This is a genomic window from Clostridium sp. AF19-22AC (assembly GCF_003479085.1).
GTDB lineage: Bacteria > Bacillota > Clostridia > Lachnospirales > Lachnospiraceae > Faecalicatena_A > Faecalicatena_A orotica.
On record NZ_QUGN01000017.1, the window covers coordinates 57,672 to 115,342 of the forward strand.

Genomic DNA, 57,671 nt, shown 5'->3' on the forward strand with positions numbered 1-57,671 from the left:
GACTGTATAGGAAATCTTATACTCTTCCTGAGCCCCCGCAAAGGCATCCGCATCCCCGAGACGCAGGACCTTGCTGCCATTTTCTGATGTCACATCCAGACCGGAGTCTGAATGAATGTCCGTAATTTTCGCATGATACGGAACCGGCCTCAGCTTTGCATTCTCATCAAGGGAATAGATAACTCCCTTGTACGGGATATGGCGGTAAATCCCATGCCTTGCATCCAGAAAATCCACGCCGATATGTTCCGTCACCTCATAGGACCGGTCTTCCCTGACAACAACGTCTGTATTAAAATACCGGGTATTCATGGCCGTATCCTGTTCTACCCCTGCCGTGGTCGTTGTCCTCTTCTCCACAGCCCCGGAGCCGAATGTCAAAAGCAGCCAGATCCCGCCCCAGACCAAAAATGAAACCGCTCTACCGCTCATCCTCTTCATATGCATATCCCCCTGACAGCGCTGTTAAAATGATACCTTTACATTTTCTCTCTGGCCAGCCGTTTCCACCTCGTACAGAGGTTTTCTCCTGAACCCGAAAATGCCTGCCAGAATATTGCCCGGGAACATCTCGATCTTCGTATTAAAACGGTTTACAACACCGTTGTAGTATCTTCTGGATCCCGCAATCTCTTCTTCAATGCGTGAAAGCTGGTCCTGAAGCTGGATGAAGTTCTGGTTTGCCTTCAGGTCCGGGTAAGCTTCCGATAACGCAAATAGAGACTTCAATGTATTACTCAGAATATTATCATTTTCAATCCGCTCCTTGGCAGTCGATGCATTCATCGCTGCATTCCGCGCGGAAATGACCTTCTCCAGAGTCTCAGACTCATGCTTTGCATAACCTTTGACAGTCTCCACATAATTAGGGATCAGGTCATACCTTTTTTTCAAAGATACGTCCATTGCCGAAAATGCCTCTTCCGCTTTGTTCCTCAATTTGACAAAACCGTTATAGGAACTGATAAGCCAGATCACAAGAATCACTACAACTGCGAGAATAATCCATAATGCCATAATTACTGCCTCCTTCGGGTCTTCCCCAATACATCATCTGTCTGCATATACGCTTGTTATTTCTTTCTGTCATTGTATCGCAATCCATACACCGATGCAATCATTAATATTTCCATACTCTACATATTATTCACCATTATTCACAATCAGACGTTTCTTTAGACATGTCAATTTCTGCAATTGCTTTATCCAAAAAGATTTCCCCGTCTAAATGTTCAAGTTCATGGCAAAAACATTTTGCCATCTCCCCCTCGCCGGTCAGAATCAGCTCCCCGCCATTTTCATCCAGTGCCTGAATCGTAACTTGCTCTGGACGGATGGTCTTTACAAAACGATTTGGAAAGCTTAAACAGCCCTCCACACATTCCTGAACACCACTTCTTCCAATTATCTCAGGATTCACCAGTTTCAGGGTATGGCCGCAATAATCGATTACGACCAGTCTTTTCAAAATTCCCACCTGGTTCGCCGCCAGCGCCGCACCATTCCCGGTCTGGTGCAGTGTCTCCATCATGTCCCCGAGTATCTGCCTGATCCTGCCATCTATGCATTTCACTTCTTTACACTTTTTTCTCAATAAAGGATCACCCTGATACCGTATGTTTCTAACTGCCATTTTTTCCTCCTCTGCTGCTGTCAGCTCTTGATTTTCTGACACTTTCCTGAAATAAAAAGATTTCCTCAATGGTGCACCCGAATACTTGTGCGATATCATGTGCCAGCCAGATAGATGGTTCAAATTTCTCCGTTTCTATTGCATTGACTGCCTGTCTGGATGTCCCCACGAGTTCTCCAAGCTGTTCCTGTGTCATGCCTCTTTGTTCACGAAATTCCCGGATTCTGTTTTTCATTTACTTTACACCTCTATACTTTATCATCTTCTCCTGTAATTATATGTCTTCCCCAGAGTAATGTCAACCTTACATCCGCAGTTACAGTAAAGGCACTGAAAAGCCTGTTACCGTCTGCTTTTCAATGCCTTCTTCACTGAATATACTCTTTAAAAAAATTTTTCCTGACTGCAGAAGCCTATACATTAATTTCGGCTTTTACTCCCAGCACGTCATGATTCTCCTCAAGCAAAGGATTGATCACGCGGCCTAAATATGCCTCAACCTGCTCTTTTGCACGTCCCACATATTTGGATGGGTCCATCGTCTTCTTCAGGTCTTCCAGACTCATGTTGAATGCATCGTCTGCGGCAATCAGTTCGAGAAGGTTATTATCCAGTCCCTTCTCCTTCACATTGCGTCCCGCTTCCATAGAAAGCTCACGGATTTTCTCATGAAGTTCCTGTCTGTCCCCGCCGGCTTTTACGGCATCCATCATGATGTTCTCCGTTGCCATGAACGGAAGCTCTGACATCAGACGCTTTTCAATGACTTTCGGATACACAACGAGCCCGTCCACTACATTTAAGCAAAGATCCAGGATACCATCGATAGCCAGAAAGCCTTCCGGCACGCTTAAGCGCTTGTTGGCGGAATCATCCAGTGTTCTTTCAAACCACTGGGTAGCCGATGTAACTGCCGGATTCAGGGCGTCGATCATCACATATCTGGACAGAGATGCAATTCTCTCACTTCTCATAGGGTTTCTCTTGTATGCCATAGCAGAAGAACCAATCTGTGTCTTTTCAAACGGCTCCTCGACTTCTTTCAGATGCTGGAGCAGACGGATATCATTGGAGAACTTATGTGCACTGGCCGCGATACCTGCAAGCACATTCAGCACCCTTGTGTCCACTTTTCTGGAATATGTCTGTCCGGAAACCGGGTAGCATGCTTTGAATCCCATCTTTTCAGCGATCATCGGGTCGATCTTGTCGATTGTTTCCTGATCCCCGTCAAACAGTTCCAGAAAGCTTGCCTGTGTCCCTGTCGTCCCTTTAGACCCAAGAAGCTTCAGGCTTCCCAGAACATAGTCCAGATCTTCCAGATCCATCTCAAATTCCTGCATCCAGAGCGTTGCACGCTTTCCGACCGTTGTCGGCTGTGCCGGCTGGAAATGTGTGAAAGCGAGTGTCGGCTGTGCCTTATATTCACCGGCAAACTTCGCCAGCTCGGCAATGACATTGATAAGCTTTGTGCGGACCAGCTTCAGTGCCTCGGACATCACGATCATATCCGTGTTATCCCCTACATAACATGAAGTTGCCCCCAGATGGATGATCCCCTTTGCTTTCGGGCACTGCACACCATAAGCGTACACATGTGACATCACGTCATGGCGCACTACTTTCTCACGTTCTTTCGCCACATCATAATTGATATCGTCCGCATGGGCCTTTAATTCCTCAATCTGCTCATCGGTAATATTCAGTCCCAGTTCCTTCTCCGTCTCGGCAAGGGCGATCCAGAGCCTCCTCCATGTCCTGAACTTCTTATCCGGTGAAAATATATACTGCATCTCTTTACTGGCATAACGCTCGGAAAGAGGGCTGACATAACGGTCCGTACTCATAAAATGTTATCTCCTATTCTGTTTCAAATTTTATCCTATTTGATGCCGATACGTTTAAAGACTTCCTGATATGCATCTTCTACATTGCCCATGTCCCTGCGGAAACGGTCTTTGTCAAGTTTCTCATGAGTCTCTTTGTCCCACAGTCTGCATGTATCCGGTGAAATCTCGTCGGCAAGGATGATATCACCGTGGAATCTTCCGAATTCGATCTTGAAATCAATCAGTTCGATACCTGCTTCATCGAAGAACTTTTTCAGGACATCATTCACCTTGAATGTATATTCTGTGATCTTGTCGATCTCTTCTCTTGTAGCAGCCCCGATTGCGATTGCAAAGTAGTCGTTGATCATCGGGTCGCCAAGATCATCATCTTTGTAGCTGAATTCCAGTGTCGGTGCTAATAATTTTCTTCCTTCTTCGATGCCCAGCTTCTTGGAAAAACTTCCTGCTGCCACGTTACGCACGATGACTTCCAGCGGGACGATCTCGACTTTCTTCACTGCCGTCTCACGGTCGCTTAATTCCTCTACATAGTGAGTCGGAACGCCTTCTTTTTCCAGTACTTGGAAAATATAGTTGGTCATGCGGTTATTGATTACGCCTTTTCCTACGATTGTTCCTTTTTTCTCGCCATTGAATGCAGTGGCATCATCTTTATAATCTACAATTACAATATCCGGGTCCTCTGTTGAAAATACTTTCTTTGCTTTTCCTTCGTATAACTGCTCTAATTTTTTCATACGTTCACACCTGTCCTTTTTGTTTTATCCTCGTTAAATGGTACGACTGTCTTTCAAATCGTGAAAAACAAAGTCTCGCAGGCTAATTATAATACAAGGCAGAGGGAAAATCAATATACCCTCTGCCTTGTATAAAATAATGTTCATTATTTATTTTTGCGTGAATATATAAGTAACACTTATATATAGTATTGCATTTATCAATATTCTTCTGAAAGTTTCCCCAGAAACTCCTTCATCCTCGTGTTGTCAGAGCCGAATACTTCATCCGGAGTCCCCTGCTCGGCTATGACTCCCTTGTCCATAAATATAATATGGTCGGCCACATTTCTGGCAAAATTCATCTCATGTGTCACGATCACCATCGTCATATGTTCCGCAGCCAGATCTTTAATGACCTTCAGTATCTCACCTGTCAGTTCCGGGTCGAGGGCCGATGTCGGTTCATCGAAGAATAAAATTTTCGGGTTCATCGCAAGTGCCCTTGCAATGGAAACCCTCTGCTGCTGTCCGCCCGACAGCTGGTAAGGATAAGCGTTCTCCTTATCCTGAAGTCCCATTTTCTGAAGCAGTGCCCTTGCCTCGGCAAATACCTCGTCTTTATTTCTTTTCTGCACCTTGATTGGTGCATCGGTAATATTCCTTATCACAGAAAAATGGGGAAACAGGTTGAAGTTCTGAAATACAAGTCCGTACTCTCCCTCATAATGAATCTCCCCCTCATCCGGTGCCTCAAGATTCGTTGCACAGCGCAGAAGTGTAGATTTTCCTGAACCGGAAGGCCCGATGATCGCAAGGACCTCGCCCTCCTCTACCGTCAGGGAAATATCCTCAAGCACTCCAAAGCCGTCAAAGCTCTTTTTTATATGTTTCATTTCCAGCAAACTCATGACATTTCCTCCTATTGGTAGTAATTCAGCTTCTTTTCAATCCCCTCCATGATAACAGCCACGACAAGATTGAAGATATAGTAGAATATCCCTGCCGCAACAAGAGGGATTACAGAAGTCTGTGATGACGCAATCATCTTGGCCGTCGTAAACATTTCGGCAACTGCAATCGCAAATGCCAGAGAAGTATCCTTTACAAGTGTGATTACCTCATTGGTTACAGACGGCATAATCCGCTTGATTACCTGCGGGAAAATAATGCGGAAGAAGGTCTGCACCCTGCTGTACCCCAGGAGTCTCGCCGCTTCATACTGTCCCACCGGCATAGATTCGATCCCGCCCCGGTATATCTCGGCAAAATACGCGGCATAATTGATCGCAAACGCAATCAATGTCGCAGTGAGCCTGTAGGAAGTGGAGATCCGGATTCCGAATATGTAAAACGGCCCGAAGTAAACAACCATCAGCTGCAGCATAAGCGGTGTCCCGCGCATAATAGATATGTACGCCTTCGTGATCCACTGTATGACCTTAATTCTTGACATCCTTCCAAATGCAACAATCAATCCCAACGGCAGGGAAAACAAAAGCGTAGCCACAAATATTTCAATCGTAACCAGCATTCCGCCTGACAGCTGCCCTATCATCGCCATAATACTAATCTTCATTTCATCGTCCTCCGGGTCTTAACTGGATAAAAAGGCCAGATACAGTTCCTGACCTTTTTTCCATCTTTTCTTATTTTATTTGCCTAAAGTAACAGAGTCCTCAACACCCCATTTTTTTGCAATCGTCATGAATGTGCCGTCATCTGCCATCTCATTTAACGTCTTCTGAACCTGGTCTCTTAACTTTTCATTGCCTTTGTTGAAACCAACCGCATACTGCTCTGAAGATATTGTTTCGTCAAGTGTTATGTAGCCGCCGTTTCTGGAAGCGATCTGATATTTTGCAACACCGACATCCATCGCAACCGCCTCTGCCGCTCCGGCCTCCAGATCCATGAATGCGGTATTATAATCCGGCACCTGTGTCAGTTGTCCGAATGTATCCGCAAGTTCCTTCTGGTCGCCTTCCAGTGCTGCCAGCGCCGAAGAGTCCGCCTGCACCTCGACAATCCTGCCTGCCAGGTCTTCCAGTGATTTGATACCGGAATCCTCTGCCACGACAACCACCTGGCTGTTGTCCACATATGGATCAGACCATGTGTAATCATCCTCGCGGCCATTCATCGTAAATCCATTCCAGATACAGTCGATCGTACCTGAGCTTAATTCCATATCCTTTGCATCCCAGTCGATCGGCTGCTTTACAAGCTCCCATCCATTCCTGTCACACACTTCCTGGGCCAGGTCCAGGTCAAATCCCACATATTCACCATCGTCATCCTTATACCCATAAGGCGGGAAACTTGCATCGAATCCAAGTGTAAACTTATCACCCTCCGCCTTTTCTTCATTGACCACTTCTGTCTTACTCTTTGTCTCTTTCTTTTCTGAACTGCCGGAATCCTTCGCTGTATCTTCTTTACTTCCGCACCCTGTAAGAGCCGTTGACAGCATAAGTGTCGCAGCCAGAGCCAATGCTAATTTTCTTTTCATAAGTTCGTCCTCCCTTGCGCAGTGCTTTATTCTTTTATCAATTGATTACTTTACCACGCTAAATCGCTTAGACAGCATATCATACATCCAGACAAAAGTCAAGATTCTGTGCCGTGAAAACAGCTAAAAACAGCGGCTAAGGGGAAGAACTTCCCCCCTGGCCGCATTTCATTTTATATATGGCTTCTTCTGTACTGCTGTTTCCATTTTTCAAGCATCACCGCGCTTGGCTCCATCTGGAGATGGCTTTTGATGTCCTCCATTTCCTGGCGCATCTGGGCATTGATTTCTACATAATCGTCGTGTTTTGTCAGGAGGATGTGATATTCCTCCAAAGACATATATCTGTATGATGCATACAGATACGGCTTCAGAAGTGCCTTATCTTCGCAGATCTGATATGCCCTGTCATACATTTTTGCAGATTCCTGATATAGGAACAGCCTTCCATAGGCCGCCCCCAGGCCCGCATATATTTTCCCGTAAAATTTGGGATCTACGCTCTCATCCGGATCTTCATTGAGGATCGCCTGATATACCAGAATTGCCTCTTCTATCTCACCGCTCTCCAGCAGGTTGTCACCCTTATACTTCTGGCGTTCGATATCCTTCTGGTTCTTCAGGCGTTCCAGTACATTCTGGATACGGATCATCTCCGGCTCACGGAATATCTTGGAGCTTTTTAGAATCGTCAGTACAAACTTCTCAACTGAGCCGTTCAGGCGGATGACGTCCCGCAGGCTTCCTGCAAGTACGGTCAGACCTACTTCCTCTTCCAGCCAGTTGCAGAGCTGCTCATTCATAATCGTGTAATCAATCAGGTAGAGATTATTGCACAGATAATAGCATAATTCTTCAATTGTATATATCTTGCAGTGTATCCTCGTGATCTCATAAGGATGCGTTGCGTGTCTGTCATGACAAAGAATTAAACTTCCCATCATTGCCTCCTAAGTGAATTATCTTCTCTTCCTGAAAATCCGTAGGCAGGAAAAACTCCCCGAATCCTACGTCCCTTGCCGTGATTTTGCATGTCTTTTCATCGAGAAACAGTGTTTCCAGCTGCAATCGCATAGAGTATTCCCCGCGTTTCGGGAAATTCTCAAGCGGGATCACTTCCGTCTTCAAGGTTCCCTGTATCAGTGATTCCACATGAAGTTCGATGTCTTCCACGTCCTCCAAAAGAACCTCCCACTGATTATTCGATTCATACCAGTGGGCCCCCCACGATACGATCGGATACCACATTTCCTGCCCGTCCACCCTCATATTGACTGTGATCTGGTCCGTCAGCTTTGTATCCGACAGATAGACCGGGTCCTCAATATGCATGTACATCTTGCGGTAGGCTGTGTAGCAGGCGCCCTTGCTGTAAAGGTTATTGCCGATAAAGGCCCTTCTGCCGTTGCAGAGCACACGCAGGGATGTGGGGTACCAGTTATTCTCAAACCCTTCCCCTGTCAGGAATACAGAAGAAACAATCCGTTTGTCAAATACGCCTTCAATAAACTTCCGGAACCGCATATCGGCCTCTTTTGCCTTATCCTCATTCAATACCGGATATACCGCCGCCAGTTCCTTCATATGCGCACTGGCCACCTCGTCGACCGTGACAAACGTCGTCTTTCCCCCGCCCAGTCCGGGCTTCAGGCGGCGCAGCATATATGCCTTGATTTCATTCCTGTCACAGCAGAACAGTGCAGCCTCATACTGCCACAGTTCCTTCGGCTGGTAAAACAGGTAGTTGCAGAAACTTTCCTTATAATCCTGAATAAAAATATGCCGCTTATCTATGTTCATCCGCACCGCAATCCCGCGCAGGAGCTGCGCCAGTTCCTCGTTCAGTTCCGGCACGCTGAAAACAATCCCGTCAATCTGCGGAAAAGACTGCAGTGACATCTGCACGAACTTGGACAGAAGCCATACTGCATCATACGTTTCCTCCCCAAATTCAATCTTCTCCCCTGCCAGGCTCTTATCAAGAAGTCTTGTGACTGTAAAACCTTCTTTGACCGTCACCAGACGCTTGGCCTCCTTGCCGTAGGCCCACGTATCCCTCAGCTTTCCGATGATCAGCGGAATCTGATAGTTATCCGCATCCACCTCCATAGTCTCCGGTTCGAGCTGCTGCTCATTATAGAAACTGATCTGGCAGGTCTTGTCATTTATCTCATATCCAATTATATTCCCTTGTCCCATCACAGACCACCTCCCCGCGGCATCAATACTGTTCAAACATGTGCGCCGCTATCGCATCCTCGGCCGCATAAGCCTTCATCTTCATTTCCTTCTCCCGGCCTTCACAAAGCAGAATATCATTCAGCCGTCCATACCTGCCGGATTCGCCCCGCTTTACTTCCTTCACGCAGCTTTCCTTATCACTGCGGTATGTGTTGCCGTCAATCGTTTCTTTGAAATAGTACTTCAGGGTTTCGTTTGAGAAAAGCACAAACTTCTTTACATACAGATTCTCATACATCGGTGTCAGAACCTCCGTCGAGTAATCAACCGCTTCCGTATCCCCTTTCTGAAGCTGGTAGTAAAGCATAACCCTGCTGCCCTTCTGCCCCTTGTACTCAATCAGAGTCTTGTCCCAGAGCTGAAGCTCGATCAGCCATTCCTTCTCATAAGACAGGAAAAATGGAAAATAAATCTGCTTTCCACACAATTCCTGCAAAAACTTCTTCAGCGTCTTACGTATCATGGAATTATATTCTCTTGCCGAGTAATATTTTAAAACAGCGATTCTGCAGATATCTATCGTATCTTCGCCTTTCTCATACTCCCGGCAGATGATGTCGATCACGCTCTTACTGATCTTCCTGTCCTCCACCACATATCCTCTGGACATATAGGCCAGATAAGCCTGCTGGAGCCTGAAATAAGCGCCTTCCGCATAATATTCCTCAAACACCTGTACTTCTGCAAAGAGTTCTTCTGAAAACAGCATCTGTGTCAGAATACGTTCGCCCAGTTTGTGGCTGTGTACCTCATATTCCCGCGCCTCTCTCCAAAGCTGTTTCATCTCCGAAGTTGCCCCGCAGTAATAGTTGGACAGATAGGTCAGGATCACTTTATCATACTGTCCCTGCTTAAATAGTTCAAAACAGATATACGTCAGGAAATCGTCATTTTCATAATTATTCTCCCTGATCGTCTTGCTGCAAAGCGCAAACAATTCTTCCTCGCTGTAAGCCTCCACACCGCGTTCCCTGACCACCTCCAGCGTCAGCGGCTCATCCTCTTCCTCGAGACGGTTCAGGCGCATACTGTTAAGGAACTTCTTACACATATCCATGTAACGGAGTTCATAGAATAAACGTCTGCTCTCATAGGGAATAGAGTCTGTGTAATGCCTGCCGTCCTTTGCCTCCCACACGAGCCTGTCCGTCTTCGCATATAAGAACACCTGTGTCCCCCTGTCGCTGTAGGGAACCTTCTGGGTAATGGTCCCGTTATCCGAGATAATGTGGATAAACTTCATATTCGGCACTTTCGTCGTGATCTCATACGCATGGCAGATATCGTAAAGCGCCTTAATCCGCTCCGGATTCATAGAACGTTCTACGATGAACCGCTTATAAATAATCCTCAGCTGCTCGTCTATGTGCCGGCGTTCCAGCTGGTTCCATGCAAAGGCTTCCATCTCATCCCTGTAGTGTGCATAGATTTCGTTGGATTCGTCCTCATAGGTAATCAGGTTCGAATACAGCAGCGCACACTTGTGGTAATCAAGATTGTTCCCATGCATAAAGTACAGGTATACAGACCGCGGCAGTGCCTTGTGGAAATGCTGCACCCGGATGGAGGCCATATAGTATTCATACAGCTGGGCTATCTTCAGTTCTGACTCCACGGCCTTTTCGTACCACTTAAAGTAAAGGTTGTCCACACAGTTGCCTTTAATCAGCAGTGTACAGATTGCCGTCAGAATCATGGACTCTTCATACATCTTATAGGCAAGCACAAGTGTCTCATACAGGTGTCTGTCGAACCCTTTCAGCTGGCTCGCCAGATTGGCCGTATACAGTGCCAGTTCCTTTGTCATCAGCTTATACTTTGCTGCAAAATACAATACCCGCACTTCAAATGTCCCCAGCTTCTTCAGAGAAGAACTCTTATCCCTGAAACACTTGAACGCTTCCATATAAAACCAGATACTATGGTTCTTTTCCTCATAAAAATGCTGTTCCAGCACACGCAGCCGTTCACTGTAAATCTTATATTCCGAATCCACATTTACAAGCATGCAAAGAATCATCCAGCTCTCCGGATGCTTCATGTAAGACTTGGAAAGCTCCTCTGCAACCCTGCGCTGCCCGATGGAATCATTACTCAGCAGGGTGGTAAGATACAGGTAATAGGAACTCATCTCCACATTTTTCCCAATTGCAAATCTATTATAATTATAAGATTCGAGAATCCACTTTGCCTCCTCGAAGCGCTGGCCCAGAAGGCAGACATGTGCATGTACCAGCAGATATATCTCATTCTTGCCGTCTGCTTCACGCAGATGCTCCAGCTTCTTCACCGACTCCTCTGTCCATGTGTTAAGGTCTATCCTGCCGGCCTCATATGTCAGATAGCGTTTCACAATGCTTGCAAACTCTATGTCTGCACTGCGGTAGTCCTCCTCCCGCTTCACGTCCTTCTCGACCACGATCTCATAGATGAGTGACTCGTACGGAGTCTCCAGTATGATCTGCCCGAAGTTGCTTCCCCTGTGCAGCTGCTCTGTCGTAATGATATACTCCAGGCGGTAGGAATTCCCGATAAACTCCTCTGTCGTAACCTTGGCATGTTCGACTGTCAGAAAATCGCCTTCCGTGCGGACATCAATCGTCAGATAGCCCCATGTATTCTTCTTGACAGTCAGTGTCTCTTTACGTGCCTCCTCCACTTCCATGAAGGCACGGCTCTCCTCCTCAAGCGTCAGGAATATCTTCTCTTTCTGTTTGCAGCCGACAAGGAATTCCTCCAGCGCCTGCTGATCCAGCTCCCACTTGCGCATGTTGTCATACAGCGCCTGGATACGCTTGTCTTCATATTTTAATATCTCGTAAAAATCCCTGGAACGGAACAACTTCTCTGCCTCAGCCGGATCGCGGAAAGAAAGCTTCTTAAAATCCTCGAGGCTCTGCACCTTGCCATAGCTTGTCATAACAAATGGCTTTTCGATGATCGCTGTAAACGCAACGTCATATTCGCCCCCGTTGCACACAATCGTAAACTTACCATGTTCGACATGTCCCGGCACCAGCCCGGAGCCATCATATGTATAATAGATATTAACCGGATTCCCATCGAAGCCCTGTTCTTCACAATGGACACGATAAGAAGAGGGATATACAAGCCCCCTGATAGTCCCCTCGCCCTGGTTCTGCAAAGAGAAACTCCCCTTATACATTTCTCCCTCACCGACACGCATGATGATCCGGGTCTCCGGGAAAATAATCTCTGGCTGCGGAATGTGAAAATCTCCTTTGGAAAGACGTTTAATCTTATTCTTCAAGTTCGTCACCTACTCATTTTCTAATGTTACTTTTCCTGACGTTGCATTTTTTCATAAGCACGCTATAATGAATTATATCATCAATGTAGTATTTCTTGCAACGGGTGAATGAAAGAATTTGAAAGGAGATTGTATACATGAATGCAAAACCAGAGTTTCATGGCAGTGATCTTGAGAAAATAGAGGAATATTACGGCATTCCAAAGGAATCCATCGTTTGTTTCGGGGCCAATGTCAACCCTCTCGGCCTTTCCGAAAAAGTCAGACAGGAAATCGCGGCAAATCTGGATATCATTTCTACCTATCCGGACAGGGAGTATACTTCACTTCGAAATGCCATCGGGCAGTACTGCAAGGTCCCCCCTTCTTCCGTTGTCGTAGGGAACGGCTCAACCGAACTGATCTCCCTCCTGATCGAACAGAGATGTCCGAAAAAGACACTCATCCTCGGTCCGACCTATTCAGAGTATGCCAGAGAACTTTCCTTTTCAGACAGTATACAGGAATATTACCACCTAAATCCGGATGATGGGTTCCGTCTGAATGTCCCTGACTTTTTAGAAAAACTGGAAGAAGGATTTGACCTCCTTATTATATGTAATCCCAATAACCCGACCTCCTCCGTCATTAGGACGGAAGATATGCGCCGGATCTTAACTGCCTGCCATGAAGCAGATACCTTTGTCATGATTGACGAAACCTATGTGGAATTCGCACCAGATATCGGGGCAGTCAGTGCAGTGTCTCTCATTGGAGAATTCAGTAACTTCATGGTGCTGCGCGGGGTTTCCAAATTCTTCGCCGCCCCCGGCCTCAGACTTGGTTACGGTGTCACCGGCAATGAAGCGTTCTTAAAGAGAGTCCGGGAGCACCAGATTCCCTGGTCATTAAACAGCATCGGGGCGTTTGCCGGAGAACGCATGCTTCAGGACAGCCGCTATATACAGCATACGCGCACGCTGATTCTGGGTGAGCGTACCCGTATGCTGGAGGAGCTCCGTAAAATCAGGCTCATAAAAGTCTTCGATGCATATGCAAACTTTATCCTGATCCAGATCCTAAAGGAAGGACTGACTGCATCCGGTCTTTTTGAGGCCTGCATCAGACGGGGCCTTATGATCCGTGACTGCTCTTCCTTCCAGTGTCTGGAAGGGGAATATGTACGTTTCTGCATGATGTTGCCAGAGGATAATACACGTCTGCTGGACACATTGAAAGAATTTTTGGAATAAGGTACAAAAAGAACAGGCGAATGATACAACCATCTGTCTTCCGCCTGTTCTTCCTTTCAATCACCATTTACTGCTACTTCTTCAATATCAATGCAATAAATTCCAGATCTTCACTTCCTGTATTCTTCACCCCGTGTCCTTTGCCGTCCTCGCAGAATGTAACATCCCCCGCCTCTATCGGCACCGCTTTCCCGTCGTCATCATACATTCCTGTTCCGGAAAGGATATAGTAGGCCTCCGTCTCCCCGTGGTGCTCATGGTGTCCCAGCTCACAGTTCGGCTTAAGCGTAACTTTGGAAAACATCTTGCAGTGTTCGCCGAGCTGTTCCGTCATCAGAAGCGCCTCCTTCATTATAAATCCGGCCCCTCCGTTTACTTTCTCAACCGTTTCTACCTTTCTCTCTCCTGCTTTCGTCATCACGTCAGCCTCCTTAATCATGAAATTCTTTTACCATCTGGTTATATGCAAGAGGCTTGTATCCAAGTCTCTCATAAAGGGCGGCTGCCCTCACGTTATCATCTTCCACTTCCAGCCGGAACCGGGTAACCCCTTCTTCTTTATGTTCTTCCACATAGGCAAAGAATTCGCTTCCAAGTCCCTTTGAGCGGTACTCCTCCAGAATATAAAGTTCCTCGAGCCAGTACACATATCCCCCGGCCTCCTGGGAAAATGTCTTTGCAACCAGACCATACCCGGCCGTCTGCCCCTCAGACTCCAGAATATAGCCCAATGCATAAGTCCCCCCGTTCATACATTCCTCAAATGTTCTTTCAATATAAGAATCCGGAACCGGATAGAGCACTGCCGGTGAGTGATAAAAATCATGTGCCATCTTCAAGTACGCGTCTCTGTCTTCCAGTTTCATTTCTCGAATCATAAAAACCTCCTGCTTAATAACGTTTTATAATGTCAATTATGTTTTCATCCTACCACACTCCTACAGAAGGGTCAAGCAAAGGAAACAGGGAATGGACAGTCGTCAATCAACTCTTAATTTGTCCCCTATTTCCAAAAATTTAAGAAATGGGGAGACGGCTTTGTGGTATAATAATATATATAAATTTTATTTGTCTTACTAAGGAAGGATGGTGCTACTATGGAACTGAATGAAGGTTTGAAGAAAATATTACTGGCAGGTGTCGGCGCAGTTGCCGTTACGGCTGAGACTGCAAAGGATGTTGTGGATAATCTTGTTAAAAAGGGGGAACTTACTGTAGAACAGGGCAAGGTCCTCAACGAAGAGCTTAAACAGAACGCAAAAGAAAAAGTCAAAGAACATGTTTCTGTCACCGTTGTTAAGGAATACAAGGACGCAATGGATGCTGTCAGCCATATGGACCCGGACGAGCTTGCCGCCTTAAAGGCTAAGATAGCAGAGGCTGAGAAAGCCAATGAGGAAAAGGCTGCCGCCGAATGCGAGGATGAGACGGATGAGAAAGCCGATACCCCTTGCAGCGGGGATCAGGAAGAAAACACAGATGCCCCTTGCAGTGACGAGACAGAAGAAACTGATATCCCATGCAGCGGGGATCAGGAAGAAAAGACGGATACACAGGAAGGCTGACCACGGAGCTGATTATGGACGAGACATTTGTAACACAGGAACAGAATAATACGGAATCTCCCGCTTCTGACAAGAGGCTGCGCGAGATCCTGGCGGTGCTTAGGCGCCACCAGGTCACGCACGGCCTGTCTCCTGTCAAGCTGCGGGAGATTTTAGAAGATCTGGGACCCACCTATGTCAAGCTGGGACAGATTATGTCAATGCGCTCAGATATGCTGCCGGAATCTTACTGTGAGGAATTGACGAAACTGCGGACGGAAGTAAGGCCCCTGCCGTTTCATATAATTTACGGCGTGATTGAAACAGAGCTGAACAGGCCTGTTTCTGATATTTTTTCAGAAATAGAAGAGATACCCCTTGGCTCTGCTTCTATCGCCCAGGTACACCCTGCTGTTTTGAAAGACGGCACAAAAGTTGTCATTAAAATACAGCGGCCGGCTATCAAACAGACGATGCAGAATGACATCCGCCTTATGAAAAAGGCTGCCGGCATTTTAAAGATTGCCATTGGCACCGAGGATCTCATTGATTTTAAAACAATTCTGGATGAACTGTGGAAGACAACACAGGAGGAAATGGACTTTGTACAGGAGGCTGCTAATCTGGACCTGTTTTATGAAAACCAGAAAGAGATCGCCTATGTCACATGCCCGAAAGTTTTCCACGAGCTGACTACACCGCGGCTGCTTGTCATGGAATATATTAACGGAATCCAGATAGATGAGACAGCACAGCTGGAAGACCTCGGCTACAATATGACCGAGATTGGCCAGAAGGCGGCCGAAAACTACTGCAAGCAGATACTGGAAGATGGTTTTTTCCATGCAGACCCGCACCCGGGCAATCTCTGGGTAGCCGGCGGGCAGATTGCATGGCTGGACCTTGGCATGACCGGAAGACTGACACAGCATAATAAACAGCTCTTAAAAAAGGCTATCACCGCAATTCTGGAAAATGATATCTATGCCCTTAAAAACGTGCTTCTGGCCTTCGGCGAACCTCAGGAGCGTGTTAACCATGCCCGTCTGTACACCGACATTGACGATATTCTAAGCAAATATCTTTCTATGGATTTTGGAACTATGAAGCTGGGCACACTGATTGAACGGATGCTGGAACTTGTGAAAGACCACAGGCTCGCTATCACCCCCGACGTCACCCTGCTCGGACGCAGCATGATTACGATGGAGGGGACACTGACCGCATGTGCCCCGGATGTAAATATCATCCAGATTCTGTCAGTCCATATGTCCACCCTTCTCATAAAGGAACTAGATGCTAAGAAGCTGCTGCGCCACAAGGGCCGCCAGCTGTACACCTCTATGGATAAATCACTGGATATCCCCGCACAGCTGTCTGACCTATTGAATATCACAAAGAATGGGCAGGCACAGCTCAATCTGCAGGTCGCTGATTCCGAAGAAATCCGGGAAGATATCCAGAGGACGGCCAACCGGTTTATCTTGAGTATTCTTGCGGTCGGACTGTTTATAGGTTCCGGGCTGATCCTCAATACAATGTCTATGCCAAGGTGGTTCGGAATCCCGTGGCTGAGTTTTATCGGGTATTTCATCTCATTCATCCTGATACTTGTACTCATTTTCCGCATCTTATTCCGCAAAAAGTAGCCTTTCTATTTATCAGCCCAGACAGCGGATCTGGTGGTATTTTATTTTCTTCCATCCGGTCAGGTCATGCCGTACCTTTTTTGTTGCATCGGTAACAAGCTGATACAATTTTTCGTGTTCTTCTTCGGAAGGTGGGTTTTGTGCAAACATCGACTGCCATACTTCATCCTGAATCCACTGCCAATCCCCGACAGATATCTCAGAAATGTAGTTTTTCAGGGACTCAAAAGCCTCTGAAGCCAACGGATCCGCCGCCTCCTTCATGCCTAAAAAGACTGCCGTATCATATAGGGTCCGGTACAGGGCCAGTACTCCCCGTCCATTCCGGTATCTGCGGCACTGCATCATTCTCTGCTTTCTGCGCACTACTCCCTGAATCAGAAAAGCAGCAGTCAACAGCAGAATCATTCCAGCGATCGTAAGGCTCCCCAGAAGGATTCTGGTGCTCTTCTTCACTTCTGCCGGTGCCTTCTGCCGGCTGTCCGAAGCAGGGGGAACCGCCAGCGTATCTGTCCCTGTATAAGGAAGTGTATGCTCCCTGACCTGCCAGCCGTCCTCATAGGTTTCACACCACGCATGCCCCATCTGCCCCGTTACTTCAGCTGCATATGTCCCGTCCTCCTGTTCCTGAAATGCGGACGCAGGAATCGCATACCCTTCTGCATATCTTGCCGGATAGTGAAGGATACGGTACATGAGCACAGCCGTTGTCGCAAAGTGCACGCAGAAACCTTTCTTGTTTTCAAACAGAAAATATTCTGCAAAGTCCTGATCTGCCGGTGTTGCTCCCGGATTGTAGTCATAAACGGTATTCTCTTTGAATTCCTTCTGGATAAACCGGGCTGCATCCTCAATACTTCCGATATCCTGTTCACTGCACAGCGCCCTCAGCCGTTCCAGATCCGGGGGATACTGGTAGTATTCGTCGAGTACTGCATCTGACAAAGCTTCCATCCTCCAGAAGCTGCCGGAATAAACACTGCCATACGCTTCCGGATAGTAAAATGTTCCCCGGGGACGTTCATCTGTACGTACAACAATTCCCTTACCGTCTCCCGGAAAAAACGAAGCGATCGCTTTTAAATCCTGCGGGATTCCATCTTTAAATACACCGGTTCCCGACTCTTCGGGCAAACCGGGGGGCTCATCCTGCATCTGTGTTTCAGCTTGTTCGGCTTCTTTCGCTTCCGGGTCTGTCTTTTCTTCCTCCTTCTGTCCTTCCTGTCTCTCCTTTTCCTGCTGTGGCTTCTCTTCGTCCTCTTTTTTCTTTTCAGAAATTCCTGTCAAATCTGTAAACTTTTGTACAACGCCTTCCTTCACAGCCGTCCTCGCCTGCCGATACACACCGTTTTCAACAGTTTTCATGGCTTCCACCGGCTTTGCAGCCACATTCGAGGCCAGAAAAAGCACCATAATACAGACAAACGCCGATGAAGCGCCGAGTATCACCGATTTTCCTGAGTTTCCCCCGCAGACGGCAAAATAAACACCTGCCGCGAATATCAGCACCCAGCATGCGCCTGCCGACGGGAAGTATCCTTCCACGGCCGCCAGCGCCGCCGGACATAAGATTAATAGTACCGTCAGAAGTTTTCCCCGGTTCTTCACGAGTACCCAGGACCACAAAAGAAGCACCGGCATGGTTGCCATAGCCGTTAAAAGGCCAAGCGTCCACGCCGCGGCTTCCGGCTCACTGTAGAGCAGCAGAGGTTCTGTCCCTTCATAATGGACTCGCAGATACGCATTTGCCAGATAATTAACGGCCGCGGCCGCAAGTGTCTGTCTCCGCCAAAATATAAATGCAGCCGGCAGGACACAGAGTATCACTGAGAGGCCCTTCTGCCATACTTTCAGCGAGGCCCACATTACCCCCAGCACTGCCAGAGGAAACAGAAAGACTGCAAGCCATACGATATTGATATCAGCCGGAAAGACGTTGAAGAATATCCTCCACCAGGAAACCGCAAGGAAACAGACGGCCGCACCCCGTGCGAAAATCAGCACAGCCCCCGTCCCATACGGCCTGTCAAATCCGTTTTTCTTTTCCGCCTCATACAGGCGGATACCGGATTCTCCTTTTTTCCTTCTGCTCATTGCCTGGTCCCTCCTTACAGCTGCAGCAATTCCTGTGTTTCCCCGTTTATCTTCATGTTACCCTGTCCGTCAATCACAACAATGCTGCTGAAATGTTCACCCAGAAAAGCATCTTCATAGGCAATCCCGGCCATCTCCCGGTCTTCATACGGCTCAATATCGAGTAGCCTCCAGACAAGCTCATACGCCGATTCCGCACTGTTTACTTTATATTTGACGACTCTTGCATTCTTTTCTTCAAACCATGCAGCCATATGAATGCATTTTTCTCCTGCCAGAGTCATACTCAAAGATGCCGTGCGTTCCAGCATACGGTCTATCCCTGCGGCACTCGCCCCTTTTTCTGCAAAATCCACCCATAACAGAACGACACACCCCAGAGGACAGCCATGTTCTTTGACCATGAGTTCCCCTTCCTTTGCCGTCAGCTTCCAGTGGATATCATGCACAGAATCTCTGGGGCGGTACTCCCTGATCCTGTAGATTTCCGCCGGGTCATCCCCGCCTTTTTCCACGGAGTACTCATCCGCATCGGCCAGAAACTCTCTGGTCCTTCTTGTGATTTCCAGAGGGATCAGCTCAAATTCCGGCATAATGCCTACTGTAGACCGCTCCCCAAGCTTTATTTTATGATAAAAAATGCCCAGAAAATCATAGATTCGAAGCGACTCCATGCTGACCGCCACTCTTCCGCAATAAGAGGAGGTGAAATAATATGACTGTATTTTACGGCTTTTACCCTCCAGATTTCCTGAAAGGACCTTCTTTTCCTGCCTTTGCAGAAAACTGCTTCCCACCCTGACCTCTGCCTTATATTTTACACTCCAGAATATGGATGTATTTTTAATCCAGATACTGATCCTGATTCTGCTGTTCTTGTTTCCCATTGCCGGCACCTTGTGCAGCCCGGCCGAAACCCGCCCCCGTATCCATTTCAGGTATAAAAACGAGAGGAACGGATACAGACACTCCAGCACTAAAATAGCCGTCAGTGCAGGTTCGTTATACATCAGAAACAGATAAGCGGTAATCAGGAACACGGCCAGATAAGTGACCACTCTTTTCCCCATATTTCTCCCCAGCCTTTCCTCTTCCGGCAGCCCGCATATGACTGTCCTGTCTTACCGTTTTGAGACGGATGGTTTTTTCACTTCATCGAGAACCTTTTCCAGCACATCCTCTTTCTGTATATGCCCTACTTTCGCCTTTGTGCTGAGCTGGATCCTGTGTATGGCCGTACACGAAAACACCTCCGCAACATCTTCCGGTACCACATACCCGCGGCCTTTGAGATAGGCTCCTGCCCTGGCCATCGCGGTCATGGCCACGGTTCCGCGCGGGCTTAAGCCCATTGCAATCCATTCCATCTCCCTTGTCTTCTTTGCCAGCTGCGCGATATATGTGTAGACCACATCGTGTACAAACACGTCCTCAGCCTCAGTCTGTGCATTCAGAATCCACTGGGCGCTCATAACCTTCTTCACCGAATCCGTAGTCCTCCCCGTCTGGTTTCTCTTTAGGATCTCCACTTCCTCTTTGACAGACGGATACCCCATATTGACACAGATCATGAACCGGTCCAGCTGCGCCTCTGGCAGAAGCTGTGTTCCAGCAGAGCCCGTCGGATTTTCCGTAGCGATGACAATGAACGGGTTCCCTGTCCTGCGGGTCACCCCGTCCACGGTCACCTGCCGTTCCTCCATAACCTCCAGAAGGGCCGACTGCGTCTTCGGAGAAGTCCGGTTGATCTCATCGGCCAGCAAGAGATTGCAGATTACTGCACCCGGCTGATAGACGAACTGCTCCGTATCCTTCTGGTACACCGTAAATCCGGTCAGGTCGGCAGGAAGCACATCCGGGGTAAACTGCACCCTCTTCTCTTCCAGCCCCATTGCTCTGGAAAATGCCAGCGCCATCGTCGTTTTCCCGGTTCCCGGAATATCCTCCACCAGAATATGCCCCTTGGCCAGAATCGCCATCATAATCTTGTTAATCACATCATTCTTTCCAACAACCGCCTTACGCACCTCGCGTATTACCGCATCAACGGCATCCCTGTATTCAGACATCTCGTTCTACCTCCGTTTCAATTACTCTTTTGAAAACTTGTATTTTCCTTTTCCGTGGCCTGACACGGGTTCAATAATTCCCGCCTGCACCAATTTAGAGATCAGCTTAGAAACACTTGAATTATGCAATTCAAGCAGCCCCGCAACTGCACTCCTGCCAAAAATTCCATCAAAGCCAAACGCTTCAAACATTCTATTGATATGAACGATTGTCTTGCCTGAGAAATTCACTTTATTTCGTAAAAGTATACTTTCAATGTCTACTTTCTCGCCACGAATGTCTACTTTTTCTTCTCCAATGTCTACTTTCTCTGTCTTAAAAAGTCCACTTATGTGCAGATTACGATTATGCAGCTCATTCTTTTCATCCAAGAGCAGATTTCTAAGGAATATCTCAAGATATTCTGTTGTTCCGTGAATATCCTTTTGCAGATTAGTATAGTTCGCACGGACAAGTGCATTCCTGAAATACCAGGCATTTTCCGCAAAAATATCATTCGTTGCAGAAAAACCAAGCATTCTCAAATACTTTATAAAGAATACTGCTGTTGTTCTTGTGTTACCTTCTCCAAAAATATGAATTTGCCACAACCCAGAAACAAATACTGCAAGATGATGGATTATCTCATTCATAGAGAGTCCCTTATAACTAAATCTCTTTTCCTGTGAAAAATCATATTCAAGTGTAGCTCTAAGTTCTGAAGCGCTTCCATATAGAACAGTAGCCCCGTCCAAGACCCACTCTTTTTTTGTAATATTATAGTCTCTTATCTCTCCGGCGTGATTATATATACCCTGAAACAGTTTTCGGTGAATCGAAATATATTCATTTGGCGAGAATGAAAAGGCAGTTTCCGACAATATTTCCGCAATTCGAGCCGATACCTTATCTGCTTCTTCGGTACGCTCATCATCGGAAGATACCGGTCTATCCTCATAGTAGCTGTTGATGAGATTTTGAGCTTCTATTATCGTAATTTTACCTTCAATATTTTGAATGGCAGTATCAATCAAATATTTTGATGTTTTTAACCCATCTACCGCCTGCAGCCCAATTGCTGTACTCCAAGCATAACCTTTGCTGATTTTATCGGGTTCAGACTCTTTCAAATATTCCTTAAAGGGGTCTTTATCCATATCACTACCTCATTTCTTGATCTAATTTATACGTCTTCCTAATACTACGGATTAAAGGACTGCTCTGTTATATCTAATACAGCACAATTCTTTCTTGTGAAAAGTACTTTTTATCATTGTACCAAGTTGCCGGCGCATTGGCTAGTCCAAATAGGTTCCACTTGATTTAAAATCAAGGAATCTGTTTACCTTTTCTCCTGCCATCTCCTTTATTCCTATCATTGCCAAAGTATTCATCCCTTCACTCGTCGGATGTGAACCATCCAATGAGTCATGATGTAAATCCTTCCATATAAACTTTACTGGATTGGACAGCCTCTTCTGTTGCACTTTTAATTTCGCTGAATTGGAAAAAGCAATTGTATCCTGAAAACAATATTTAAGTTCTCCTGTGCCCATAAAATCTCCCCTTTCGTCGTCTGAAAAATAGATACTTCTCAATTCAAGTATATCAGATTTTGTTTTAGGTTTATTGCAAAAATACACATCGGGCGTAAAAGAAATCATAACTCTTTTACGCCCGATGTACCTCAATGATTTATTCAACAATCCGATAATACTCTCTCGATGTAATCAGGAATACTACCCCGTAGAATACCGCGAATATAAGCACCGTTGCTATAGTACACATCAAAAACAGGTGTATATTGACGAGATTCATAATTGCCAGCAGTTTTGTGATTGTTTTAAAGGCAAATGCCACATGTACGATCGCAACCAGCAATGGCAGGAAAAATACCAATAGTACCTGGCTCTTGATCGAACGCTGTACTTCTTTCTTGCTCATCCCCACCTTCTGCATGATCTGGTACCGGTTCCTGTCATCATACCCTTCTGAAATCTGTTTATAATAGATAATCAGCACGGTTGCCATAATAAACAGCGCCCCGACAAATACACCAAGGAACAGAAAGCCGCCGTAGAGTGCATAAAAATCCTGCCTGAATGCCCCCTTATATTCTGTAAACGATTCCGGTATCTCAGCTGTCAGACGCTTCTGTATGGAGGCCATGACAGATTCTTTTGCGTCCCCGCTGCCACTTAAGTCAAAATAATCAGTGTATATGATTTGATCCGAGCCTTCATAACCGTAGGTCTTCTTCAGCTCTGCAATCTTATCTGCATCCGGCATTACCAGAATGATGCTTTTTACAACATATGAGAGTTCATCTTTTGTTTTTCTCGTATCCTTCATTACTTTTTTCACTGCAAAGCCTTCATCCTGCAGATAGATTGTATCCGAATCAAACTCATCCCCCTGCACGATAACCAGTACCTGGTCTTTACCAAGTGATTCCTTTTTTCCTTCCAGCCGGTTATAGTCTGACAGCGGAATGATGACCAGTGTCCTGAAATTTGCAGTTTCATTTGAGATATCTGAATCCTCCTCCAGAAGCAGCCTTGCTTCCTTTTCCTTGTATATAGCCGTAAATGTTCCCGAACGGTAAGAACTGCGGTTTTCTATCTCAACACCGGCCTTTTCGGCCTCTTCTTCTATAACCTGATTTTCGGTATCTATTTTTTCCTGTGAACTTCCCTGGATCGTTACATGAACATCTGACGGGAAACGTAATGAAAGAATGTCTTCCATTCCTGCATACAGGGAAAAGGTTACGGATATCAAAACCAGTACAACCGTACTCATGATGCAGATATTAGCCAATCCGACCGCATTTTGTTTCATCCGGTAAATCAGGCCCGATACTGAAGTGAAGTGGCTGGTCTTGTAGTAAAACTTTTTGTTTTTCTTTAAAATCTTCAAAAGCGCGATACTTCCTGCCGTGAACAGGCAGTATGTGCCGATAATGACCAGTATGACTGCCATGAAAAATTTTCCAATCGCTTCTAACGGGGATACTGTTGTCTGGGCGATATAGTAGCCTGCCCCCAGAGTAAGCACACCGATGAGGGTGAGAAGCCGCTTTGTCTTAGGTTCTTTTTCCCCCTGACTGCCGCCGTGCAGAAGTTCCACCGGCTTTGCCGTCTGCACCTGCAAAAGATTGAATAACAGTGTAACCGTAAAAACGGCAAGGAATACGATCATCGTCGCCAGCATTGCCTGAGGTTCCACCGCAAATTTCAGCGGGACTTCAAAACGCAGCATTTTTAATAAGATTAAAAACATCAGCTTCCCGAGCAGCATGCCGAGTCCCAGGCCCATTAAGAGGCTGATCACCGTGGTAAGGACCGTCTCCCACACCATCATCTTCGCCAGATTGCCTTTGTCCATTCCCAGCACCTGGTAGAGTCCAAATTCCTTTTTCCGCTGCTTTACAAGGAAACTGTTTGTATAAAAAAGAAAGATTGCCGAAAAAATACCGGTGATCGTCGCGGCCCAGCGCAGGATCAGCTTCAGGACATTTGAGCCCTCCATCTGGTCCAGCCCTGTATTCAGGCTGATTGCAATCATTACATACAGCATCATGATGGTCAGTATACCGGTCAAGATATACGGAATATAAGTCTTCCCATTCTTCTTGATATTGGTCCATGCAAGTTTCGGATAAAACATTACCGGTCACCCCCTGTGGTCAGAACTGTCAGCGAAGCCGCAATTTTCTGGTACATCTCCTCATTCGTAAGATTCCCCCTGTAAATCTGGTGGAACACCTCTCCGTCCTTAATAAAGAGTACCCTGTTTGCATTACTGGCAGCCTTCACACTGTGCGTCACCATGAGGATCGTCTGCCCGTCCTGATTGATCTGTGTGAACAGCTCCATCAGGTCATCCGAAGCCCTTGAATCCAGAGCCCCTGTCGGCTCATCCGCAAGAATCAGCTGAGGCTTTGTAATCAGGGCACGTGCTACTGCCGCCCTCTGTTTCTGTCCGCCTGACACTTCATAGGGAAATTTTTTAAGCAGTTCTGTAATACCTAGCTTCTGTGCAATAGGCTCCAGCTTCCGGTTCATCTCTTCATATTTTTTCCCTGCCAGCACAAGCGGAAGATAGATATTATCCTCCAGAGAAAACGTATCTAACAGATTAAAATCCTGAAAAACAAAGCCCAGATTCTGACGCCTGAATGCCGCCATCTCTCGGTCTCTGATCGACCCCAGGTCCCGCCCCTTCAGGTACACCTTACCACCCGTCGGTTTATCGAGAGAAGCGAGTATATTTAATAAGGTCGTCTTTCCGGAACCGGATTCCCCCATAATCGCAACAAACTCACCTGATTCTATGGAAAACGTCACATCCGAAAGCGCCTGCACCTGACTGCCTCCAAACCTTGTCGTATAAATCTTCTTAACATTTTTAACATCCAGCAATGACATATCTATTTCCTGCCTTTCATCTTCCTCATTCTCTTGTTTACGAACTTATTATAAACCGACTTGACATTCACAATCCATAACTTTAGCTTGCAAAATACAAAGAAAACCTTACAAAATTGTAAGCTGGGAGGGGACTGTCAGAAAAATACAAAATTCCCTGTTTCTTTCCCCTAAAATATGATATTATTATAACGTACTGGTGTTGGGGACAAAAAGTATTTTGCCTCTGGCATCATATGTTGTAAAGAATAGCGAGAATCAATGAATGGAGAAGAAAGCTATGAGTCTAATTGAAACAGTAAAAGATGCCGGTATTGTAGGAGCCGGTGGGGCAGGATTTCCTACACATGTGAAGTTAAACACAAAGGCCGAGTATTTTATCGTTAATGCTGCCGAATGTGAACCATTGATTGAGACAGACAAGTATCTGTGCAGGACCTTTGCCGATGAACTGATCAAGGGCATCACTTATATTGCCGATCATCTGGAAGCAAAGAAGCGCTACATAGCACTGAAAGCAAAATACAAAGCCGAGATTGCCGCTTTAAAGGAAGCGATTGATAAGAATCACGCTGATATCGAGATTTTCGAGATGCGCACTTACTATCCGGCCGGAGACGAGCAGATTATCGTACAGCAGGTGACAGGAAAGACCGTTCCGGAACGCGGGATCCCGATCGAGGTGGGCGCCGTAGTTGATAATGTAGGAACCGTACTGGGAATCTATCGTGCTGTTACTGAGGGAGCAAAGGTAACAGATAAGTATCTTTCCGTTGTCGGGGAAGTAAAAGAGCCGATTATGCTGAAAGTGCCGATCGGGACACCGATCCGGACATGTATAGATGCCGCAGAACTTAAGATTTCTGATTATGCAGTCATTCTCGGCGGCCCTATGATGGGAAAAGTTTTCGCAGATGACAGTATGATCGACAAGCAGGTTGTAACGAAGACAACAGGTAACATTATCGTGCTTCCGAAAGACCATTACCTGATCAAGAAAACCCAAGTCCCGATTGAAAGACTGAAACACCAGGCAAGAAGCGCGTGTATCCAGTGCCGCATGTGTACGGATTTATGTCCGCGTTTCCAGACAGGGCACAGTATCAAGCCTCATCTTGTCATGCGTAATATCTGGAGGGAGGATATCATTGATTCCAATGAGGAGTTTGCAAAGAGCTTCGGCGATGCCGTGAACTGCTCCAGCTGCGGAGTGTGTGAGATGTTCTCATGTCCGATGGGTCTTTCTCCGAGAAAAGTGAATGATTACATGAAGGGAAAACTTCGTGAAAGAGGAATCATGATTGATAAGACTCCGAATCCGACAGCAAGACCGACGATTGAACTGAACCGTATCCCGACTGACCGTCTGATCTCAAGACTGGGGCTTGCCCAGTATAACGGACTGCATGCACACAGCTGTACAGAGCTGCTTTCCAAGGAAGTCTTTATCCCTCTGTCCCAGCACATCGGCAAACCGGCCGCTCCCGTTGTAAAGGCGGGCGACACCGTACATACAGGCGACTTGATCGGACAGGCTGACGATGCTGGATTATCTGCCAACATCCATGCAAGCGTAGACGGAACCGTAACCGAAGTAACATCCGGCGGCATCAGAATTAATGTAAACTAATGGAGGAATCAAAAATGGGAAATTCAGTTGGAATGTTAGAATTATCCAGTATAGCAAAAGGAATTGAAACATGTGACCACGTACTTAAGGCGGCTGAGGTTGAATTACTGAGGGCCTCCACCTTATGTCCGGGAAAATATATGATCATCATCGGCGGTGACACAAGCAGTGTCAATGCGGCAATGAGTGTAGGCGAAGAGATCGCAGGACCTTTCCTTGTGGACAAGCTTCTGATCGCAAATATCAGTGATCAGCTGATGCCTGCAATCAGCAGTACAACACAGGTACCTACAAGCGGGGCTGTCGGAGTCCTTGAATTTTACTCTGTCGCTTCTGCCATTGTTGCGGCCGATACGGCTGCAAAGGCTGCGGATGTACACCTGATGGAGATCCGCACAGGATTTGCCGTGGGCGGTAAAGGATTTGTCACCATGTGCGGCGATGTCAGTGCAGTAACCGCTGCTGTGAAGGCTGCGGAAGAAGTCAGCGACCTGCTGGTTAACAGCGTTGTAATCCCGCGTCCTACAGATAAGCTTTACGAAGCTCTGATGTAGGCAGATTTACCACGAATATATAAAACGCCAAACAGTCACGATAAAACAGCTGTCCCGGCTGCGTCCATGAATTGGATGACACGCAGCCGGAACAGCTGTTTTCATTATTACAGGACTTGCTCATTGTCATCAGACTTACTCAACAATCTGGGGCTTACGGTATAAGTCCAGCTTTACTTTTGTCCCCTTACCCACTTCAGATTCTACCGTCAGGCCGTGGTTTAATTTTGTGCAGATGGATTTGCACAGATACAGCCCTATTCCTGTAGACTTCTTGTCCTTCCTGCCATTATATCCGGTGAAGCCCTTCTCAAAAATCCTCGGGAGGTCTTCTGCCTGAATCCCAATTCCTGTATCTTCGATTATTAATACACCTTCCTTCAAGGGATCCATATAGATGGAGATAGATCCCTTATTCGTATACTTCAGGGCATTGGAAAGCAGCTGCTCCAGTACAAAAAGCATCCACTTTTCATCGGTAAGCACCCTGCCTTCGCATTCCCTGTAGTCCAGACGGATTCTTTGCAGGATGAAAAGCTGGGAATACTTTCTTACGGCCTGACGGACAATCTGGTCTGTCTCATACCAGTTCAGTGACAAATCTGATGACATATCCTCCATACGCAGATAAGACATGACCATCTCAACATACTGCTCAGTCTTAAACAGCTCCATTTTCATGGAAGGGATAAATTCGGTCTGCTGCTCTTCCATCTCCTCTTCTTCAAAGGATTGTAAGAGCAGGCGCATCGCTGAGATTGGTGTCTTTATCTGGTGGGCCCATAAACTGTAATAATCAAGCATATCCTGCCTGCTGATCCGACCGTTCGTCTCAATATCCGTTTTACACTGGAACAACTGCCGTATTTTTTCCTGATATAACTCCTCTGCCATATCACAACAGCCCGGAAGTTCTCTCAATTCATCAGGCAGGGCCTCGAGTGCTTCCCTGACCCGGGATGTGTGCCGGCAGTATCTGACAAATCCTGCGATACATGCAGCGGCATATATGACGGCTGACAGCAGTATTGCATATCCAAGTGCATCACTACTTATATTATGCAGATAAAGAATAAATGTAAAGATAAACAATATCAACAAATATACAACGAACAGGCCGCTTCTTGTTCTTAAATAAGAGATCAATTTTTTCATTCGATCAGGTACCCGATTCCTTTCTTTGTCACGATAAAGTTCTCCACGCCGATTCCCTCCAATTTTCTCCTCAGTCTGGTGATATTTACCGTCAGCGTATTGTCATCAATGAACTCGTCACTCTCCCAGAGCCTTTCCATGATTCTTTCGCGCTTCACAATCTTTCCCGCATTTTCCATCAAAATCTGGAGAATCTTAAAATCATTCTTTGTCAGGTCCAGTTTCTGATCCTGATATATTACGGTGGCATCGTTCAGGTTCAAAATAACGCCCTGATATTCCAGTACGCTCAGTTGTCCCTGAAATGAGTACGTGCGTCGAAGCAGTGCCTGAATCTTCGCAGTCAGGACATTTAAATCGAAAGGTTTCTCGATAAAATCGTCCCCGCCCATATTCATCGCCATGACGATGTTCATATTGTCATTCGCCGAAGACACAAAAATGATCGGCACCTTAGAAATCGTTCTGATCTGGCTGCACCAGTGGAACCCATTATAAAAGGGAAGAAGAATATCCATTAGGACAAGGTGGGGCCCGAATGAAATAAATTCCTCCTGTACATTCTTGAAATCTGTGACACAGTGTACTTCATAATCCCATCTTGTCAGATGCGACTGGATCGTCTTTGCAATTGTCAGGTCGTCTTCTACGATCAGTATTTTATACATCGATGCTCTCTCCTTATCTTCTAATACGGCCGGTACTCCTGAGGCCCGGTGCCGTTCACCCAAGGTTCCCGGCACGTTCTGAACTGTAACCATTATACTCTGCCTTGCACCCTGCTAACAAGTTCTAAAGAAGATCTTTCGAAATTCTTTAGATTATATATGTTGACAATATATATTATATTTCATATAATATGTGTATAAAATATATATACAAAAATAAAACATATATAGAAAGGACTGATAACATGACCTTTACGCTGAATACACCGATGTTCGATTTTGTCGTCCTGTCGGTCATTGCAAACGGTGATGCTTATGGCTACCAGATCAGCCAGATCATCAAAAAAGCAGCAAACACGAAGGATTCCACACTCTACCCTATCTTGAAACGGTTACAGGATAACCGGTATGTGGAGACTTATGACCAGCAGTTCCAGGGACGCAACCGGAAGTACTATTCCATCACGGATACGGGCCGGGAGCACCATCAGGAATTATTAAAGGAATGGGACACTTATAAAACAACGATCGATGAGATTGTTAAGGGAGGGATTTCATAATGAACAAAACAGAATACATGAAGACGCTTGCCCACAGTCTGCGGCGCCTGCCAAAAGAAGACTATGATAAAGCAATTGATTATTTTGAAGAATACTTTGCGGATGCAGGGCCGGAAAATGAACAGCAGGCCATCGAGGATTTAGGCTCCCCTGCAGACGCAGCGAATGAACTGATTATTAACCTGGCCGTTAAAAATGCACAGGAACCCCCGAAAACAGTAAAACACGGACTGTCCGCCATCTGGATCGGCATACTTGGTGTATGTGCCGCCCCGATCGCACTGCCGTTAGCCTTTTGCCTTCTGGCAGTCATCATCTGTATGATTATGGTGGCGCTACTTTTTATCTTATGTTTATTCCTTGCGGCTGTTGCCGTGGCTGCCAGTGGAATCGTCGGTGTATTCGGCGGGGCAGTCCTTCTGTTCTCAACATTTGCCGATGGACTTGCAACAGTCGGTATGGGCCTGTTTGCATTAGGCGCCGGACTTCTGCTTGTTTACGGGGCCGTAATCTTCTGCCGCTGGTTTTTAAAGAGGGCATCCAGATCACTTGCCAATATTTCAAAGGGAGGAAAAAAGAATGAAAACAATCACTAAAAGAATTCTCACTGTTTCTGCCGGACTTATGGCAGGGGGTGCCATCCTTGGCGGAATCGGTTTTTTCATGGGAGGCAGACCCGGTGTGGCTATTAACAAATACGGGATCAATTCCTCTCATACCAAATCAGAGGCGGTAGTGTTAGAAAAAACTAAATTAGATCCCTTCTCTGATGCTACATTTACAGTTGACTCTTATACCGATATCAATGTGATGGCATCAGAAGACGGAAATTATTATCTGGAATACAAATTAGACAAAGGCGACGGTAATCCTGAATACGATGTCAGCAACGGACAATTTACTATGCAGCAGACAGACTTTTACGTAGGTTTTATCAATATTGGATTTGGCACAGATGCCCTTGTACCCAACACATATATTAATCTGTATGTACCGGAGGACAAGGAACTTGGCACACTGAACATAAACAATGACTCCGGTGATTTATCTCTGGACCATGTCCAGTTCAAAGACGCCAATATTGAAGTCGACTACGGAGACATCACGGTAAAGGACAGCAAGTTTGACTCCATGACACTCACATTGGAAAATTGTTCTTTTGACCTTGCCGACAGCGAAATCGGACAGTTTTATCTCCATAATGAATACGATGATAATACATTCACGAACTTCACATGCAAAACTGCAACTATAGAACTTGATTCTGGCGACCTTTACATGGATGCGGCTAAACTGGAATCCTTGAACTGTGATTCCGAATATGGGAATATCACACTGCTTCTCCCCGAAAAACTGGAGAAATACACGTTTGATGTCAATACAGAATATGGTTCCATCAGACTGCCGGGTGATGCCCCGAGGGGACATTATTCAGACAGGGATGAAAGCGAAGAATATTATCAGACCGACGGAAACGGGAAGAATCTGATAACCATTCAGGCTGATTCCGGAGACATTGAGATAAAAGAACGATAAAAATCACATATATTAAGAAAAACTAAGAAGTGCAGAACCCTGCACTTCTCTGTTTTTAATGACTAATTCCTTATAACTTCTCCGCCCATTCGCTTTCTTTAAAACCGGTCAGGACTGTGTCTTTTGTAACGATAATCGGACGCTTTACCAGCATCCCGTCTGTGGAGAGGAGCTCGAGCTGCTCTTCCTCACTCATCTGCGGGAGTTTATCCTTCAGTTTTAATTCTTTGTAGAGGTTCCCGCTCGTATTGAAGAACCTCTTCAACGGCAGGCCACTTTTGTGGTACCATTCGGTCAGTTCTTCTTTTCTTGGGTTTTCTGTCTTAATATCCCTCTCCTCATAAGAGATTCCCTGTGCATCCAGCCATTTTCTGGCCTTCTGGCAGGTGGTACATTTTGGATAACATACAAATAACATATTTGTGCCTCACTTTCGTCATGATTTGTCTGTCTTTATTTGCCCGTCTTTACTGGAATGTAGAGACAGACACAGGCGCCCCTGTCTTCGTCGGAATTGGATAAAACAAGACTGCCGCCCTGCTGTTTTGCGAAGGACTGCACCGTAAACAGGCCTATGCCGTAGTGATACTCAGAGTTCCGGCTCTTATCCCCCTGATAGAACTGCTCTGCTGCGTGCCGGAGGTCTTCTTCCGTAAAGCCGGGACCACTGTCCTCTATCCGTAAGCACAGCCAGTCCCCTTCTTCTTTTATACGAATCCATATCATTCCGCCCTCAGGCGTATATTCCACTGCATTATTTAAAAGGTTTTCCCATGCACGGCCCAGAAACTGCCTGTCACTAATAATATAGTCCGACTGAAGTGAAATTACAACCTCCAGACTCTGTTTTTTTGCATCCGTAAGCATTTTCGCAGACTCCCGGAAGGATTCCGCCATATTCCGGATCTCGATCTTTTCCTCCTTCGGCTGGAAGTCACCCTCTGATTTCAGCATTTCCTGAAGGGTCAGGACATACTGCTCAATCCGGTCTGTCTCCTGAAGAATGTAAGCCTGGTACTCCCGGCTTTCTTCCCGTGATTCTGCCTCATCCAGCAGCTGTGTGCTGCCGCGTATCACGGTCAGCGGAGTCTTGATGTCATGCACCAGTGCCCTGACCTGCTGCCGCCTGTTCTCCTCCAGTTTCCACTGTTGTTTCAGTGATATTTCCAGCGCGTCCTTCATCTGAATAAGAGAGTCCATCACCTCGTCAATCTCACGAATCCTTGTATCAGGCTTTCTAAAATCCAAGTCCTTAAGCTGTACTTTTTCCGTCACCTGTTTGACCGACTCCAGCTCCTCCCGGAATATCCTGCCGAATCTCCTGACAAGTATGACACATTCGATCAGAAACGCAGACAAAAATAGCAGCAGGAGGCTTTCCGGGGCTCCCGGCAGATATTTCCTCAGCACGGGGTCCGTAAACTCTGCCTTGATATAGTATACGGCGATACAGATTTCATTTTCGCGCTGGAATACCTTGAAGTATTCACTTCCATAGCTGCTGCCGCCCTGCTCATATCTCTGCCAGACACCTGTCCTCGCTTTTTCCGCCAGATTTCCGTAAAGAAATGTTCCATCCTCACTATAGACCCCGAAACGGCAGGTGTCGGGTATCATATCCTCCGTTACCTTCCCGGCTTCCTGAATGACCGTGCGGTTCTCCTCAAGCACAGTCTCCCCGTAATTGGCTGGCAGCAGCATCCCCGCGCCGCTTGCAATAAGAAATAACAGAACCGCCAGAAGGAGCAGTCCGCCCGTCACAGCACAGAACCAGAGCAGGAACCTCCAAAACACAGACTGTACTGACACTTTTCGTTTTACTTCCATTTATACCCTATCCCCCATACCGTTTCGATCGGTTCTATCCCTGCCCTTGAAAACTTCGCCCGGATATTCTTCACATGCTCTGTGATCGCAGACACGTCACTCTCCCGGTCATAGCCAAACACCCGTTCAAAAATCTGCTCCTTTGAGAAAACATGTCCGTGGTTCACAGCCAAAAACTCACTGATCTCATACTCACTTTTTGTCAATGGGATGCGCATGCTGTCCGTTTCCGCCTGCTTTCCTGCCAGGTCAAAGCGCACCCCCGCTATCATGACCGCATGTTTTTTCTCCCGGTTTTCCCTCCTCAAATGTGCCTGGACACGGGCCCTTAATTCGCCGATACCAAAGGGTTTTGTAATATAATCATCGCCGCCGGACCCGAGACCGTACATAATGCTCGTTTCATCCGTCCTGGCCGTCAGAAATAAGATTGGGCAGTCCACTTTGCTTCTGATATTCCGGCAGAATGTGATTCCATCCGTCCCCGGCATCATCACATCCAGTATGATCAGGTCATACTGGTTGAGATATTCTTCCTTTACCTCACCAGCATTCTGACAAACCGTCACCCTGTGCCCTTCCTTCTCCAGTGCACGCCTTATTAATGTAAGAATTGCCGGTTCGTCATCCACCGCTAGAATTCTGGCCATGATTTTTCTCCCTCCTTATTTCAATCCCTAATCTTCCATTCTCCTGCCTTCGTAATTGTGAAACCACATAAACAGCAGTCCTGCCCCGGCCAGAGTCATCAAAAGCATTACAATACCGCCCATTTCAATCTGAGTCCGGAGGAATGCCTTATTTATATCTGCATTTGCCGTCATCTGCACATAATAGCCTGTAAAACGGCCTGCCCAGGCACAGGGCAGGAACTGCCAGATGCCGTCCCCCAGACCGGTCATCATAAGGGCCGCCACCAGACTCTCCACGACTCCCGCACCAATCGATATCCCTCGTGAAAAACGGATTCCGAGAAAAAGGTGAAAGCAATAGCAGAAAGTCTGGCAGACCCATGTGACTAGAATCAATACAAGATAAAATTTCCCCGGTACCTTTACATCTGTCATCAGTGAAAATCCTGCTCCAAAACCTCCGACCGCAAGGGTCAGGGCAGCCAGATTCCATAGTATGAGCAGACAGATTTTTATCGCAAGATTTGACTCCCTGTGCCTGCCGGTCCCGAAAAGATTCTGGAAATGCCCGGCCTGCTTTTCCTGCTCCGCCGCAAGTGCACTTACAAAACTTACGAGTACCGGACATACAATTGAGACAATCTCTATATAGCCGGATATTTTTCCCCACACACTCCACATGGAGAAGCTGTAATACCAGAGAAATACGGCGATTCCAAGAACCGGCATCACAATATGCAGCCAGAGAATCCATGTCCTGCGCATTTTCAGCATCTCAGCACTGAGCAGATGAAGGAATGTGACATGTTTTCTTCCATTTTCTAATCTTCCCATCCCCGCAGCCCCTTTCTTTGATACAGATTCGCAGTCACCAAAAAACAGATGAAAAATAACACACCTGAAATCAAAACTCCAACTGGTATGGTCCATAAGTCCAAAACCTCCGGAGAAAACGTCTGGCTCCCCGGCTGCGCAGGAAGTCCGTTTGGCAGTATCCTAAGGACGGGGCACATCAGGCGGCTGATATAAGAAAATGGATTCAGAAACCACCATTTTGACAGTGCTCCCAAGATCCCCAGGCCAATATTCCCTGCCAGTCCGAGCAGAAGCCCTGCCGCATATCCACACGTGCGGCTCATAAACAGCCAGAGTGGAACCTGCCATGCACTTAAGGCCAGCCACAGGCATACCGCTGCAAGACCTGCCATACCAGAAATACTCCTGAGAGCCCCCTTTGCCAGAATCCTGCTGACGATTTCCTGCGTGCAGTACAAAAGCAGTGCCGCATACAGAAGTGTTTTTAAACTGTAGATTACTTTTGCGGCCCAGAGCTTTTTCATATCAAGAGGAAGTGTTCCCATGATCCTGTTTTTTACTCTTTTTTCCCGCTGTTCCGTGAATGCCGTGCTAAGCAGGAGCAGCATGGGAAAGAATGTGGTATACCACCAGTTATACTGATTTGTCTGATAATAAACGGCATCCTGACCTGAAAATAGGAACGAAATCAACAGACTGACGAGAGGCACGGCCCAGAATAATTTTGCCGACACCGTGTGTCTGTTCTTCAGCCCTTCTGCTTTGATATATGCCTGCATCATGCCGCCCTCCCCCTGTTCTTTCTCACAACTTCGGTAAACAAGACTTCCAAATCTTTTCCCTGCTTCATCCCGCCCTGGTATCCGAGCACACCGTCCGAAATGATTCCCACATAATCCGCCACCTGCTCAACCTCGCTTAAAATATGGCTTGAGACGATGACCGTAATTCCTTCATGGGCAAATCCACGGATCAGTTCTCTCAACTCCTGTATACCGAAAGGATCCAGCCCGTTCGTCGGCTCGTCAAGGATCAGCAGGGACGGGTGATTCAGAAGTGCAGCCGCAATTCCCAGCCTCTGCTTCATCCCCATCGAAAACTGACCGGCCCGTTTCTTCCCAGTATTTTTTAGGTCCACAATTTCTAGTACCTCCTGAATACGCCTCTTCGGAAGTCCCAGCAGAAGCGTCCGTACCTCCAGATTTTCCTCCGCCGTCAGATTTTCATAGAGAGGGGGCTGTTCGATCAGAACACCCGTTTCCTTAAGACTGTCCCTGGTCCATCGCTTTCCCCGAAAATAAATCTCCCCTTCATCCGGCCGCATCATTCCCGAAAACATCTTCATAAGCGTCGATTTCCCGGCCCCGTTTGGACCAAGCAGGCCGTATACACAGCCCTGTGGCACCTTCAGGGATATCCCCTTTAATACCTTCTGCCGGGCAAAACTCTTGCTGATTCCCTTCGTCTCTAATATAAATTCACTCATATCAGTGTCCTCCTAATTACATTCTGTATTTGATAAAATAATCATACAAAAAGAATATAAGGAATTTATAAGGGTGGGGGATTTTCTTTCAATCGGAGGGGCGGTAAAATTTTCTACGCATCTGGGGTATATGACCGGTATGTTTTTTCTTTATGAACTGCTCTCGGCGGTATGTTGTGTGATACGGAAAATTACAAATTCTGCGGGTCTGGACGGGGAGATTCCAATATTCATTATTAATCTGCCGTTTTTGATATCATCCGGTGACATGGTTGTCGGACCGATCTCTATAAAGTAGCTCTCACTTGGTGATGCTCCTGCAAACATGCCGTTACGGAACAAAGTATTCAGAAAACTATCTATCGAAAGGCGAACTCGGTTCCAAAGGTTAGCATCATTCGGTTCAAATGCCACCCATCCAGTATTTGCCTTAATGCTTTCCTCCACGTAAATAAATAAACGTCTGGTATTGACATATTTAAAGGCTGTATTTACACTTGCCGTCCTTGCTCCCCAGATGCGGATCCCCTGTCCCGGCAGTGCACGGATCAGGTTGATTCCTTTTGGATTCAGGATATCCTGCTCCCCCTTGTTAAAATTAATATTCAGGCCGGTGCATGCTATCGTCTCATTTGCCGGGGCCTTATGTACGCCCCTGCACATATCGGTACGGGAATAGACTCCCATAACGGCCCCTGACGGTGGGAAATATCCCGGTTTCTTATTGGCGCGGTCAAAATTCTGTATCCAGGGATGATATATTGCTGCGTAAGTGCTGTCTATCATCTCTCTGAACTCAATCAGTTTTCTAACATCAGAGATATCCCTCGGCATATCGAGGACTGCAAACCTGCTCTGTATGCTCTCACAGTGGGCAACCAGAGAATTGATTACCTCTGGGATAGTGACACCCGGAACCGCTATAATACTCACTGTATTATTCTCAAGAAATGCCTGGATTCCGGTTCTTTTTCCCGGCCCTTCATCTGTACCAGTAAAAGTGGATGCTGTAATATTCTCTTTTGTACCGTCAGCGCCGCCCTCCAGCCGGATTGAACAATTTCCCTCTCCTAAAAGAGCCGCCACCGGATTCCCCGGCAATGGAATATCTTCCCCCTCATTTGGGCCTTTGTACTGTAACTTTACCAAACGGCTGTCCTGCAGTCTGCGGCCTATATAATTAGCCGATTCTGGGTGAAGATTTAATTCCGCGAACTCTTCTACTTCATCATCATACATTACCTGGATGGTAAGTCCTTTCTTACTATCTTCTACAAAATATAATTCGACCCGATTCCCCCAGCTTCCCTCATTGGCCGCCGTTACGGAAAGCTGACCATTATCATATGAGGCTGACCTCGCATCAGACGGCAGTACACGTGCAACATAGCAGCGGCTTCCACCGTTTTGAAAAAACTGTTCTACTGCGCCTGCCAGATAACGGTATTCTCCAAATGCAGCTTCATTTAAGTAACCTCCGAATTTACGTGTGAATTCCGGATAAGTCAGAATCAGAACCGGAGCTCCCGCAGCGGTCCCCCTCTCTGCCAGACCTACAAATCCGGCCACACTTGTTGCTACGCCCTCCATTGAATGCGGCAAATTTTCATATTCCTCCACATATACTCCCGGCGATAAATATTCTGCCATTTCTTTTCTCCTTTCCTGCTGCAGGCACTTTGAAGCAGGCCCGACCCACGCTTTTTTTACCTTCCAATTGTATCTGTATCTATCTTATCATAAATCAGGAGGATTTCACTGATATTATTTTGTTTGTCCTAAATCTGCCACAAAAAGGCTTCCACAAAAAAACTTGCAAAATAATGTATGAAAATAGATACTTAACTTGCGTATTCCTGTTTTTATGGTAAAATATTCACGTAATAAGATTTCACACCCTGTGCACCGGCAGTGCAAATACCGCCCTGACTGTCCCGACCATCCGGCAGCCACTGCACAGTAAGCATAAGAATAACAAGGAGGAACGCATATGTACTATTTTAGAAAAGTAACAGATGATTTATATTGGGTTGGTGGCAATGACCGGCGTCTGGAGTTATTTGAGAATCTTTTTCCAATTCCAAACGGTGTATCATACAATTCTTACCTGCTGATGGATGAAAAGACCGTGCTTTTTGATACCGTGGATACATCTATCGGAAGACAGTTTCTGGAGAATATCGAGGCTGTACTGGACGGCAGGTCACTTGATTACCTGGTAATCAACCACATGGAACCGGATCACTGCTCTCTCATTGATGAGCTTGTGATACGCCACCCGGATATGAAGATCATCGGCAATGCCAAGACATTCCCTATGATCGGCCAGTTTTATGATCTGGATCTGGAAGGGAAGACGGTCACGGTCAAGGAGGGGGAGACCTTCTCCAGTGGAAAGCATACCCTGCACTTCGTGATGGCCCCTATGGTACACTGGCCGGAAGTCATGATGACTTACGACGAGACTGACAAAGTACTCTTCTCCGCCGATGCATTCGGAACCTTTGGTGCAATGAACGGGACAATCTTCAATGATGAGATTGATTTTGACCGCGACTGGCTGGATGATGCCCGCCGTTATTACACCAATATCGTTGGAAAGTACGGCGTACAGGTACAAAATGTCCTGAAAAAAGCATCTGCCCTCGATATACAGTACATTTGCCCTCTGCACGGTCCTGTCTGGAGAAGCAATCTTGCCTACCTGCTTGAAAAATACAATACATGGAGCACCTACAAACCGGAAATGCAGGGCGTTATGATCGCCTATGCATCCATGTACGGCAATACAGAGAATGCGGTAAATGTTCTGGCTGTCAAGCTTGCTGACGCAGGTGTCAAAGAGATTAAAATGCACGATATTTCCAGAACACATGTATCTCAGCTGATCTCCGATAGTTTCAAATACAGCCATCTGGTACTTGCGGCTCCGACATATAACGGCGGCATTTATCCGGTCATGGCGAATTATCTCGACGATATGAAGGCACTGAGTGTACAGGGACGTACAGTTGCAGTGCTCGGCAATGGAAGCTGGGCCCCAATGTCTGCGAAGCAGATGGAGGCTAAGATCAGCGAGATGAAGAACATGACTCTTTTGACCGATAATTTTGCAGTAAAGTCCGCACTGAAGGGTACACAGATGTCAGAGCTTGATGCTCTGGTTGAAAAACTTGTGGAGAGTATACTGTAATTCTAGAAAAGAAAAGTAAAGAAGATAATAAAAAGTCTGGCCTCCAAAACTGCCAGACTTTTTATATACTTCGTCAACTATTGATATTGTTTTTGCTTCGAATTGTATAGCAAAACGCTCACTCCTGCTTTTTTCTCCTGTCAAACCACACCAGTCCCAGAAACAGCAGAACCCCAGCTATGGTAAGCAGAATTCCCGTTTTTACCCCCGGCACATGGTATTTCAGTTCGATTTCATTCGCCCCTTCTGTTACCGGTACCGCCATCAGGGCATTGGCCGCTTGTTTTATTTCGACCTCTTCCCCGTTTACACGGGCAGTCCACCCGTCATCGTACGGGATTGTCAGAAGCATGATGCCGGCCTCATCTGCGGTATAGTTTCCTTTTACATGGCCGTCATCGAAAATCTCTGTCGTCATTTCTTTACTCTTTAATTCACGTATCACATCCTCAAACAAGGACTGATCCAGATAATAGAAATAAGAGGTCGCATCCTGCTCTGTCCCGCTGTAACGGTCCAGTGTAATTGTATGTTCTTCATTCCCATTTCCTGCATTAAATATCTTGTAACTAAGCCATGTAGAATAATCGCAGCGGTACTCCCCGTCAATAGAGAGTGCCAGATCCTGCATCTCTGTGTCAATATATCCATACAGAAGATCCCCTGTCCCGACCGATGGGATATGGAAATTCAGAGACTGGTCTGTCAGGCTGGTCTTCGGCTCTATTTTCTTATAGAGATCCACTTTTCTTCCGAGAATATTGGAAAACAATTCGTTCTGGTATATAAACGGATCTTTCGATTCCACCTTGTCATACACGGACCCGGCCGCCAGCATTCCTGCCCCCAGCACATACGGGTTCCGGTATACTGCTTTCTGATTTGCATCCGGAATAGAGGATACTTTTTCATAACCCGCCACGTTCTCCGCAGACAGCAGGTATTTTACACCGAACAACGAATCGGCAGGCAGCACGGATTCTGACACAATACTCAGGTCCCGTTCTGTCGAGTATCCGATATCCAGAAGCATATCGCCGACCGCTGAATCATAGGTAGAAGAATAATGATTCAGTCCCCGGTATCCATAAACCATTGCCTCATTCAAATATGCAGAGCAGCGGTTTGGTTCAAGATAACGCTTCTGAAGTGTATCCATCCTGTAAAAGACTGAATCTTCGCTCTCCTGTACTGAGCGTATCTGTACCTCTGACTGGTTTACATAGTCCTGATAAGCCTGATTCTCCGGATTCCACTGATAGTTGATCTGGAAGGTAATTGCACCGTTGAGCACAAATTCCACGGCTAAAACAACCGGTAACAGGTACCTGACCCACTTCTGGTATGCAGCCAGAAGGAAAAGCAGGCAGTATATTGCCAGAAAAACAAATGTAACTTTCAGATATCCCTGTCCATACACATTGTGGAAATAAAATCCGATAAAAAGCAGAAGCAATCCCCCATAAATCGCGGACATCTTCTTCATCTCCCCCCCTTCCGCGAATTCAGCTGCACCTCTGGCAGCCAGATAGATCAGAAGGAATACGGCAACGAAGCTGAACCTGTAGCGATAGCTCCCTGCATACCGGAAACCGCTCCACACACATTCCAAGGGGATAAACCAACAGCTCACCAGCATGAAAATCACTGCAATACCTGATAACAGTTTTTCCTTACCGGGTATCCTGCCCGATATAAAATAGTACAGAACCAGTCCCAATGCAGGCAGGCCGCAATACAAGGAAACGGTGGGCACGACACTGCCCAGTGCAAAGCCTCTGAATATGTCTAAAAAGGATCCATTGACAGCCTGTGCAAAGATTGACAGACTGAACACTTCTTTCCCATTCTGCAGCCCTTTTACGATCGGATAGAAAATAAAACAGCTCCCCAGAACACCACTCAGCATTACAAGGCCGGCCCGTACGGTATCTGCAATAACCTTTTTCCATTCGCCTTTCTCTCCCGTTTCCGGCATGGACAAGATTCTCTCATAGAGGAAATAGCATCCTGCAAAAATCCCCGTCATATAGCCTGTATACCAGTTGATCGCAATGCTGAGCAGGACTGTGATAAAAAGGCCGGTCTTTTTCTTATCCGTAACAAACCGGTATACATTCCATAAAAGAAGTGGCAGTAAGATCACTCCGTCGAGCCACATAATATTGGAAGACTGTATCATGACATACTGCATCAGCCCATAGGACACAGACAAGAGTATCCGAATCCTTAAGGACAGAACCGGGAAACGTCTTGACAGGAAGAAGTCCATCGTAATTCCGGCAAGTCCGAGTTTCACCGTGTTCAGGATAAACAGGAAAAGGGGAATCAAAGCTTTCGGGAAGAAAACAACAAACAAATTGAGTGGGCAGCCCAGATAATACCCGAAAAGCGCCATAAGAGAGCCACCCATTGATTTTGAAAAGGAATAACCGAGATGTGCCTTCCCAAGAAGGACGTCCTGATAAAATGCAAAATAATCGACATATTGAATGTCCTGATCCCACAACATATTAGATTTCGTCCCAAAAGGATAGATGCCGCTCACTGCATGTATGATCATAAACAAGCCCGTGATGCATATAAAGATAATTCCCATCACTGCAAGATTCTTTTTTCTGTTTTCATGTAGTTCCCTATTCTTCAACATGGATGATTAAACTCCTATTCCTTTTTATATCTTTCTCTCCACACAGGAAAAACTCTGTATAATGAAATACGGCTGAGGAAAACCCAGCCGCATTTCTTTCAATTCCTACTGGAACTGACTCTGTCCGGGATAGTTTACTGCTATATAGCTTTTCCCGCGGTTTACTTTTATTTCATTCCCATTCATATCCACAAGGTGCAAATCGGACCTTTCATTATTAGCATCCTTGTACCAGTGTATTTTCTGGACAGCCCCGTTTGATACATAGTATCCGGTATAATTATTTCCGCCATTCCAGTTCAGCTGCTTATGTCCGATATCGTCTCTCACAGAAATATCTGTCTCCAGTACGAACACATTTGTGAATGCCAGCTGTGTCTGGGTGCTTTCGTCCATCTGGGGATTGCCGTTGATCTGTTTCAGATACGTCTTAGATGCCTCATCATATGTCAGTGTTGCTGATGCCGCTCCGAAATCAATGCTGACTGTCTTACAGTCAGAACCTTCCGGCTTAAGCTGTTCATTTACCCCGTTGAAATTGAATGCAGTACCCTTCTTATCGTCTGCCAGATCTGTTCTTCTTCCCTCGGACTGTACCACTTCTGCAAACCTTGTACCGTCAAAATATCCGGTGTGCTCCAGAGAATAGCCCTTATTCAGCCTGTCCTGATCACGCCCAAACAATCCTCCGGCATTATTAATCCCGTCATACTGGTCCAGATTCAATGCCTCCAGATAGTCAGCAATGCTGTCATCAATTCCCCAGTTTACATAGAATGCGTCATAAGTTTCTGAAAACGCCGGGAAATAATAGCGGCAGCTTCTGATCGCACAAATCTTCGGAACGGTTGTATAGTCCCCGTAGACTGCCATTAAACGTGTCACATCACCTTCCACCGGAATCTCATAGATAATATCAGCCTTTCCGATTCCATACTGCGGGAGCGCGTCCTGCACATTGTTAACCATGACTGCTACAGGTCTTTTGCCGATTGCCCCATCAGTCAGGTCGCCAAGCCCTGTCAGAAGATTCTGATTCGCTGGTGTTTCTTCCGGCTCTTTAGTCTCAACCGGTTCTGTTTTCTTCGGTTCTTCTGTTTTTTCTTTCTTCGTTTCTTCTTTTGGCGCTTCTGTTTTTTTCTTACATCCTGCCATACTGAAAATCATCAGCATAACCAGAAGGACAACGCCTGCTCTTTTTAACCTCTTCATATTCATACCCCCTTGGTAAAATATTGAAATATTTCTAAGTATGCTGCCTCTTACATTTTAGCAGATACACCATGAAATGCAACCCGTTAATCTTCCTTTGCTTCTTCCAGATTGCTCTCCCTGCATAAGTATATCGGCCTGTTCTTCGTTTCCAGATAGGTCTTGGACAAATACATACCCAGAATACCCATACAGAGCAGCTGTATCCCTCCCAGCAACAGTATGATACAGGTCATGGACGGCCATCCTGCCACTGGATCCCCAAAGCAGAGTGTCTTTACCAGTATAATAACCATGAACAGAAACGCCACTGCACAAAACACGATGCCAAGTACTGATGCCATCGCAAGAGGTGCCGTGGAAAATCCGATGATCCCCTCCATACTGTAACGGAAAAGCTTGAAAAAGGACCATTTCGTCTCTCCCGCCCTGCGCTCTACATTCTCGAACTCAATCCATTTCGTTTTATATCCGACCCAGCCGAAAATGCCTTTTGAAAAGCGGTTATATTCACTCATTTCAAGAATCGCATTCTTAAACTTCCGGTTCATTAGACGGTAATCCCTCGCCCCATCCATGATCTCCGCAGAAGAAATCTTATTCATCAGTCCATAGAACCTGCGTGCAAAGAACGACCTTATCGGCGGTTCTCCCTTTCTCGTTACCCTGCGGGTGGCAGCCGAATCATACCCTTCCTCTGTCACAGCTTTCAGCATCTCCGGCAAAAGCGACGGGGGATCCTGAAGATCTGCATCCATCAGCGCAACATAGTCGCCGTCAGAATTTTTCAGGCCGGCATAGATAGCAGCCTCCTTCCCAAAATTTCTGGAAAAAGAAAGATATTTCACCCTCTCATCTTTCTTCGCCAGATCTTTCACGATTTTCAATGTATTGTCCTTCGAACCGTCATCTATAAAAAGAACTTCCATTTCATATGTTTCAAGCTGGGTACATATCTTCTGAAACTCCTCGTAGAAATACGGGAGCACTTCCTCTTCATTATAGCAGGGAACAATCAACGTTACTTTTTCTCTCTTCATCTCACTCTTCCTTAGTCTGTAAATAAAGTTTCTCTATCTCTTCTTTAAACAGGGCTATTTTCTTTTCAAGACAGCCCTGACTCCCATATCTGCAATCTCCGTGACAAGCGGGTCCTTCATAGCCAGCAGTAGACCGCCGTAACTCCCGAAAAATAAGAATGCAGCAATCAGCATGGTTACGAACGGTCCCAGATCCGTGGAAGTCTTAAGCAGTACAGACAGGATACTCGCAGCAGCCAGCGCGAAAGCTACCTTTCCAACCCTGACATCTGTCAGCAGTCCCTTAAGCATATCTTTCAGGTACACACACTGAATTATAAGTACCACAAGCTCTGCCATAACCGTTGCAAACGCCGCCCCCGCAGATGCAAAGTGGGGAATTAGGAAAAGATTCAGCACAAAATCCACAACTGCCCCTGCCACGACAGATATCAGCACCTTGTCCTCCCTGCCCATCGGCGTCAGAATCTGGATTCCGGTAATATTAGACAACCCGATCAGCAGTACAGTAAGCATCAGTAGCTGCATGGGAAACGTGGCTGGCAAAAATGGTTCTTTCGACAGGATCAGTATTGATTCCCTCGCAAAAATTATAAAGAACACCATGAGTGCACTTCCGGCAGTCACGACAAATCTAATCGCTTTCACGACCGTTTTCCGGAATGCTTCCATCTCCCCCTTTTCGATATAGAAAGATAATCTTGGCAGAAGCACCGTTCCCAAAGAGGTTACCACATTTACCAGTACGGTTTTTACCTTAATAGCTGCATTGTAGTATCCTACATCTGTATCTGTCTTCATAAAGCCAAGCATTACCATGTCCAGATTCAAATAGATACTCGCTGCGGCGGACATAAAGAAAAAAGTCAGTATAGGCCTGATATGGCGTTTGAAATCATAACTAACCGTCTTCTTTAGGGAAACAAACTTCCTCATGTTTATAAAATTCAAAATACCGGACCCATAACTTGCGAAGGCGCTGACTGCACCGTATATAATATAATCTTCCGGCGAATGTACGAATGCAAACATCAGGACGAGGCCCACTACCTTGAACCCAAGCGCACAGAACGTAATGTAAGAATACTGCTCAAGGGCGCTGTAAAGCCATTGAATCCCCATCGTATTTAACACAATGGAAAAACTGACAACAGTCAGCAGGATTCTCTGCTCATTGAATTTCGGGATCACGGCAAGACTCAGGAAAAAAGCCACGTAGATCACCGCTGTCGTAATCCCGTTGATAATCAGCAGTTCCTGTACCGTAGCCGAAAGCTTCTCCCTGTCGTCCCTGACCTTTGCACACGCACGAATCCCATACGTAGGCACCCCCAGAGATGCAAACATTGTAAAGTATGAGACAACAGAAATCGCAAAAGCTACTTTACCGCTCCCGTCAACCAACAGTACCCTGGAAATATACGGGAATGTAATGAGAGGAAAAATGATTGCCGAAACTGTCAGCAGGGCATTCATAATAAAGTTAAACTTTATGGAATGTATCTTCATGTCTAGTCTTCTCCTATGCGGTTGCGTTTCTTACAGAATCTCGCAACCCAGGTATATCCTTTGAAATGCAGTCTTCTAAACATTCGCAGACTGCCGCTTTCCATTCCCGCCCTCTCATAAATATCTGCACTCTTATTCTTGAGTTCTCTATCAAAAGTGATAAACTTTTTCCGGATCTCCATATCATCCACCGGAAAACTCATAAATATTGTGATCTGATCGCCGATCATCTGTGCAGTCCTTTTTCCGATATACTCAACTTTCTCAGGTGAACAACTCTGTTTCATGCTCTCATAAAATTCTGTCAGATGCATGATCACATCGATATGGTTCTGCATATGCCGCTGATACCCCTGAATACTGACGCTCTGCGTCATGACGGCAAGCCGGTACATGTATACGGTCAGGTCCAGATACTGCACGGTCTTTACATAAGGCACCGGGAACAGGATATACTCCACATCCACATAGAAGCAATGTTCATCCAAACGGATATGATTCTCTTTTAATACCGAAGTCCTGATAACGAGTGCGTGCATGCTCATCTGTCTGATTTTACATGCTTCTTCAAAATCCCAGACCTCTCTTCCTGCAAATTCTCTGAACTCTACTGGTGTCAGTTCACCTGTCGTATCGTTCACCTCGTTATAGTTCGTCACCACGTATTCCGCTGTGCATGACTTTAAAGCCTGTACCATCCTGACAAAATCTTCCGTATTTACCCAGTCATCTCCGTCAACAACCTTGAAATAGGCGCCGCGCGCTTCCTCAATTCCGCGGTTAATGGTGGAACCGTGTCCGCCGTTCTCCTTGGAGATTACGCGGAAAGTCTGTGGATATTTTTCCTCGTATTCCTTCCCGATCTGCGCGGTATTATCCTTTGATCCGTCATCCACAACCAGTACTTCAATATCCTCTAAAATCCTCTCATCCAGAAATGAATCCAGTGTCTGGTTCAGATACTTCTCCACGTTATAAGACGGGATCGTAACTGTTAATACTTTCTCCATAGTTTATCTCCTATTTTTTCCTTATCATACTAATCGTACAGAATCGGAAACTACTGTCCTTTCATACGGTCTTTCGCTTTTCGCATACCGGAAAGCAGATTCATCACCCGATACATCCTCCGTTTCATAAAAAACAGCAGAATCTTATCCTTTCCGGACAGCTCGCTGATATAAGGATTCTTCATGATATCCGGATATTTTGAGACTGCATATTTCCGAAATCTGTCCAGCCATATGCTCTTTGTATCTGCCAGAATAATCTCCTTTGACGGAATAAAATAACAGTGCTGGAAAACCAGATATTCCAGTTCTTTTTTAAATTCCTCTTCCAGATGCTGCCCATTAAAGTAATCCATCAGGAAATTCATCACATAGGTGCGGTCCTTATAGCTCCTTTCGAAGTTATTGCTCCGCATAATGGAACCCTGCCGCAGCATATAATAGTACTTGGGCGAATCTCCCACATACCCGATCTTTTGGGCTTTTATAATAAATCTCGGAGTTGTCGCCAGATCTTCATAGTGAAGCCCTTCCGGATACCGGATTCCCGATTCATCCCAGAATGCCTTGCTGTATAAGCAGCAGCATGCCGAAGGCGACTTGATCAAAAGTTCCGGATTCGATCTTGCATTCATACACTGATTCTGAGGAAAACCATAGTGGTACCAGTCTCTGCGCCCAGTATCCTCTTCGATGGATTCAAAATCAAAGAACACCATGTCCGCATGCAGTTCTTCTGCACAGCAGACAGCCTTTTCCACCATATCGGGTGATACCGTGTCGTCACCGTCTACAAAAAACAAATATTTCCCGTGAGCCTGCTCTGCCCCCTTGTTTCTTGCATCACTCAGGCCTCCATTTTCCTTATGCAGAACTTTCACTCTGGAATATTTTTCGGCATACTCATCACATATTCCGGCGCTTTTATCCGTCCCGCCGTCATCCACCAGAATAATCTCTGTCTTCGCATAGGTCTGTGCAAGAAGGCTTTCTACGCATCCTTCTATATACTTTTCAATATTATAAACAGGAACAATTATACTGGCTAACTCCATCGCATACTCCTTATTGATATAATAAATATTTCTGCTGCTTTTTCAGCTGTTCCAGACTATAGTCAGATCCCTCACCGATACGGACTGCTTCTCTGTCCTGTTCCTGCCTGTGAGACAGAATGAAGGAAGCCCACTCCTCCGGACTCTTTTTCAGGGATAAAAACCAGCAGTGACCAGTTATTTTTGCCTCATCTGTAATCGTATCACTCATCAGGCAGGGCAGTCCTGCACACTGGGCCTCCACACCGACAGTCGGAAGTCCCTCAAAATTAGAAGGGAGAACAAAAAAATCCATTCCCTGAAACAGCCTGTCAGCATCCTTTCGAAATCCCAGAAGCTTTACACTGTCTTCCAGCCCCTTTTTCCTTACAGTCTCTTTTACCTGCTCAAACCGGACCCCCGTGCCTACAAGAAGAAGTACAGCTTCGGGGCACCTTTTTTTCAGTGCTTCAAAAACGTCAATTAAAAAGAAGTGATTCTTCTGATAAACGAAGTTTCCCACATGGCCCACAACAAACTGGTCAGTTATCCTCAATTCACCGCGTATCTCTTCTCTTATTTCCACATTGTGTTGAAATCTCCCCGTATCCACTGCGTTAAAGATCACAGAAAAATCAGGGGACTCAACAATCTTTGCCGGGAACATCCACAACCCGGCCTTTTTAGAACATCCATAATAATCAGTGGCCGTCCTGTACAGGGTCAGCCGACAAATATAATGGATAATATCAAATATTTTACGTTTCAACGCGCTTTCAATGTCGTTCCCACTTGAATGGCTGTGCAGAAGGATGCGATTCACACGCATCTTCTTCGCGGCCCATGCCGCCGCACAGTCAATCGCAGTGGATATGTTCAGATATACAATATCATATCTTCCCTGTTCTATAATCTTACAGACCTGTCTGTACTGTTTCACCGGATGCTTTAAACTGGCTATTGCAAAAATTCTTGATTTCCGCTCTCTTAGATAACTTTCCAATTCCGGGTCGATTTCATTCGTGAGAAAGTCAATTCCCACATCATCCCCCCGCACATTTTCAAGAAAGTTCAGAAGGTATTTATCAATTCCACCGCTCCTGCCATCCATGATAAAGCCTGCCAATACTCTTTTCATCACTGCTTCTCCATGTTTTCCTGTATCTGTACAAAACTGCCGCCTTCCTTAACTGTATAATGCATCAGATATCCCAGGAAGGTCCAAAGTGCAAAGCTTCCCGGTGAATTCGTATACAGTCCGTCTAATAAAAATAACATTGATATTGCCGCTATTATAACGCATGCACTCAGTACGGCAATATAGTTCCTGTCTTCCGCCTTAACAAAGCGCTGCCCGCGCCACCAGCGTATCAGTACCAGAATCATGAATGCAGCGTAAATTACAAATCCTACGATCCCCTGATAAGCAAGGATGTTCAGATAAGTATTGTGAAGGCTCACGTACTCACCCTGCGGATTATTAATCAGATAGCTGTCCGGCAGTCTGTCTTTCACAAATGGAAGAAACGAATTGTATCCGGTTCCCAGAACCGGCTTCGTCTTCCACACTTCCAGTCCCCCCGTCCAGAGTGCTATCCTGCCGCTGCTGAAATCATCCTTTACCCCCTGTTTCCTGCTCTTATCATGTCTAGTCTGCTGGTCATTCAACGTTTGCTTTGGTTTCCCTGCCGCGTCTTTTTTCAATTTGATATCCATCTGCTTCTGCACCTGCGTGCTGACCTCTGACTTCAGGTAAGACGATCCCCCCAGAAATGCAGCCGCGAACGCTGCCATTACAACAAGACTAATGCAGACCCCTTTAATTTTACTCTTTTTCATAACAGCTGAATAAATAAACCAGAACCCCACTGCCGCGATCAAACAAACTTCCGCTGTCCGGGAATCACTAAAGACCAAATAACCGCAGTTTAATACTATCATGATGATGTATAAGAATTTCTTTAAAAGCCCCTTCTTTTCCAGTAAAAAATACAGACACATCAAAATAGCAGCTGTGCTCAATACACCGCCGTAATTCGGATCTGTATAAATTCCCCAGAGACGTTCCCATCTGAATCCCGCAAACATGGTCTCACCATCTCCTGTAAACCATGCCTTGTAGTAAAGGGTCTTCATCATAATAAGTCCCGCTGCCGCGGAAAGCGCACCATATATCATGATAATATGGGCCACAACAGTAAATTCTTTTTTATATGCCTGCACAGACCTTGAACTATCACAGGCGTAAAGCAGGAAGAACAACATTCCCGTCCATATCAGCCACTTCAGATCCGACGCCGCCTGCCCGTAAGACCGGTTCACGATTATGGACAGAAGAAAACTAGCGCAGAATAAGCCCAACACAATCCAGCCCGGTGTCTTTATATAGTCCCTGAAAAAAATCAGCCTTCCCAACAAAGTCAGCATTCCAAGAACCAGACAAAGCTTCACAAGCAATGGCTGTATCGGAGATGAATACAAAAATACATTAAAAGTAGCCAGTCCCAGTAGTAAATATGTGATTTTAAAACTCCACTCCAGTATACGAACGTAATCCTTTTTAATAAATCTCAATAATCCTTAAACCCCTTTTCTTTGCATCTGGATCATCCCATGAATCATCCTGCTAATTTTTATCCCCCTTGTTTTCTCTCTATGCTATCTTATACTTTTTTCATCCTAAAATCAAGTTTTTACTATTGTTTCACTCAATAAATTAAATATGATTCTTGCTGTTCTATCCCCTAACAGTAAGACAATTACAAAAATTATTGTATTCAAAAACCCGGAATCCTTAACAGATCCGGGCCGTAATTTTTTTCAAATTATCTTGCTTTTCCATATACGTATTTAGGAGTACCTCCAACTATCATCTTACCATTTTTATCTTTATGATACGGATATACCCAATAATAATTATATTCCTTCTTTGATGCCCTACTATCCACATAGGATGTTCCTTTAGTTGTCATTCCAATATATCCATATTTTCCAGATGCTGTCTTGCCATATACAAGGTATCCTTCCGCCCCTGCCGATGCTGACCAAGTTAGCCTAACGGCACCAGTTTGGCTTGTTGCTTTTAGATTGGATACCGCCAGGCATGTACCTTTTGCAAAGACATATTTAGTACAACCACCCGGGTGCATCTTTCCTGTACTGTCTTGTACATATGGAAATACCCAATAAAAATTATAATCTGAATCTAACGCTTTTGTATCTGTATACGTAATTCCCTTTGTTGTCATTCCACAATAACCATATTTTCCATTTTTCTGTGCATAGATTAGATATCCATCTACATATGAATCATTCAACCACGTAAGCTTCACTTTATTTTTTCCCGCACTTTGGGCTTTTAAACTATTAACCGGCTTTGGAACATACTGAACAACATTAAACTTAATTAAATTACTAGCTGAATAGCTAAAACTATTACAAGAATCAACATAAACTTCATAGTATCCTGCCGGAAGAACTATAGCGTAAGATGTTGCTTTAATTTTCCAAACATCCTTATATGTTGATACATTTCCCGGCACACCTTTTTTTATTCTTAAATTATAGTAATTTACATTCTTCCCCGCAGTCCAGCTAAATTTAGTCATAGCTGCAGAGTTACCCACAGATACGGAAATAGAAGACGGTCCCGCTTTTTCAAAAGTATAAATCGCAAATTTCTGCGCTGCTGAATTGTTGTTGCCATATAGCTGAGCATTAGCTCCCACAGTATTAGAATTATTTACAATATCTAATACATAATCCGAAGACTTTGGTCTAAAAATCCATTCACCACTCCATCTTCCATAAATATACCATTTCTGATTATCTCCGCCTACATATTGAGCAACCCTTGCATTTATTCCTCCCGTGGCCTCTAAAACTCTATTATCTTCACAATTATAGACTACATAAGAACCATCGCTTTGTCTTACAAAATGCCAGACTTCTGAAGTCGCACCTATCACTTTAACAACTTCTACGTTACTATCCTTAACACCAAGTGTCGCCCAACCACTATTTTTAATTAGAGCTCCATAACATTCATTTCCAATATTAACAGGCTCTAAAGCCGCATACCATTTATTATTGAAATCAGGTCTAATCACCCCCCAATATGGGTTATCAAATCCATTATAAGCAACTGTTGTGATTCTCTGTACGAATCGTTTACCAATATAATTCTGATGATATGTTATTTTTGTTGATTCAAATATAGCAACGTGCCCCCAATTATTCGCTCCCCCTGTATAAACCAGAATATCTCCCGGCTGGGGGATTGCCTTATATATCCTTTGCCATCCATTTGGGAGAGTGTTTCCAACATAATCCGAACCATTTCCATATACCGGTGAAACACCTAAATACTCATAGTATGCCTTAATTAAATCTACGCATTCCCCTGTTCCAATTTTATTTCCCTCCTTTGATTTCACCCACTGCATCGCATCTGACTGACTTCTTAATGTATACTGCGCCGGCTCTCTGGCTCCATCTATTTCCGAGCTTTCTACTATATCTCCTGTAGTATCTTCTTCGTTCTGTCCAGCAATTTCATCTGTTATAATGTTTTCTTCACCAATGCTTTCCCTGTTTTCATCCTTACTTTCTTCATCGTCTTCATTCCCTATTAAAGGCATCTCTACATCTTCATCTAAGTCATTATCCTCGCCGTCAATATCAACAATATTCCCCTCACTGACAGCACTTTCAACGCCTTCATCCGCACAAACGGGAATTACACTTCCAATTAGCAGGCAACAAAACAAAGGTATTAATAATTTTTTACATATTTTCATAACTTCACTCCTGTATGCTACTATATAACATTATATAGTCTTATTTACAATACGCATATCCCCCTGTTTCTCCGATTATCATTTTTCCACTTTTATTCTTATGATATGGAAAAATCCAGTAAAAATTATAATAATCTTTTAACATTTTTATATCAACAAATGTCGTTCCGCTTGTTGTCATACCACAATATCCATACTTTCCCTTTTTATGTGCATAAATCAGATAGCCTTCTGCTGTGGGTGAACTATTCCAAGTCAATTTAATTCCTTGTTTCACTCGCGAAATTCTCAAATTCTTTACTGCCGTAGTTATCCCTTTCGCATAGACATACCGATTCGTAATACCGGGTATTTTCTCACCCTTCTTGGTAAAATATGGATAAACTCTGTAAAAATTATAATCCTCATCAGATGCTGTTGTATCAGAGTAATTATTAGTACTCGATATTCCTCTGTATACAAACTTATTTTTCCCTATTTGACGATATATTAAATACCCCTCTGCTTTAGGAGTAATATTCCATGATAAGGAAACCTTATTTTTTCCTGAACACTTAGCCTTTAAGTTGCCAACAGCCGGCAAAACTGTTTTTGCATACTTATATACTTTGGAATTTGATAAAATTTGTTTCTCCTCTGAGTCTGTAAAATATGAATAAATACGATAAAAATAAAATTCTCCATTTTCTAAGTTTGTATCTGTAAAACTCGTTTGGCTGCCGGAATCAATATTTTTATAAAATAGCATTCTATTTTCATCGGGACCTTGTCGATAGATTTTATACCCCTCTGCCCCCTCCACCTTTTTCCACTCAATATAAATGGTCGACTGATTTAAGCATTTAACCTCAATAGACTCTGAAGCTTCGGGTCTAACTATCACTTTACAAACAGCTATTTTATTCCCAGCCTTTGCTGTTATCAAACACTGACCAGTTCCGGCCGCAGTTATAATACCGCTCTCTACCTTTCCTACTTTAGAATTATCAGTACTCCAGATTATAGGAACATTATTACTTTCTTCTGGCAGAATATTTGCTGTCAAGGTAATACTTTCCCCCTTCTCCAAGATAACTTTGCTCTCGGACAGTATAAGGTCTTCTAATTGTAGGTCGACATCACTGGTAAATGCCTTGATTCTCGCACATAAACCACTATTAAATAAATCTACCCATTTGTTGTTGAGATATATGTAACTATTTTCTTTTTCAATTGCCGCTTGAAACGAGACCCAGCCATAATCAGCGTTACCTTCTACTCCAGCCCTAACACTATTATCGTGAGCATTTTTCAATTCAATAACCACTGAATATATCTCATCTTTACTAATATAAAGCTCGTGTTCTAAATCAATTGTCTTTACCCCTGCTGTCAGTGTTTTTCCAGTTACAGGTGTTTCTAACATCTTTTCTCCACTTTCCGGATTTAACAAATCTGACAAATTTCGATATATTTGTATTGAATATTCAATATTAGAATCAAAAAGAGTCACACCCACAGCTTTTAGAGATTCCAACCCACTTTCACTATTTCCTTTTGCTTGATAAATATTTGCAATTTTTCCCTGATTGGTCACTTTTATGTAACTTGCGCTTGCAGTTCCATCATATTGATAATTGTGGTCATATTTATCTGGTGGCTGTACTTCAAAAACAACTCCATTAGAATTACTCAAATTTTCATACGATAAATAAAAATACCCATCATCCCCCCAGTCTGAACTCCAACTATTTTTTACAATCCATGCACCATCATTCCTAACATTCCCATTGTGTAAAAAATTTTCTTTTGCATAGCTGTCGTCCCATCCTACTAAAACAACTGCATGATTGGAGCCTGTGTCTATTGGATTGCAATAAGCTGCTGTATCATAGTTATAATAAGTATTATTATGATAATAATTCAAACTTATTGCGCCATATTTGTAAATTGCATCTTTCAGTTCATCTATAGAATCACTTAGAAACAATGCGTTTTTTAATAGTGCTGTATCCTTATAGGCTGTATCCGAGGGAGGAATAAGCAGATCTGAATATGGTTGATAAGGCATAACTGATTCATCCGAAAAGCCACTCCATGTTGCCAGTGCCTGTGCCGCTAACATAGTATTTCCCCCATTATTCAAGTAATGTGATCCTTGCGGTAATACATTTCTATCTCCAATCGTATTATTTAGGGGATCATTTTCTCGGTTATAGAAGAAATATGCCAAATGTCCCTCGGAATAATCCGCCTTATTTTGTATCTGTTCGTTTACTGCTGTTGTTTCAGCCGCATCTACAGCTGATATTGCCCAACAGCACCCCCAATCCCCCTGGTTCTTCACCGTAGATATAATCCCTTTATTCCGCGAATCATATTTCTGGGGAAGTAAACTAAAAGTTTGAATATCCGAAGGTTTAAAATTAAAGTCTTCCACAAAATTGTCTTTTAGCTCCGGCTCCATCCCCTTTTGGGCTTCTATCTCTTCTTCCGTCAATGGCCTGCTTTTAATATAATCTATATTATCTTCTGCCTTTAATTTCAATGGCATCGTAAATAATATAATTATAACAGCTATACAGACACTAATTATTATTCTCTTCATCTGATTCTCTATACTATTTAGCTTTCGCATAACCATCTCCCCTTGCTGACTTTTCAAAGACAAGATACCCTTCTGCACCTGCAGACTTACTCCATGTTAGTTTCACTCCGCCTTCTATAGATGTGGCCTTAAGATTTATTACCGGTAAAAGTTAAAATCAGCATCTAAAGCTCTACCATCCGTGTATGTCGTACCTGTTGTAGTCATACCACATTATTATTTACCACCCATTTGTGACCATATGTATCATTATAAACACACCTATATCCATCATTTATTGAATAATTGTTAGGTTATTATATGAATGAATTGTATGATTGAATTCTTCTATACTTTGATCTAAAGATAAAGAATCTTGTTCATCCAACTGTGGAATTCCAATTTCCAATACATCTTTATTTTCTGTATCATTTTTTGTTGTTCTAAGCAGACTATTGGCAACACAAATAGTTCTGGTATTATTTCTATCAGATGGTTTAGCTGCTTTTACGATCATGTCACTTCCAAATAATTGAACCCAATATGCAACGCCATTATATTGAAAACAGCCTATTCCTATGCTTGAAAATTCATCTCTCAAAATATTTTCCCTATGTCCTGTGGAATTCATCCACCCATCCATAATTGTCGCTGCATCGTAATACGGATAAGTCCCCATTGCGATATTCTCTCCCCAGGCCTTAGGTTCTACAGTAAAGCATGACAGTCCTGATGGTCGTGTATGAGAAAAGTATACTACAAGTTCCGCGGCCCTCTGCATTGCAGCATCCATAAGGTCTTTGTCCATAGTCAATGCTGTTTTGCCTGCTTTTTTTCTTTCCGCATTTACTCTGTCTAATACCTTATAAGCATTCGTATATGACTCATATCCACTTACTGTCAGAGAAGTGGAAGCGACTTCCGTGCTGATAGCAATTTCTGATGTAGTTGTTACCGCATCTGTTATAATAGTTTGTCCCTTTCCATCTACTAGATATGGTATCACAGCATAATAATTTTCTTCGAATTCTGATGCATTCTGGTCCACATATTTAGTTATATTGCCATTTTTTACTTCCCCTATGACCTCTGCATCCGCTTGTCCTATCTTTCTTAATACAAAATAACCTTCAGCGCCTCTCGGTTTCGTCCAACGAAGCGTAATTTCTCTATAAGCTGAACTTACGCAGATTAACTCAGTTACAGGTTCCAGTACTAAGCAACTATACACATATTTATCACTTATTCCAACTATCATTTTAGATGAATTTTTGTGGTATGGGTAAACCCTATAGTAATTATATTCAGAACCCGAGCACTTGCTGTCTACATACGATGTAGCTGAAGAATCCTTCATGTAAAGATATTTAAAACTACTCTTTCCCTCTTGTCGATAAATAATATATCCTTCGGCCCCACTTACCTTATTCCACTCCAGCTTTATGCTCTTTCCTATAGTCTGGGCTTTTAGACCTGTTACTGCTGGCAGGATTCCTTTTGCAAACACATATTTCTGTGATGCTCCAGTTACATTTTGGCCATTCTGCTTATAATATGGATAAACACGATAATAATTGTATTCCAAATCCGATGCCGTCGTGTCCATATAAGACAAATTAGGTGTCATATATCTATAAGAAAATGTACCCTTTCCTATTTGTCTGTATATAATGTACCCCTCTGCACCATTTACCCTGTTCCATGTTAACTTCACTTTATTTTTCCCTGCCGATGCTGCTTTTAAATTATCAGCTGCCGTTAATGTAGCTTTAGCATAAACATAAGTGTCACTGGGTCCCACTATTCTTTTACCATCAGAAGTATTATAGCATGGGTATATTCTATAAAAGTTATATTCTGTACCTGATGCAGTTGTATCTAAATATGTAAGGTTTTTTGTGATATAACGATAAGAAAAACTGCTCTTTCCAATTTGTCGGTAAATAATATATTCTTCTGCATTCGGTGATTTATTCCAACTGAGCTGCACTCTATTTTTCCCTGCAGCTACTGCTTTCAAATTAGACACAGCAGATAAAGCCATATTAGTATTTTTGTTCTGCTCTTTTGCTTTTTCATCCTCTTCTTTAACAATACCGTCTTCTGGTTTCTGCTTATTTTCCTGTGTCTCTATATCTTCCTGTTCCTGCTTATTCTCCTGTTCTCCTATTTTTTCTGGTTCCTTTTCTAATTCAGTATTTTCCTGTGTCTCATCCAATATCTTTGAATCTTCTGAATTCTCTATAATATCTGCTTCTTCCCTCTGTTCTTCTATTTGCTCTTCTGCAGAAATATTAAACTTTTCCTTTGGTTCTACTGCCATAACAGTCATAGATAATGATAATAGTAACACTACTGTCATCATAATACATAATATTCTTTTTCTCATCTTTTCTCCTCCTTGAAACACTTCGTTATCATGTTACCGAGCCTTCCCATACACATACTTAGGTGTACCTTTCTTTCCTCATAGACTTACTCCTCTTAATTTAAAAGAACTGATTTTCGGGTACCTTTTCACGATCTTTTTCTATCTTACACCACTATTTTATTATAAAAGATACGTACCG

The 57,671-nt window shown here is 44.8% G+C and carries 50 protein-coding genes (1 of these 50 only partly in view); 9 read left to right on the forward strand and 41 right to left on the reverse strand.

What is annotated here, in order from left to right:
* The 12 genes from DWX43_RS18090 to DWX43_RS18145 form a co-directional block, all read right to left on the reverse strand.
* Window positions 1–441, reverse strand: partial view of a DUF2207 domain-containing protein gene (locus DWX43_RS18090; protein WP_243099388.1) — the start only. Its footprint begins 1,542 nt before the window's first position; only the first 441 of its 1,983 coding nucleotides appear in the window; the start codon lies at window positions 439–441; the stop codon falls past the left edge of the window.
* A 24-nt stretch (window positions 442–465) separates the two neighbouring features.
* Window positions 466–1,017, reverse strand: coding sequence for a LemA family protein (locus tag DWX43_RS18095; RefSeq protein ID WP_182440754.1), 552 nt, complete (start codon window positions 1,015–1,017; stop codon window positions 466–468).
* A gap of 136 nt (window positions 1,018–1,153) precedes the next feature.
* Entirely contained in the window at window positions 1,154–1,633 is a 480-nt protein-coding gene (gene def, locus DWX43_RS18100; protein WP_118621333.1) for a peptide deformylase, read from the reverse strand.
* Window positions 1,623–1,868, reverse strand: a complete 246-nt coding sequence (locus DWX43_RS18105; protein ID WP_109729303.1) for a helix-turn-helix transcriptional regulator — start codon at window positions 1,866–1,868, stop codon at window positions 1,623–1,625. The genes def and DWX43_RS18105 overlap by 11 nt, the downstream gene beginning before the upstream one ends.
* 178 nt (window positions 1,869–2,046) lie before the next feature.
* Window positions 2,047–3,480 carry an adenylosuccinate lyase gene (gene purB, locus DWX43_RS18110; RefSeq protein ID WP_118621334.1) on the reverse strand — a complete coding sequence of 478 codons (1,434 nt, stop codon included), beginning with the start codon at window positions 3,478–3,480 and terminating at the stop codon, window positions 2,047–2,049.
* Window positions 3,481–3,515: 35 nt separating this feature from the next.
* Window positions 3,516–4,223 carry a phosphoribosylaminoimidazolesuccinocarboxamide synthase gene (purC, locus tag DWX43_RS18115; RefSeq protein WP_109729305.1) on the reverse strand — a complete coding sequence of 236 codons (708 nt, stop codon included), beginning with the start codon at window positions 4,221–4,223 and terminating at the stop codon, window positions 3,516–3,518.
* Between the two features lie 200 nt (window positions 4,224–4,423).
* The gene (locus DWX43_RS18120) at window positions 4,424–5,113 is read right to left on the reverse strand and encodes an amino acid ABC transporter ATP-binding protein (RefSeq protein WP_109729306.1); all 690 of its coding nucleotides are present in this window, start codon (window positions 5,111–5,113) and stop codon (window positions 4,424–4,426) included.
* Window positions 5,114–5,124: 11 nt separating this feature from the next.
* Window positions 5,125–5,781, reverse strand: coding sequence for an amino acid ABC transporter permease (locus DWX43_RS18125; protein ID WP_109729307.1), 657 nt, complete (start codon window positions 5,779–5,781; stop codon window positions 5,125–5,127).
* A gap of 75 nt (window positions 5,782–5,856) precedes the next feature.
* The gene (locus tag DWX43_RS18130; protein WP_109729308.1) at window positions 5,857–6,714 is read right to left on the reverse strand and encodes an amino acid ABC transporter substrate-binding protein; all 858 of its coding nucleotides are present in this window, start codon (window positions 6,712–6,714) and stop codon (window positions 5,857–5,859) included.
* Between the two features lie 173 nt (window positions 6,715–6,887).
* Window positions 6,888–7,655 (reverse strand): hypothetical protein, encoded by a 768-nt coding sequence (locus DWX43_RS18135; protein ID WP_109729309.1) that lies wholly within the window; start codon window positions 7,653–7,655, stop codon window positions 6,888–6,890.
* On the reverse strand, window positions 7,630–8,913 hold the full coding sequence (locus tag DWX43_RS18140; RefSeq protein WP_109729310.1) for a DUF5716 family protein: 1,284 nt from the start codon (window positions 8,911–8,913) through the stop codon (window positions 7,630–7,632). The genes DWX43_RS18135 and DWX43_RS18140 overlap by 26 nt, the downstream gene beginning before the upstream one ends.
* A 22-nt stretch (window positions 8,914–8,935) precedes the next feature.
* On the reverse strand, window positions 8,936–12,226 hold the full coding sequence (locus tag DWX43_RS18145; RefSeq protein ID WP_118621335.1) for a DUF5717 family protein: 3,291 nt from the start codon (window positions 12,224–12,226) through the stop codon (window positions 8,936–8,938).
* A gap of 137 nt (window positions 12,227–12,363) precedes the next feature.
* Between DWX43_RS18145 and DWX43_RS18150 the strand changes: the two genes are divergently transcribed.
* Window positions 12,364–13,458: a threonine-phosphate decarboxylase gene (locus tag DWX43_RS18150; protein WP_118621336.1), complete on the forward strand. Its 1,095-nt coding sequence runs from the start codon at window positions 12,364–12,366 to the stop codon at window positions 13,456–13,458.
* 73 nt (window positions 13,459–13,531) lie between these two features.
* On the opposite strand, the gene DWX43_RS18155 is transcribed toward DWX43_RS18150, so the two are convergent.
* Window positions 13,532–13,876, reverse strand: a complete 345-nt coding sequence (locus DWX43_RS18155; protein ID WP_109729313.1) for a cupin domain-containing protein — start codon at window positions 13,874–13,876, stop codon at window positions 13,532–13,534.
* Between the two features lie 13 nt (window positions 13,877–13,889).
* Window positions 13,890–14,336, reverse strand: a complete 447-nt coding sequence (locus DWX43_RS18160; RefSeq protein ID WP_118621337.1) for a GNAT family N-acetyltransferase — start codon at window positions 14,334–14,336, stop codon at window positions 13,890–13,892.
* 219 nt (window positions 14,337–14,555) lie between these two features.
* Between DWX43_RS18160 and DWX43_RS18165 the strand changes: the two genes are divergently transcribed.
* Together DWX43_RS18165 and DWX43_RS18170 are read left to right on the forward strand one after the other, a co-directional pair.
* Entirely contained in the window at window positions 14,556–15,023 is a 468-nt protein-coding gene (locus DWX43_RS18165) for a hypothetical protein (protein WP_330582289.1), read from the forward strand.
* Window positions 14,978–16,651 (forward strand): AarF/UbiB family protein, encoded by a 1,674-nt coding sequence (locus DWX43_RS18170; RefSeq protein WP_243099390.1) that lies wholly within the window; start codon window positions 14,978–14,980, stop codon window positions 16,649–16,651. The genes DWX43_RS18165 and DWX43_RS18170 overlap by 46 nt, the downstream gene beginning before the upstream one ends.
* 12 nt (window positions 16,652–16,663) lie before the next feature.
* On the opposite strand, the gene DWX43_RS18175 is transcribed toward DWX43_RS18170, so the two are convergent.
* The 7 genes from DWX43_RS18175 to DWX43_RS18205 form a co-directional block, all read right to left on the reverse strand.
* On the reverse strand, window positions 16,664–18,745 hold the full coding sequence (locus DWX43_RS18175) for a transglutaminase domain-containing protein (protein ID WP_118621338.1): 2,082 nt from the start codon (window positions 18,743–18,745) through the stop codon (window positions 16,664–16,666).
* 14 nt (window positions 18,746–18,759) lie between these two features.
* The gene (locus DWX43_RS18180; protein WP_118621339.1) at window positions 18,760–19,815 is read right to left on the reverse strand and encodes a DUF58 domain-containing protein; all 1,056 of its coding nucleotides are present in this window, start codon (window positions 19,813–19,815) and stop codon (window positions 18,760–18,762) included.
* Window positions 19,816–19,866: 51 nt separating this feature from the next.
* A complete protein-coding gene (locus DWX43_RS18185) occupies window positions 19,867–20,814 on the reverse strand; it encodes a MoxR family ATPase (protein ID WP_118621340.1) in 948 nt (315 codons plus the stop codon).
* Between the two features lie 21 nt (window positions 20,815–20,835).
* Window positions 20,836–21,951, reverse strand: a complete 1,116-nt coding sequence (locus tag DWX43_RS18190) for a Fic family protein (RefSeq protein ID WP_118621341.1) — start codon at window positions 21,949–21,951, stop codon at window positions 20,836–20,838.
* 141 nt (window positions 21,952–22,092) lie between these two features.
* Window positions 22,093–22,350, reverse strand: a complete 258-nt coding sequence (locus DWX43_RS18195) for a hypothetical protein (RefSeq protein ID WP_118621342.1) — start codon at window positions 22,348–22,350, stop codon at window positions 22,093–22,095.
* 139 nt (window positions 22,351–22,489) lie between these two features.
* Window positions 22,490–24,463 carry an FtsX-like permease family protein gene (locus tag DWX43_RS18200; protein ID WP_118621343.1) on the reverse strand — a complete coding sequence of 658 codons (1,974 nt, stop codon included), beginning with the start codon at window positions 24,461–24,463 and terminating at the stop codon, window positions 22,490–22,492.
* Window positions 24,463–25,224, reverse strand: coding sequence for an ABC transporter ATP-binding protein (locus tag DWX43_RS18205; protein WP_109729325.1), 762 nt, complete (start codon window positions 25,222–25,224; stop codon window positions 24,463–24,465). The genes DWX43_RS18200 and DWX43_RS18205 overlap by 1 nt, the downstream gene beginning before the upstream one ends.
* A 280-nt stretch (window positions 25,225–25,504) precedes the next feature.
* Between DWX43_RS18205 and DWX43_RS18210 the strand changes: the two genes are divergently transcribed.
* Window positions 25,505–26,854 carry a 4Fe-4S dicluster domain-containing protein gene (locus DWX43_RS18210; protein WP_118621344.1) on the forward strand — a complete coding sequence of 450 codons (1,350 nt, stop codon included), beginning with the start codon at window positions 25,505–25,507 and terminating at the stop codon, window positions 26,852–26,854.
* 14 nt (window positions 26,855–26,868) lie between these two features.
* Entirely contained in the window at window positions 26,869–27,408 is a 540-nt protein-coding gene (locus DWX43_RS18215; RefSeq protein ID WP_118621345.1) for a BMC domain-containing protein, read from the forward strand.
* Between the two features lie 135 nt (window positions 27,409–27,543).
* Here the strand turns inward: DWX43_RS18215 and DWX43_RS18220 are convergent, their stop codons facing one another.
* Window positions 27,544–28,563, reverse strand: coding sequence for a sensor histidine kinase (locus DWX43_RS18220; protein ID WP_118621346.1), 1,020 nt, complete (start codon window positions 28,561–28,563; stop codon window positions 27,544–27,546).
* Complete coding sequence (locus DWX43_RS18225) at window positions 28,560–29,231, reverse strand: response regulator transcription factor (protein WP_109729830.1); 672 nt, start codon at window positions 29,229–29,231, stop codon at window positions 28,560–28,562. Before DWX43_RS18225 ends, DWX43_RS18220 begins: the two co-directional genes overlap by 4 nt.
* Before the next feature lie 245 nt (window positions 29,232–29,476).
* Between DWX43_RS18225 and DWX43_RS18230 the strand changes: the two genes are divergently transcribed.
* Genes DWX43_RS18230 through DWX43_RS18240 form a run of 3 tightly spaced genes read left to right on the forward strand, consistent with a single transcriptional unit; the run spans window position 29,477 to window position 31,327 of the window.
* On the forward strand, window positions 29,477–29,791 hold the full coding sequence (locus tag DWX43_RS18230; RefSeq protein ID WP_109729342.1) for a PadR family transcriptional regulator: 315 nt from the start codon (window positions 29,477–29,479) through the stop codon (window positions 29,789–29,791).
* Window positions 29,791–30,387, forward strand: coding sequence for a DUF1700 domain-containing protein (locus DWX43_RS18235; RefSeq protein WP_109729343.1), 597 nt, complete (start codon window positions 29,791–29,793; stop codon window positions 30,385–30,387). The genes DWX43_RS18230 and DWX43_RS18235 overlap by 1 nt, the downstream gene beginning before the upstream one ends.
* Window positions 30,371–31,327 carry a DUF4097 family beta strand repeat-containing protein gene (locus DWX43_RS18240; protein WP_118621347.1) on the forward strand — a complete coding sequence of 319 codons (957 nt, stop codon included), beginning with the start codon at window positions 30,371–30,373 and terminating at the stop codon, window positions 31,325–31,327. Before DWX43_RS18235 ends, DWX43_RS18240 begins: the two co-directional genes overlap by 17 nt.
* Window positions 31,328–31,397: 70 nt before the next feature.
* On the opposite strand, the gene DWX43_RS18245 is transcribed toward DWX43_RS18240, so the two are convergent.
* The 7 genes from DWX43_RS18245 to DWX43_RS18275 form a co-directional block, all read right to left on the reverse strand.
* Complete coding sequence (locus tag DWX43_RS18245; RefSeq protein ID WP_118621348.1) at window positions 31,398–31,745, reverse strand: arsenate reductase family protein; 348 nt, start codon at window positions 31,743–31,745, stop codon at window positions 31,398–31,400.
* Window positions 31,746–31,780: 35 nt separating this feature from the next.
* Window positions 31,781–33,154 carry a HAMP domain-containing sensor histidine kinase gene (locus tag DWX43_RS18250; RefSeq protein WP_118621349.1) on the reverse strand — a complete coding sequence of 458 codons (1,374 nt, stop codon included), beginning with the start codon at window positions 33,152–33,154 and terminating at the stop codon, window positions 31,781–31,783.
* The gene (locus tag DWX43_RS18255) at window positions 33,145–33,804 is read right to left on the reverse strand and encodes a response regulator transcription factor (protein WP_118621350.1); all 660 of its coding nucleotides are present in this window, start codon (window positions 33,802–33,804) and stop codon (window positions 33,145–33,147) included. The genes DWX43_RS18250 and DWX43_RS18255 overlap by 10 nt, the downstream gene beginning before the upstream one ends.
* Window positions 33,805–33,831: 27 nt before the next feature.
* The gene (locus DWX43_RS18260; protein WP_182440755.1) at window positions 33,832–34,620 is read right to left on the reverse strand and encodes a lantibiotic immunity ABC transporter MutG family permease subunit; all 789 of its coding nucleotides are present in this window, start codon (window positions 34,618–34,620) and stop codon (window positions 33,832–33,834) included.
* The gene (locus tag DWX43_RS18265) at window positions 34,608–35,384 is read right to left on the reverse strand and encodes a lantibiotic immunity ABC transporter MutE/EpiE family permease subunit (RefSeq protein WP_118621352.1); all 777 of its coding nucleotides are present in this window, start codon (window positions 35,382–35,384) and stop codon (window positions 34,608–34,610) included. Before DWX43_RS18265 ends, DWX43_RS18260 begins: the two co-directional genes overlap by 13 nt.
* Window positions 35,381–36,088, reverse strand: coding sequence for a lantibiotic protection ABC transporter ATP-binding protein (locus tag DWX43_RS18270; RefSeq protein ID WP_118621353.1), 708 nt, complete (start codon window positions 36,086–36,088; stop codon window positions 35,381–35,383). The genes DWX43_RS18265 and DWX43_RS18270 overlap by 4 nt, the downstream gene beginning before the upstream one ends.
* A gap of 150 nt (window positions 36,089–36,238) precedes the next feature.
* Window positions 36,239–37,738: a phage tail sheath subtilisin-like domain-containing protein gene (locus DWX43_RS18275; RefSeq protein ID WP_118621354.1), complete on the reverse strand. Its 1,500-nt coding sequence runs from the start codon at window positions 37,736–37,738 to the stop codon at window positions 36,239–36,241.
* A gap of 340 nt (window positions 37,739–38,078) precedes the next feature.
* Between DWX43_RS18275 and DWX43_RS18280 the strand changes: the two genes are divergently transcribed.
* Entirely contained in the window at window positions 38,079–39,281 is a 1,203-nt protein-coding gene (locus DWX43_RS18280) for an FprA family A-type flavoprotein (protein ID WP_109729353.1), read from the forward strand.
* Between the two features lie 118 nt (window positions 39,282–39,399).
* On the opposite strand, the gene DWX43_RS18285 is transcribed toward DWX43_RS18280, so the two are convergent.
* The 11 genes from DWX43_RS18285 to DWX43_RS18335 form a co-directional block, all read right to left on the reverse strand.
* A complete protein-coding gene (locus DWX43_RS18285; RefSeq protein ID WP_118621355.1) occupies window positions 39,400–41,931 on the reverse strand; it encodes a YfhO family protein in 2,532 nt (843 codons plus the stop codon).
* 105 nt (window positions 41,932–42,036) lie between these two features.
* Window positions 42,037–43,143: a DUF3048 domain-containing protein gene (locus tag DWX43_RS18290; protein WP_118621356.1), complete on the reverse strand. Its 1,107-nt coding sequence runs from the start codon at window positions 43,141–43,143 to the stop codon at window positions 42,037–42,039.
* Between the two features lie 86 nt (window positions 43,144–43,229).
* Window positions 43,230–44,183, reverse strand: coding sequence for a glycosyltransferase family 2 protein (locus DWX43_RS18295; RefSeq protein ID WP_118621357.1), 954 nt, complete (start codon window positions 44,181–44,183; stop codon window positions 43,230–43,232).
* A gap of 54 nt (window positions 44,184–44,237) precedes the next feature.
* The gene (locus DWX43_RS18300; RefSeq protein WP_118621358.1) at window positions 44,238–45,692 is read right to left on the reverse strand and encodes a flippase; all 1,455 of its coding nucleotides are present in this window, start codon (window positions 45,690–45,692) and stop codon (window positions 44,238–44,240) included.
* Window positions 45,693–45,694: 2 nt separating this feature from the next.
* Entirely contained in the window at window positions 45,695–46,702 is a 1,008-nt protein-coding gene (locus tag DWX43_RS18305; RefSeq protein WP_118621359.1) for a glycosyltransferase family 2 protein, read from the reverse strand.
* Window positions 46,703–46,752: 50 nt separating this feature from the next.
* The gene (locus DWX43_RS18310; protein WP_118621360.1) at window positions 46,753–47,757 is read right to left on the reverse strand and encodes a glycosyltransferase; all 1,005 of its coding nucleotides are present in this window, start codon (window positions 47,755–47,757) and stop codon (window positions 46,753–46,755) included.
* A 10-nt stretch (window positions 47,758–47,767) separates the two neighbouring features.
* Window positions 47,768–48,874, reverse strand: coding sequence for a glycosyltransferase (locus tag DWX43_RS18315; protein WP_118621361.1), 1,107 nt, complete (start codon window positions 48,872–48,874; stop codon window positions 47,768–47,770).
* Window positions 48,874–50,310, reverse strand: a complete 1,437-nt coding sequence (locus DWX43_RS18320; protein ID WP_118621362.1) for an O-antigen ligase family protein — start codon at window positions 50,308–50,310, stop codon at window positions 48,874–48,876. Before DWX43_RS18320 ends, DWX43_RS18315 begins: the two co-directional genes overlap by 1 nt.
* Before the next feature lie 251 nt (window positions 50,311–50,561).
* Complete coding sequence (locus DWX43_RS18325) at window positions 50,562–52,535, reverse strand: RICIN domain-containing protein (RefSeq protein ID WP_118621363.1); 1,974 nt, start codon at window positions 52,533–52,535, stop codon at window positions 50,562–50,564.
* Window positions 52,536–52,575: 40 nt separating this feature from the next.
* Window positions 52,576–55,152 (reverse strand): C1 family peptidase, encoded by a 2,577-nt coding sequence (locus DWX43_RS18330; protein WP_182440756.1) that lies wholly within the window; start codon window positions 55,150–55,152, stop codon window positions 52,576–52,578.
* 244 nt (window positions 55,153–55,396) lie between these two features.
* The gene (locus DWX43_RS18335) at window positions 55,397–57,490 is read right to left on the reverse strand and encodes a CAP domain-containing protein (RefSeq protein WP_118621365.1); all 2,094 of its coding nucleotides are present in this window, start codon (window positions 57,488–57,490) and stop codon (window positions 55,397–55,399) included.
* Between the last annotated feature and the right edge of the window lie 181 nt (window positions 57,491–57,671).

What these genes read in the sequence shown, in the direction of transcription:
- DWX43_RS18095 (WP_182440754.1), bottom strand. Translation starts at nt 1,017, where the DNA reads ATGGCATTATGGATTATTCTCGCAGTTGTAGTGATTCTTGTGATCTGG.
- def (WP_118621333.1), bottom strand. Translation starts at nt 1,633, where the DNA reads ATGGCAGTTAGAAACATACGGTATCAGGGTGATCCTTTATTGAGAAAA.
- DWX43_RS18105 (WP_109729303.1), bottom strand. Translation starts at nt 1,868, where the DNA reads ATGAAAAACAGAATCCGGGAATTTCGTGAACAAAGAGGCATGACACAG.
- purB (WP_118621334.1), bottom strand. Translation starts at nt 3,480, where the DNA reads ATGAGTACGGACCGTTATGTCAGCCCTCTTTCCGAGCGTTATGCCAGT.
- purC (WP_109729305.1), bottom strand. Translation starts at nt 4,223, where the DNA reads ATGAAAAAATTAGAGCAGTTATACGAAGGAAAAGCAAAGAAAGTATTT.
- DWX43_RS18120 (WP_109729306.1), bottom strand. Translation starts at nt 5,113, where the DNA reads ATGAGTTTGCTGGAAATGAAACATATAAAAAAGAGCTTTGACGGCTTT.
- DWX43_RS18125 (WP_109729307.1), bottom strand. Translation starts at nt 5,781, where the DNA reads ATGAAGATTAGTATTATGGCGATGATAGGGCAGCTGTCAGGCGGAATG.
- DWX43_RS18130 (WP_109729308.1), bottom strand. Translation starts at nt 6,714, where the DNA reads ATGAAAAGAAAATTAGCATTGGCTCTGGCTGCGACACTTATGCTGTCA.
- DWX43_RS18135 (WP_109729309.1), bottom strand. Translation starts at nt 7,655, where the DNA reads ATGGGAAGTTTAATTCTTTGTCATGACAGACACGCAACGCATCCTTAT.
- DWX43_RS18140 (WP_109729310.1), bottom strand. Translation starts at nt 8,913, where the DNA reads ATGGGACAAGGGAATATAATTGGATATGAGATAAATGACAAGACCTGC.
- DWX43_RS18150 (WP_118621336.1), top strand. Translation starts at nt 12,364, where the DNA reads ATGAATGCAAAACCAGAGTTTCATGGCAGTGATCTTGAGAAAATAGAG.
- DWX43_RS18155 (WP_109729313.1), bottom strand. Translation starts at nt 13,876, where the DNA reads ATGACGAAAGCAGGAGAGAGAAAGGTAGAAACGGTTGAGAAAGTAAAC.
- DWX43_RS18160 (WP_118621337.1), bottom strand. Translation starts at nt 14,336, where the DNA reads ATGATTCGAGAAATGAAACTGGAAGACAGAGACGCGTACTTGAAGATG.
- DWX43_RS18165 (WP_330582289.1), top strand. Translation starts at nt 14,556, where the DNA reads ATGGAACTGAATGAAGGTTTGAAGAAAATATTACTGGCAGGTGTCGGC.
- DWX43_RS18170 (WP_243099390.1), top strand. Translation starts at nt 14,978, where the DNA reads ATGCAGCGGGGATCAGGAAGAAAAGACGGATACACAGGAAGGCTGACC.
- DWX43_RS18175 (WP_118621338.1), bottom strand. Translation starts at nt 18,745, where the DNA reads ATGAGCAGAAGGAAAAAAGGAGAATCCGGTATCCGCCTGTATGAGGCG.
- DWX43_RS18180 (WP_118621339.1), bottom strand. Translation starts at nt 19,815, where the DNA reads ATGGGGAAAAGAGTGGTCACTTATCTGGCCGTGTTCCTGATTACCGCT.
- DWX43_RS18185 (WP_118621340.1), bottom strand. Translation starts at nt 20,814, where the DNA reads ATGTCTGAATACAGGGATGCCGTTGATGCGGTAATACGCGAGGTGCGT.
- DWX43_RS18190 (WP_118621341.1), bottom strand. Translation starts at nt 21,951, where the DNA reads ATGGATAAAGACCCCTTTAAGGAATATTTGAAAGAGTCTGAACCCGAT.
- DWX43_RS18195 (WP_118621342.1), bottom strand. Translation starts at nt 22,350, where the DNA reads ATGGGCACAGGAGAACTTAAATATTGTTTTCAGGATACAATTGCTTTT.
- DWX43_RS18200 (WP_118621343.1), bottom strand. Translation starts at nt 24,463, where the DNA reads ATGTTTTATCCGAAACTTGCATGGACCAATATCAAGAAGAATGGGAAG.
- DWX43_RS18205 (WP_109729325.1), bottom strand. Translation starts at nt 25,224, where the DNA reads ATGTCATTGCTGGATGTTAAAAATGTTAAGAAGATTTATACGACAAGG.
- DWX43_RS18210 (WP_118621344.1), top strand. Translation starts at nt 25,505, where the DNA reads ATGAGTCTAATTGAAACAGTAAAAGATGCCGGTATTGTAGGAGCCGGT.
- DWX43_RS18215 (WP_118621345.1), top strand. Translation starts at nt 26,869, where the DNA reads ATGGGAAATTCAGTTGGAATGTTAGAATTATCCAGTATAGCAAAAGGA.
- DWX43_RS18220 (WP_118621346.1), bottom strand. Translation starts at nt 28,563, where the DNA reads ATGAAAAAATTGATCTCTTATTTAAGAACAAGAAGCGGCCTGTTCGTT.
- DWX43_RS18225 (WP_109729830.1), bottom strand. Translation starts at nt 29,231, where the DNA reads ATGTATAAAATACTGATCGTAGAAGACGACCTGACAATTGCAAAGACG.
- DWX43_RS18230 (WP_109729342.1), top strand. Translation starts at nt 29,477, where the DNA reads ATGACCTTTACGCTGAATACACCGATGTTCGATTTTGTCGTCCTGTCG.
- DWX43_RS18235 (WP_109729343.1), top strand. Translation starts at nt 29,791, where the DNA reads ATGAACAAAACAGAATACATGAAGACGCTTGCCCACAGTCTGCGGCGC.
- DWX43_RS18240 (WP_118621347.1), top strand. Translation starts at nt 30,371, where the DNA reads ATGAAAACAATCACTAAAAGAATTCTCACTGTTTCTGCCGGACTTATG.
- DWX43_RS18245 (WP_118621348.1), bottom strand. Translation starts at nt 31,745, where the DNA reads ATGTTATTTGTATGTTATCCAAAATGTACCACCTGCCAGAAGGCCAGA.
- DWX43_RS18250 (WP_118621349.1), bottom strand. Translation starts at nt 33,154, where the DNA reads ATGGAAGTAAAACGAAAAGTGTCAGTACAGTCTGTGTTTTGGAGGTTC.
- DWX43_RS18255 (WP_118621350.1), bottom strand. Translation starts at nt 33,804, where the DNA reads ATGGCCAGAATTCTAGCGGTGGATGACGAACCGGCAATTCTTACATTA.
- DWX43_RS18260 (WP_182440755.1), bottom strand. Translation starts at nt 34,620, where the DNA reads ATGGGAAGATTAGAAAATGGAAGAAAACATGTCACATTCCTTCATCTG.
- DWX43_RS18265 (WP_118621352.1), bottom strand. Translation starts at nt 35,384, where the DNA reads ATGATGCAGGCATATATCAAAGCAGAAGGGCTGAAGAACAGACACACG.
- DWX43_RS18270 (WP_118621353.1), bottom strand. Translation starts at nt 36,088, where the DNA reads ATGAGTGAATTTATATTAGAGACGAAGGGAATCAGCAAGAGTTTTGCC.
- DWX43_RS18275 (WP_118621354.1), bottom strand. Translation starts at nt 37,738, where the DNA reads ATGGCAGAATATTTATCGCCGGGAGTATATGTGGAGGAATATGAAAAT.
- DWX43_RS18280 (WP_109729353.1), top strand. Translation starts at nt 38,079, where the DNA reads ATGTACTATTTTAGAAAAGTAACAGATGATTTATATTGGGTTGGTGGC.
- DWX43_RS18285 (WP_118621355.1), bottom strand. Translation starts at nt 41,931, where the DNA reads ATGTTGAAGAATAGGGAACTACATGAAAACAGAAAAAAGAATCTTGCA.
- DWX43_RS18290 (WP_118621356.1), bottom strand. Translation starts at nt 43,143, where the DNA reads ATGAAGAGGTTAAAAAGAGCAGGCGTTGTCCTTCTGGTTATGCTGATG.
- DWX43_RS18295 (WP_118621357.1), bottom strand. Translation starts at nt 44,183, where the DNA reads ATGAAGAGAGAAAAAGTAACGTTGATTGTTCCCTGCTATAATGAAGAG.
- DWX43_RS18300 (WP_118621358.1), bottom strand. Translation starts at nt 45,692, where the DNA reads ATGAAGATACATTCCATAAAGTTTAACTTTATTATGAATGCCCTGCTG.
- DWX43_RS18305 (WP_118621359.1), bottom strand. Translation starts at nt 46,702, where the DNA reads ATGGAGAAAGTATTAACAGTTACGATCCCGTCTTATAACGTGGAGAAG.
- DWX43_RS18310 (WP_118621360.1), bottom strand. Translation starts at nt 47,757, where the DNA reads ATGGAGTTAGCCAGTATAATTGTTCCTGTTTATAATATTGAAAAGTAT.
- DWX43_RS18315 (WP_118621361.1), bottom strand. Translation starts at nt 48,874, where the DNA reads ATGAAAAGAGTATTGGCAGGCTTTATCATGGATGGCAGGAGCGGTGGA.
- DWX43_RS18325 (WP_118621363.1), bottom strand. Translation starts at nt 52,535, where the DNA reads ATGAAAATATGTAAAAAATTATTAATACCTTTGTTTTGTTGCCTGCTA.
- DWX43_RS18330 (WP_182440756.1), bottom strand. Translation starts at nt 55,152, where the DNA reads ATGCGAAAGCTAAATAGTATAGAGAATCAGATGAAGAGAATAATAATT.
- DWX43_RS18335 (WP_118621365.1), bottom strand. Translation starts at nt 57,490, where the DNA reads ATGAGAAAAAGAATATTATGTATTATGATGACAGTAGTGTTACTATTA.